Source organism: Streptomyces finlayi (assembly GCF_014216315.1).
GTDB classification, from domain to species: Bacteria; Actinomycetota; Actinomycetes; order Streptomycetales; family Streptomycetaceae; genus Streptomyces; species Streptomyces finlayi_A.
Genome location: NZ_CP045702.1, coordinates 2,517,399 through 2,575,069 on the forward strand (window position 1 = coordinate 2,517,399; position 57,671 = coordinate 2,575,069).

Genomic DNA, 57,671 nt, shown 5'->3' on the forward strand with positions numbered 1-57,671 from the left:
CGGCGCCGGCCTCGGCAACACCCTCGACAGCGCCTCCCAGCAGGGCACCCAGGCCGCGGGCGACACCGGCGGCAAGATCGTCGGCACGGCCGTCCCGGCCGCCGGTAAGAGCGTCGGCAAGGCCGGCGCCGTCGCCGCTCCCGCCGCCCAGGAGGCCGCCGGCCAGACCGCGGGCCACGCCGGAGAGATCCTCGGCTCGGCCGCCGGTTCCGCGACCGAGGGCGGCCTGCCCACCGAGGGTGTGGGCGGCGGCCTGCCGACCGACAGCCTGGGCGGACTGCCCGTTCAGGGCCTGCCGCTCAACTGATCCACAGCGTCCGCGTGATGCGAAGGCCCCGGGAGTGTGCCCCCGCACTCCCGGGGCTCTTCGCTGTCGCGCTGTCCGCCGAGCCGTCAGGACAGCCGCTTGACGGCCGCCGCCACCCGCTCGTCGGTCGCCGTGAACGCCACCCGGACGAAGTGGTCACCGGCCGGCCCGTAGAAGTCGCCCGGCGCCACCAGGATGCCGAGTCCCGCGAGGTACGCCACGGTCTCCCAGCACGGCTCGTCGCGCGTCGCCCACAGGTACAGGCTCGCCTCGCTGTGCTCGATCCGGAAGCCGTGCGCCTCCAGCGCCGACCGCAGGGCCGCGCGCCGCTCCGCGTACCTGACGCGCTGCTCGGCGACATGGCTGTCGTCCCCGAGCGCGGCGACCGTGGCCGCCTGGACGGGGGCCGGCGTCATCATCCCGCCGTGCTTGCGGATCAGCAGCAGCTCGCCGAGGACGGCCGCGTCTCCGGCGACGAACGCCGCGCGGTATCCGGCGAGGTTGGAGCGCTTCGACAGCGAGTGGACGGCGACGATGCCCTCGTACGTACCGCCGCAGACGTCCGGGTGCAGCACGGAGACCGGTTCGGCCTCCCAGCCGAGTTCGAGATAGCACTCGTCGCTGAAGACCAGCACACCGTGCTCACGGGCCCACGCGACGATCCGGATCAGCTCGTCCTTGGGCAGCACACGACCGGTGGGGTTGGACGGCGAGTTGAGCCAGAGCAGCCTGAGTCCGGCCGGGTCCAGCTCCGTCGGGTCGTCGTACGCGACGGGTTCGGCGCCGCACAGCCGGGCGCCCACCTCGTACGTCGGGTAGGCGAGCCGCGGGTAGGCCACCTTGTCGCCCGCGCCGAGGCCGAGCTGGGTCGGCAGCCAGGCGACCAGTTCCTTGGAGCCCACCACCGGCAGGACGTTCTCGTGCGCCACGGAGACAGCCCCCAGACGCCGTTCCACCCAGCCCGTGAGAGCGTCCCGCAGCGCCTCGGTCCCCCATACCGTCGGATAGCCGGGGCTGTCGGACGCGGCGGCGAGCGCCCGCTGGACCAGCTCGGGCACCGGGTCGACCGGCGTGCCCACGGACAGGTCCACGACGCCGTCCGGGTGGGCGGCAGCGGTCGACTTGAAGGGCGTGAGCTTGTCCCACGGGAAGACCGGGAGACGGGAGGAGACTGCGGCAGACACGGGTCTCTGCTTTCTCGTGTTTCTCGTACGCGGGTCGGATGTCTCGTACGTGGCCGGGCACGGTGGACCCCGAGGCGGACCGGGCCGGAAAACACCGCGGTCCCGCACGGTGACAAGCCGTACGGGACCGGGTGGCGCCTGTGCGGCCGCTGCTCAGCCGTTCTGCGGCGGCAGCGCGGCGATGAACGCGTGGTCGCGCTCGATGAGACCGAGCTTGGAGGCACCGCCGGGCGAGCCGAGGTCGTCGAAGAACTCCACGTTCGCCTTGTAGTAGTCCTTCCACTCCTCCGGGGTGTCGTCCTCGTAGAAGATGGCCTCGACCGGACAGACCGGCTCACACGCTCCGCAGTCGACGCATTCGTCCGGGTGGATGTACAAGGATCGTGAGCCCTCGTAGATACAGTCGACGGGGCACTCTTCGATGCAGGCCTTGTCCTTGACGTCGACACAAGGCTGCGCGATGACGTAGGTCACGCTGTCGTTCCTCCTCGGTAGGGCGTTGGCTCTCGCGCGGGAGCGCGGCGTCGTCGATGCCCGCCCCTAGTATCTCCGTTCCCGGGCACGATCCGAACAGGAGGGGCGGACACAGCAGTGGAATTCACCATGGGCGGACGGCTGGAGGTCCGCATCACCCCCGCTGACGTGGGAAAACGCGTCTCCGTACGGAGGCTGTCGACCGACGCCGACGCGGGCCCGAAGTTCACCGACGCGGTCGGAGTTCTCACATCATGGGACGACCGTGTGCTCTCCATCACACTCAGGAGCGGAGAAACCGTGCACATCCCGGAATCGTCGCTGGTGGCGGGGAAGGTCGTCCCCTCCGCCCCGGCCCGACGCCGGGGCCCGGCGGCCTCGTTCGCCGAGCTGTCCCGGATCACGGCCCGTGCCTGGGAGCCGCCGGTGAGCGAGCCGCTCGGCGACTGGCGGCTGCGTGCCGCGAACGGATTCACCCGGCGCGCCAACTCCGTCCTCCCGCTGGGCGACCCGGGCCTTCCGCTCGACGACGCGCTCGACCGCGTCCGCCAGTGGTACGGAGCCCGTCGACTGCCCGCGTACATCCAGACGGCGACCGGCGCCGAGGGCACGCAGGAGCGGCTGTGCGCGGAACTGGAGCGGCGCGGCTGGCAGCGCGAGGTGTCCGCCGAGGTGCGGGTGGCGGCGCTGGCACCGATCGGTGACCGGGACGCGGACACCGGGCAGGTGCGGCTGAGCCGCACGGCCGACGCGGCGTGGCTGTCCAGGTACCAGCGGTTCGACACGCCGGGTCCCGATGTACTCGCCGTCCTGCACAGCGGGCCGTCCGTGTGGTTCGCGACCGTGCCCGGCGACGCCGGGAGCGACACCCCTGCGGCTATCGGCCGGTGCGTCGTGGACGGGCGCTGGGCGGGCTTCATGGCGGTCGAGGTGGGGCCGGAGCACCGGCGCCGTGGCCTCGCCACGGCCGTGATGACCGCGCTGGCCCGCGAGGCGCTGGACGAGGGGGCGTCGGCGGCCTGGCTCCAGACGGAGACGGACAACGGCGCGGCCGGTGCGCTGTACGACGGCATGGGTTTCGCCACCCACCACCGCTACCACCACTTCCGCTCGGCGTAGCGGGGTTCGGGCCGGATATGAGCGCTCAGGAATGGGACCGGGGCGGACGCCGACGGCAGTTCGCCGACGAGGCGCGCGCCGAGCGGCCGGATCTCGCACTGCTCTGCCTGCTGCTGGGGGCGGAGGCGATCCCCGCGGCGCGGGCGGACACCGGAGGCCCGGATCCGTACGGCATCGACGCGGCGCAGATCGAACTGGACCGGCTGGCAGGGCTGCTGCCCTACGGGGCGCGCGACGCCCGCTCCTGGGCCTCGGTGCTTTACGGACTGCTCGGTGAGCGCTGCGGCTTCGCCGGCTCGGCACGCGACTACGAGCGGCTGGAGTCCTCGGTGCTCCAGGAGGTGCTGCGCCGGCGGCGCGGGCTGCCGATCCTGCTGTCGGTGGTCTGGATCGAGGTCGCCAGGAGGGCGGGCACGCCGGTGTACGGAGTGGCGCTGCCCGGTCATTTCGTGGTCGGCTTCGGTGATCCGGAGGAAGAGGTGCTGGCCGACCCGTTCGCCGGTGGTGTGCCGATGAGCGACCAGGACGCCCAACTGCTGGTGGCCGGGGCGACCGGCGGGCCGCTGGAGCCGGCGATGCTGGTGCCCGCCAGGCCGCTGGAGATCGTGCTGCGGATCCTGAACAACGTACGGGCCTGGGCGGCGGCCCGCCCCGAGCGCACGGACGTGGCACTGTGGGCGCTCGAACTGTCGCTGCTGCTGCCCTCCCATCCCGCGAGACTGCGCTACGAACGGGCCCAGCTCCTCGTGCAGCGCGGCGAGTTCCTGCGCGGGGCGGCGGAGATGGAGGCGTACGCCGAGATCGTCGAGGCGGTCGAACCGGCGACGGCGGAGGCGGTCAGGCGCCGGGCCCACGCGGCCAGAGCGCGGCTGAACTAGGTCCTGTCTGGAGTTCCAGCGCGGGAGAAGGAGCGGCGTCCGGTGCCGTCGAATCCAAGGCGGAGGAGGGAGCGATGGCGGAGCCCTCGCGACTGACGACAACGCCGGAGGCGGCGGTGCCGGACGCCGCGACGCCGCGGGGGAACTCCAGACAGGACCTAGTCCCAATGCCGTTCGGTTAGGGGTTCGGTCAGCGGCGCAAACTCTCGGCGTTTCGGCTGGTGATACGGGTGCAGCCCCTGTAGTGGTTCTCGGGTCCGCCAAGACTCGTGTTCCTCCACAAGGGCTGCAGTGTCTGATTCTGTCATTACGCATGCCCCCGGTGTCTTTGCCGTGGGGCACTTGGGCGAGTTGACCCAGGTTGTCCCGTTCGATCTCGTCGACGAGGCACTCGCATCCGCAGGTGGTCTGCAGCAGCGGGTTCGACGGCTGCCGTCGCGGGTGGTGGTCTACCTCCTGCTCGCAGGCGCACTGTTCACCGGGCTCGGCTGGACCGGGATCTGGTCCCGGCTGACCGCCTCACTGCCCGCGCCGCTGCCCGTGCCAGCGGGTTCATCGATCACGGCCGCGATGCGACGGGTCGGCCCCAAACCATTGAAAGCACTGTTCGACCTGGTCAAAGGCCCCGCAGCGGTGACCGCGACACAGACGACACGGTTCGCGGGCAGGCTGGTCGTCGCGATCGACGGAACCCAGCTCGCCCTGCCGGACACACCCGCGAACCTCGCGGTGTTCCCCAAGGCGAAGGCAGGACAGAACGGGCCGTCCGGATACCCGATGCTGCGCCTGGTCACGCTGGTGGCCTGCGGGACCCGAACCCTCATGGACGCCGTCTTCGGCACCGACGCGACCGGCGAGCTGACCTACGCCCGAGACCTGATCACCACCGCGGGCACGACCGGAGCACTACGGCCCGGGACGCTGCTTCTGGGTGACCGGAACTTCTCAGCCACCGCCTTCGTGCGCACGGTCGCGTCCACGGGCGCGGACTTCCTCATCCGCGCCAAGACCCACAGCACCGCGCTCAAGCTGCCGATCCTGCGTCGTCTGCCCGACGGAACGTTCCTGTCCCGCATAGGCGAAGTCACCGTCCGCGTCATCGACGCCACCATCACCCTCGCCCCCACCGACGGCGCCGACAAGCGTCCCGCCACCCACAGCACCTACCGGCTCGTCACCAGTCTGCTCGACCCCGACGAGGCACCCGCCACCGCTCTGGTCAGGCTCTACCGCGAACGCTGGGAGATCGAGACCAGCTACTGCGAGCTGAAATCGACCATCCTCGGCGGCAGAGTCCTGCGCGGCCGCTACCCGGCAGCCGTCACCCAGGAAACCTGGGCGCTTCTGGTCGCCTACCAGGCACTACGCACCGCGATGAGCGACGCCGTCCTGCACCGGCCCAACATCGACCCCGACCGCACCGCATTCACCATCGCGCTGAACACGGCACGTGACCAGATCATCCGTGCCGCCGGCATCATCCCCCACACCAGGATCGACCTCGTCGGCCGGATCGGCACCGCCATACTCAACGGCCTCCTACCCGCCCGCCGAGACCGGTCCCGGCCCCGCGTGAAGAAACGAGCGATCAGCTCCAAGTACCGCGCCGTCGGCCGCAACATCGACCACCGCACCCACAGGACCACCGTCCACATCGAGATCAACGCATTGCCAAGCCCACCGGACGGCTAACCGAACGGCATTGGACCTAGCGGCTGTCGCCGGCGGGATGGGTGCGGGGAGGCGGATACCCGGGTAGAGCGCGGCGTAGAAGACGGTGAGCAGCACGGCCACCGTGGAACCGGTACGCCCCGCGCCCCGTCCGGCCCCGACGCGACCAAGGCGTGCTCATATGGCTAGAGTCATGTGCTTGTTCGAATCCGGGGACTGCGGAGGGGGAGGGCGTGTATACGCAACTCAGGGCAACTGCCACGGAGTTGGCCAATGTCCTGTGGCGGGAGCACACCGTGTACCGCGAACGGGGCGGGGGTTTCGTCATTCGTGGTGAGCACGTGCAGCGCTGGATCAGTCTCGCGCCCACCGGGGGCCGCAACGAGGCCCTCGTCCGGGTCGGCCGCATCCTCGAAGGGGGAACGACCGCACCGGCACGCTCCGAGCAGATCGTGAGCCTGGACGCCGCTACGGGCGAACTGGCGGCGACCTGCCGCAGGTTGCTGGCCGACGCCGCTGCCGAGCCGAGCCGGCCGGTACGGGACCGGGCCACCGGGTCCGACCCGGGCGGAAGCAAGTGGCGCAGGCCACGGAAACCCCGGCGGACGAGGCACACCAGCTTCACTTCCTGGGTCGTCATCGTCTGCATCGCCGGCGTCGTGGGCGTCTTCGCCTTCGCCTCCACGACCCACTAGACAGGGCTCCCCGCTCCCGCCCGGGGCAGCCGGCTCCGTCAGACCACGCAGAACTCGTGGCCCTCCGGGTCCGCCATCTCGACGTGGTCGAGCCTGCCCCGCATCTCGTGCTCGCGAAGCACTGTCGCCCCTGCGGCCGTCAGCCGCTCGACCGCGGCGACCACGCGCGGCCCGCGCACCTCCCACGGCGTCTCACGGCCGCCTCCGGCCTGCACGTCCAGGTGCAGGCGGTTCTTCACCATCTTCGCCTCCGGCACCTTCAGGAAGGAGATGCCGGGGCCCGCCCCGTCCGGGTCGATCAGATACGCCCCGTCGTCCCATTCGTCTTCCGGGACCTCGTGGTGGGCGAACCAGGCGTTCCAGTCGGCGAACCCCGCGGGTGGGGGCTTCTCGACGTAACCCAGCGCCAGCGCCCAGAACCTGGCCAGCTCGGCCGGGCGGGCGCAATCGATCGTCAGGCTCCACTTGGTCGACACCGTTCTCCTCCTCCGGGGGCTGACCAGGAAGGGTGTCACACCACGGTACGACGGCGCCCCCGGCCGGAAGTCCGGCCGGGGGCGCTCGTACGGTGTCGCGTCGGGCAGGTCAGCCGGTGCCGTTCAGATCGATCGTGACGGTCCGCTCGGCTGCCGTCCTGCCGGCCAGGGCGGTCTTCATGGCCTGTGCCACGTCGTCCGGTCCGACCTGGTGCTTCTGCCCGTCGCCCTTGACGGCCATGACGCCGTCGAAGACTCCGTCGAGCAGGGTGTCGATCGCCTGCTTGTCGTAGTAGTCGACCAGTCGGCCGTCGACCGCCTTCATCGACAGGATCTGCGGCAGGGACCGCGCCGGGCCGAACTGGATCTGCTTGGGTCCGGCCTTGATCGTGATGAGACCGGACATCGCGGGCCGGGCGAACTCCTTCATCGCCCGGTCCAGTTCGGCCTGGGTGATGCTGGGCTCACGGCTGGCGACCGGCAGTTCGACGACGCCCGCGGTACCGGTCTGGACCTGGGCGCGGTAGGCGTCACGCACGGAGATCAGCGACTGGTTGACGTCCAGCGCCTTACCCGTCTTGCCGGGGACCGCGACTGCCTTGTTCGGCTCGAACCTGATCGTGCCGTCCTGGGCCGTACCGGAGATTCCCGCCAGGTCGGTCAGCGCGACTCCGAGCTTCTCCTCGTCGACGGGGATGACCGGGTCGGCCGGGCGCGCGCCACCGAAGAGGGAGCCGATCACCGAGACCGGGTTGTAGTCACTGCCCGCCGCCTCGCGGACCGTCTCCTGGCTGTCCAGGGTGAGCCCGGCCTTCTGCGGGACGAGCTTCTCCGTCTTGCCGTCCACGGACAGCTGGAGGGGCGCTGTGGCCCGCTCACCGAGAGCCGCCTCCAGCTTGGTGACCGCCTCCTCCTTGGTCCCGCCGCCGATGTCGACGCCGAGGACCGTGGTGCCCTTGGGTACCTCGGAGTGGTTCAGCAGCAGGCCCGCGCCGTACGCGACACCGGCCAGGACGAGGACGCCCGCGCCGAGCAGGGCCAGCTTGGAGCGGCCCTTCTTCGCCGGCACGGCCTTCGGGGCGGGGCGGGGCGCGGGAGCCGGCGACACCGCGCCGGGGCCTCCCGGGCCGCTGCCCATGGCCGCGTCGGACCGTGCGCCGGGCCCGCCGGGGCCGGGCGGGAACGGCGAACGGGCGTCCGTCGGAACGACCGGAATGCCGCTGGTCAGCGTGTCACCGGAGACGTGGCCGCCGGGTCCGGGCTCGGGGGCCGGCGGCTGCGGCGTCAGGATCGCCGTGTCGTCGGACATCCGCGGCGGTACACCGCCGGGACCGGACGGGAACGACGGGCGGACGCCCCCAGGACCCCCAGGACCACCGGGACCACCCGGTCCGGGGCCCATGCCGTGGACTCCGTCGAGGTTGGGCGTGAGGGACGAGGTGCCGCTGACGGGGCCGGCGGTGGGGCCGGCGGGACCCGGCGTGCGTACGCCGGGGCCGGACATGAACCCCGGACCGCCAGGAGCACCGTGGCCACCAGGAGCACCGTGGCCACCAGGACCACCCGGGCCACCAGGACCGCCCGTGCCGCCCGGCGCCTCGGCGCCGAGCCCGTCGAGTGCGCTGCCGCCGGGACGCGGCGCGCCCTGGTCGGTCCCGCGCTGGGGGGCGTCCGAGAAGTACGGCAGGTCCGCGCGGGGCGGATTCGGCGCCTGACCGGAGCCCTCGGCGGGTGCGCCGGTGGAGGCCGCCACCGAGGTGGTGGCCGGTGCCTTGCGCGGAGCGAACCAGTCGCTGCCGCTCTTCTCCCTGGCCGGTCTGTCGGCGGGCGGCTCGGCGCCGCCGTCGCGTCCGTCGCCACTCGCGGCGCTCCCGGCGCCGTTGGCGGCGGAGGCGGACGGCGCCGGCGCACCGGGGCGCGGCGTGCCGCCTGTGCGTTCGGCGTCAGGACGGCCGCCGGACGCCTCAACGTCACCCATCGGCGTACGCATCACGACGGGCGGGATCGGACGCGAACCGGGGATGTTGATCCGGATGCGCGTCGTCAGCGTCGTCTCTGTTCTGGGCTCCACGGGCCGCGCCGGATCCGCAGGCTCCGGAGTCGCCTCCGGAGCGTCCTGCGACGGGTGCGGCGACGGATGCCGGCGGGACCCGTACGGCGGCGTGCCCGACGGATACGCGGCTCCGCCGCGACCCTGGGGCCCGGAGGACGAACTGTCAGTTTCACGACTCAAAGCAGGTTCTCCCGATTGGCTCCGCCGCCCGTACTTCCCCCATGCCGCAGGCCAGGGGACGGCTCGGCGCGCGCACCACCATACTGGCCGACGCCACCGGACACTCCGCCACCGGGGGAAACCTCCACCTCGGCATCACACCTGCGGGGGTCGTAGAGGTATCGGACACAGCACATCAGGGGCCGGGGCGACCGGTGTTGGCGGCTGATCGAGGTAGTCGCGACGTGGTGGCGCACATCACAGCGACAACCATCCCGCCGAGCAGGAAAAGTGCCAGGCCGAGTTCGTCGCCGTAGACGTAGTCGCCCTCGGGGCGGCCGCTGAGCAGGAGAACCACCGCGATGAGCCAGCCCGCCGCGGGGGCCAGCGCGCCGAGCTGCGTCCCGACCAGTACGCGGCCGCCGTAGAAGAGTCCGGCGCAGGAGGCCAGGGCGATCAGCAAACCGCCGGGGAACCAGGCCGCTTGGACGAGAGTGCCCGCGAGTGCGACGAGGGCGCCGAGGACCGCGAGGCCGGTGTAACCGGCGATCCGGGCGGGGTTGGGAGGCGCCGTGAGTCCCGTGGGCGCGGGACTCCTGGGCGGTGCGTCGCCACGCGGGGCCTGGGAGGAGGCGCGGGGGCGCCGGCCGCTCATGCCCGCGCCCCCGGGGCGCCGGCCGGTGCCGCGAGACCGGCGAAGAGGTCGTGTTCGCGCCCGTCGTCGTCGGGTGCCGCCGTGCCGCGGACCAACTGGTAGAACTCGTCGGCGAGAACGGGCTGCCCGAGGCCGTTCGAAAGGGCGAAGAAGGGGCCGGCCAACGCGATCTGGGTGGCGTGGGCCCGCATCGCGGCGGCCTTCGCGTCGGCGACGTCCGAGCCGTCGATCTCGGCTGTGACCATGGACTCGTCGCACACACCGGGCACGTCGTCGATGGCCGCGATCCCCGGGAAGACATCGGGGGCCTCGGCCCGCAGCCGGGCGAAGCCCTCCTCCACCACGGGGCGCGGCACGCGGTTCCAGTAGATCTTCGCGATCGTGTGCGGGGCGCCGGCCGCCGGGTGGTACGCGGGGTCGGCGGCCAGGTCCGCGGCCCGCATCGCGACCCGGTGGGCCTGGATGTGGTCGGGGTGCCCGTAGCCGCCGTCGGGGTCGTACGTGACGAGGACCTGGGGGCGCACCGAGCGGATCACCTCGACGAGGTGTGTGGCGGCCTCGTCCACCGGGGTGCCCCAGAAGGCTCCCGGGCGGTGATTCTGCTCGGTGCCCATCATCCCGGAGTCGCGGTACCGGCCGGGGCCGCCCAGGAAGCGGTGGTCGGTGACGCCGAGCGCCCGCATCGCGGCGGCGAGTTCACCGATGCGATGGGTGCCCAGGGTGTCGTCCCGGCCGGCCACGAGGTGGGCGAGGGCCGGTGGGATGACCTCGCCCTCCTCGCCGAGTGTGCACGTCACCAGGGTGACGTGGGCCCCCTCGGCCGCGTACCTGGCCATGGTGGTGCCGTTGGTGATCGACTCGTCGTCCGGGTGCGCGTGCACCAGGAGCAGACGGCGGGCGGGGAAGTCCTTCATGGGACCACCCTACGAGCCGCCGACCCGGCGCACCGACGGCCCCGCGGTTCAGAACTTGATGCCCCCGATCATGCCCGCCACATTGGTGGTCAGGTCCGAGATGGTGGGGGCGATCGACGAGCTGGCGAGATAGAACCCGAGCAACATGCAGACCACCGCGTGTCCACCTTTCAGTCCGGATTTCCGGATCAGCAGGAAGACGACGATCGCCAGCAGCACCACCGCCGAAATCGAGAGTGCCACGGCGGTTCACCTCCATCAGTACGGTCGGGACGGGCAGCACACATGGAGCCAGCAGGTTCTTACCCACCGAGCGCTACGGATCATAACTATCCGTGCCAACGCATTGTTCGGGGCACAGCAGCACGAGGGGCGCACGGACCCGGGCCGGGGAGCGCCCTGGCGCGGCGAAGTACCGTCTATGTTCAAGGCCATGACCTCGCAGAAGCTGTCTTTTCCCCGTCAGCACGCACGGACGCAGCGGTTCACCCTCGGCGCCCCCCGCGCGTTCACCGTCTCACCGGACGGGACGCGGGTGATCTTCCTCCGCTCGGCCTCGGGCACCGACCGGACGAACCGGCTGTGGGTGCTCGACCCCTCGACCGGTGAGGAACGGATCGCGGCCGATCCCGAGGCGCTGCTGGGCGGTTCGGCGGAGAAGCTGTCGCCGCAGGAGCGGGCCCGCCGTGAGCGCAGCCGGGAGGGCTCGGCGGGCATCGTCGGCTACGCGGTGGACGGGGCGGCCGAGCTGGCCGCTTTCGCGCTGTCCGGGAAGGTCTACGTGGCCGAGCTGCGGGCCGGGACGGCGCGGGCCCTGCCGGTGCCGGGGCCGGTGATCGACCCCCGCCCCTCCCCCGACGGGCGTCACATCGCGTACGTCACGCGCGGCGTGCTGCGGGTCGTGGGCGCGGAGGGCGAGGGGGACCGGGCGGTCGCCGAACCCGAGGACGCGCACGTCTCGTACGGTCTCGCGGAGTTCGTCGCGGCCGAGGAGATGCAGCGCTCCCGCGGCTTCTGGTGGTCGCCGGAGTCGGACCGCCTGCTGGTCGCCCGGGTCGACGACAGCGCCGTACAGCGCTGGTGGATCGCCGACCCCGCGCATCCCGGCCGTAAGCCCGCCGAGACGGCGTACCCGGCTGCGGGGACGTCCAACGCGGAGGTGCGGCTCTTCGTCATGGACCTGGAGGGGGCCCGCACCGAGGTGGTCTGGGACCGGGTGCGCTATCCGTACCTGGCCGAGGTGCACTGGTCGTCCGCGGGCGCTCCACTGCTCCTCGTACAGGCCCGTGACCAGCGCAGTCAGCTGCATCTGGCCGTCGACGCGGAGAGCGGCACGACGCGCACGGTGCATGTCGACGAGGACGAGGCGTGGCTGGACCTGTTCGCCGGGGTGCCCGCGTGGGCGCCGGACGGACGGCTCGTACGGATCGCGGACGAGGGCGGGGCACGGGTGCTCGCGGTCGGCGACCGGCTGCTGACCGGGGCCCATCTGCACATTCAGGCGGTGCTGGACATCGGGGAGTCGGACGTCCTGGTCTCGGCGACGGCGGGCGAGGAGGCCGCCGGTCCGGAGACCGGGCAGAGCCATGTGTACCGGGTCAACGAGCTAGGTATCGAACGGCTTTCCGAGGGGGTGGGTGTGCACACCGCCGTACGTTCGGGCGGGGTGACCGTGCTCGTCTCGGCGTCCCCGGACCGGCCCGGCTGGTCGGCGCAGGTGCTGCGGGACGGCAAGCGGACCGCCACGGTGTCGACGTACGCGGAGGAACCGGTTCTCTCCGCGAAGGTGCATTTCACCGAGGGGGGCGCACGGCGAATTCCGTGCGCCGTGCTGCTCCCCACCGGCTATCAGGAGTCGGACGGTCTGCTTCCGGTGCTGATGGACCCCTACGGCGGGCCGCACGGCCGCCGCGTGGTCGCCGCGCACAACGCCCACCTCACCTCCCAGTGGTTCGCCGACCAGGGCTTCGCCGTGGTCGTCGCGGACGGCAGGGGCTCACCCGGCCGGTCCCCCGGCTGGGAGAAGGCGGTCAGGGACAACTTCCCGCTCACCCTGGACGACCAGATCGAGGCCCTGCACGCACTGGCCGGGCGCTTCCCGCTGGACCTTTCCAAGGTGGCGATGCGCGGCTGGTCGTACGGCGGCTACCTCGCGGCGCTCGCGGTGCTGCGGCGCCCCGATGTCTTCCACGCGGCCATCGCCGGTGCCCCGGTGACCGACTGGCGGCTGTACGACACCCACTACACGGAGCGCTATCTGGGCGATCCCGCCGAGCAGCCCGGGGTGTACGCGCACAACGCCCTGACGACCGACGAGGGACTCTCCGAAGCCGCCGAGCAGGCACGGCCGTTGATGATCGTCCACGGCCTCGCGGACGACAACGTGGTCGTCGCGCACGCCCTGCGCCTGTCGTCGGCCCTGCTGTCGGCGGGGCGGCCCCACGAGGTGCTGCCGCTGAGCGGAGTGACCCACATGACCCCGCAGGAGCAGGTCGCGGAGAACCTGCTCCTGCTCCAGGTCGACTTCCTCAGGCGGTCGCTGTGGCCGGCGGGCGCGTAGGGCTCACCAGCCCGGTGGCGGGGAAGAGGGTGGCGGCGGTCCGGTACCGCCGCCCTGCGGACAGCCGTAGCCGGGGCCGGCTCCCTCTCCCGGAGGCCCGGCAGGCGGGTAGCCGTACTGCGGATAGCCGTAGCCCTGCGGCGGACCGGCCGGAGCCACCTCGAAGCCCCTGCGGGCCAGGGCGATCAGGGCGGCGGCCCCGGCGACGGCCAGCAGTGGACAAGAGGGCCTGGGACAGCGGGCGGCCGGCTGGGGCGACATGACGTCTCCCCAGCCGGTTCACGGCACCCGCACGGCCGTACGCTGTTCATCATGGAGCGTTCGCATATCGGTGCCGCGACGGCCGGGTTGCCGCTGTGTGAACGATGTTCATGGGCTTTTATGGCTGGATGTCGCCCGGTGCCTCCGGGTCCCGCGAGGGCCGCTTCCTGACGGCCGTTCCCGGCGCCTCCACATGAGGCCCGCGTCCCTGTCCCCGCGGTGTGTCCCCACGGTCCTCCGAAGACACCACGTGCCTCTCCTCCGCGAAGTGACAGGCGGAGTCGTGGCTCGCCGGGGTCTCCGACAGCCGGAACGTCGCCGGGACGGCCAGCAGCGGCACTTCCAGCGCGCACCGCTCCTGCGCCTTCCAGCAGCGGGTGCGGAAGCGGCAGCCCGACGGCGGGTTCGCGGGTGAGGGCACGTCCCCGTGCAGGATGATCCGTTCGCGGGACTCGCGGGCCATCGGGTCGGGCACCGGTACGGCGGACAGCAGCGCCTGCGTGTACGGGTGGGTGGGGTGCTCGTAGATCTCCTCGTCCGTACCGATCTCCACGATCCGGCCGAGATACATCACGCCGACCCGGTCGGAGATGTGCCGGACGATGGACAGGTCGTGGGCGATGAACACGAAGCTCAGGTTGAACTCGCTCTGGAGACTGTCCAGCAGGTTGATGACCTGTGCCTGCACCGATACGTCGAGGGCGGAGACCGGCTCGTCGGCGACGATGATCTCCGGGTTGAGCGCGAGGCCGCGGGCGATGCCGATGCGCTGGCGCTGACCGCCGGAGAACTGGTGCGGATAGCGGTTGATGTACTCGGGGTTGAGACCGACCACGTCCAGGAGGTCCTGCACCTTGCGGCGCCGGCTGCCCTTCGGAGCCACCTCGGCGTGGATCTCGTACGGCTCCCCGATGATGTCGCCGACCGTCATCCGCGGGTTCAGCGAGGTGTACGGGTCCTGGAACACCATCTGGATGTTGCGGCGCACGGCCTTCAGCGCACGGCCGGACAGCTTGGTGATGTCCTCGCCCTTGTAGAGGATCGCGCCCGCCGTCGGCCGTTCCAGATGCACCAGCATCCTCGCGACGGTCGACTTGCCGCATCCGGACTCCCCCACGATGCCGAGCGTCTCACCGGCGGCCAGGTCGAAGGAGACGCCGTCGACCGCCTTGACGGCGCCGATCTGCTTCTTGATCAGGATGCCCTGGGTCAGCGGGTAGTGCTTGACGAGGTCGCGGACCTCCAGGATCGGTTCGCCCTCGGCGTACACCGGTCCGGCCCGCTCGGCGGACACCATGGTCACGGCCTCGCCCTCCTCGGGGGCTTCCTCCCGTCCGCCGGAGTGGTCAGCGTTCATCGAGCGTCTCCTTCCAGAAGTGGCAGGCGCTCTGGCGGTCCTCGGACACCTCGTACAGCGGCGGCACGTCCGTGCGGCACACGTCCTGGGCCTTCGGGCACCGGGGGTTGAAGGCACAGCCGGGCGGGATGTGGAGCAGGTTGGGCGGCAGGCCCTTGATCGCGTACAGCTCCTGGCCCTTCTGGTCCAGGCGCGGGATCGAGCGCAGCAGACCCTTGGTGTACGGGTGCGCCGGGCGCTCGTAGATCTCGTGCACGGGCGAGGTCTCGACGATCCGGCCCGCGTACATCACGGCGATCTTGTCGGCGACGTCCGCGACGACACCCAGGTCGTGCGTGATCAGGATCAGACCCATGTTGAGTTCACGCTGGAGCTCCGCGAGCAGATCCATCACCTGCGCCTGCACCGTCACGTCCAGAGCCGTGGTCGGCTCGTCCGCGATGATCAGGTCAGGCTCCAGCGCGAGTGCCATGGCGATCATGATGCGCTGGCGCATACCGCCGGAGAACTGGTGCGGGTAGTTGCCCACCCGCTCCTTGGCCGCCGGGATCCGGACCCGGTCCATCAACTCGACCGACTTCGCCCTGGCGTCCTTGCGGGACATGCCGCGGTGCACCACGAACATCTCGCCGAGCTGCTCCCCCACGGTCAGTACCGGGTTGAGCGAGGACAGCGCGTCCTGGAAGATCATGGCCATCTCCTGGCCGCGGATCTTGCGCCGCTCCTCCGGCTTGAGCTTGAGCAGGTCGCGGCCCTTGAAGAGGATCTCGCCGCCGCTGATCTTCCCCGGCGGCATGTCGAGGATGCCCATGACGGCCTGCGCGGTGACCGACTTACCCGAACCCGACTCGCCGAGCACGGCGAGCGTCTCACCCTCGGCCACCGAGTAGTTGACCCCGTTGACGGCTTTGGCCACCCCCTCGCGGGTGTGGAACTCCACGTGCAGATCGCGCACTTCGAGCAACATGGCGACAGCCTCCTCAGCGCAGCTTGGGGTCGAGGGCGTCGCGCACCGCGTCGCCGAGCATGATGAACGCGAGCACGGTGATCGCCAGCGCTCCGGCGGGCCAGAGCAGCATGTGCGGGGCGTTGCGGATGTAGGGGGACGCTGCGGAGATGTCGATGCCCCAGGAGACGGCAGGCGGTTTCAGGCCGACGCCCAGGAACGAGAGGGTCGCCTCCAGCGAGATGTACGTGCCCAGGGCGATCGTCGCGACGACGATCACCGGAGCGATGGCGTTGGGGGTGATGTGGCGCAGCATCATCCGGGAGTTGGACGCGCCGAGCGCGCGGGCCGCCTGGACGTAGTCGTTCTGCTTGGCGGTGATCACCGAGCCGCGGGCGATACGGGCGATCTGCGGCCAGCCCAGCAGCACGATGAAGCCGACGACGGGCCAGACGGTGGAGCTGGTGACCACGGAGAGGAAGACCAGACCGCCGAGGACGACCGGGATACCGAAGAAGACGTCGGTGATCCGGGACAGGATCGAGTCCCACCAGCCGCCGAAGAACCCGGCCAGGCCGCCGAGGACGCTGCCCAGCAGCGCCACACCGAGCGTGGCGCAGACGCCGACGGTCACCGACGTCCGTGTGCCGTAGACGACGCGCGTGTAGACATCGCGGCCCTGAGGGTCGAAGCCGAAGGGATGGCCGGGCTCGGACGCCTTCTGGGCGTCGTCGAGGTTGGCCTGGAGCGGGTCGCCGCTCGCGATCAGCGAGGGCCAGACGGAGATGACCACCAGGAAGAGGATCACCAGCCCGGAGATGATGAAGACCGGGTTGCGGCGCAGATCGCGCCAGGCGTCGGACCAGAGGCTGCGCGGCTTGCCTGCCGGGCCCGTCCCCTGGGGGCCGCCGGGGGTCTTCTCCAGGGAGACCCCCTCGTCCATGGCGAGGTCCATGGCACCACCCGCTCCGGCCGGGGAGATCGCTCCGTCCGATGACAGCGGCTCAGGCATAGCGGATCCTCGGGTCGAGTACGGCGTACAGGAGATCGACGATCAGGTTGGCCGCCAGGAAGACGAGGACCAGGATGGTGACGAAACCGACGACCGTCTGGGAGTTCTGTCGCAGGATGCCCTGGTAGAGCTGGAATCCGACGCCGTGGATGTTGAAGATCCGCTCGGTGACGATCGCTCCGCCCATCAGGGCGCCCACGTCCGTGCCGATGAAGGTGACGACGGGGATCAGGGAGTTGCGCAGCAGGTGCCGGACGACGACCCGGCGCCGGGGCAGGCCCTTGGCGGTGGCGGTACGCACGTAGTCGGCGCGGGCGTTCTCGGCGATCGAGGTCCGGGTCAGCCGGGTGACGTAGGCCAGTGAGACGGAGGCCAGGACGAGCCCGGGGATGATCAGTTCGTTCCAGGGAGCGTCCGATGAGACGGAGGGCTTGATGACGCCCCACTCGACGCCCAGCAGGAGCTGGAGCAGCAGCCCGGTGACGAACGTCGGTACGGAGATGACGACCAGGGTCAGGATGAGCACCGTGGTGTCGATGGGCCGGCCGCGGCGCAGGCCGGTGACGACACCGAGGCTGATGCCGATGACGATCTCGAAGACGATCGCGATGAGGGTGAGCCTGATGGTGATGGGGAAGGCGGTCGCCATCAGTTCGGTGACCTTCTGCCCGTTGAACGCGGTGCCGAAGTCGCCCGTGAAGACGTTGCCCATGTACGTGAGGTACTGCTGCCAGACCGGCTTGTCGAGGCCGAACTCGGCCCGCAGCTGGGCGGCCGTCGCGGGGTCGCACTGGCGGTCACCGCAGAGGCCGGCGATGGGGTCGCCCATCACGTTCACCATGAGGAAGATCAACAGCGTGGTGCCGAAGAAGACGGGGATCATCTGCAGCAGCCGCCGGATCACATATCGTCCCATGAGGGGCTCCGGAGGTCGGGGCGAACAGGCGGACGGTGGGGACCGCGAAGCCGGGCGACCGGTGCGTGGTGCGCACCGGCCGGCCCGGCCTCGTCAGCTCACTTGACCTTGATCTGGTCGTACACGGGGACGCTGAACGGGTTGAGCGCGACGTTCTCGATGCGGTCCGAGTAGCCGGCGCTGCCGTTCTGGTACCAGAGCGGGATGACCGGCATCTGCTCGACCATCACCTTCTCCGCCTCCTGGAACGTGGAGACCGCCTTGGCCTTGTCCGTCTCGGCGTTGGCCTTGTCGACGAGGTCGTCGAACTTCTTGTCGCTCCACTTGCCGTCGTTGGACGAGGCGTTGGTGTAGTAGACCGGCTGGAGGAAGTTCTGGATCAGCGGGTAGTCCATCTGCCAGCCGGCGCGCCAGGCGCTGGTCAGCTTCTGCTGGGAGACCTGGCTGCGGAAGTCGGCGAACGTACCGACGGGGCTGCCGACACAGGCCCTGTTGTTGCCCATGACGTTGTTGATGCTGTTGCAGACGGCGTCGACCCACTCCTTGTGCGAGCCGGTGTCCGCGTTGTACGAGATCTTCAGCTGGCCGCCGGGGATCCCGCCGTTGTCATCGATCAGCTTCTTGGCCGCGGCCTTGTCGTACTCGCACGCGGGGCCGCAGAGGCCCTTCTTGAAGCCGCCCTCCTCTCCGAGGACCGGGGAGGTCCAGTCGGATGCGGGGGTCCGGGTCTTCTGGAAGATCTGGTCGGTGATCTGCTGACGGTTGATCGCCATCGACAGACCCTGGCGCACCTTGGCGGCCTTCGGGGTGTCCCACCCGGCCTCGTAGAACGGGAAGGCCAGGGTCTGGATGATGCCGGCCGGGGTGTTGATATAGCGGTCGCCGAGGTCCGACTTGACGTTCTTGAGCTGCGAGGCGGGCACGTCGTCGACGAGGTCGAGGTTGCCGGCCGTCAGGTCGGTGTACGCGGTGTTGTTGTCGGTGTAGACCTTGAGGTCGATGCCACCGTTCTGCGCCTTGTCCCCGCCCGGGTACTCGTCCCACTTCCGCAGGTTCATCGCCGAACCCTTGGCGTACTTGTCGATCCGGTAGGGGCCGTTGCCGACCGGCTTGGCGAGCCAGGCGTCGTGGTCCGTGAAGAACGCCTTGGGCAGCGGCGCGAAGGCCGGGTAGCCGAGGGTGTCCGGCCAGAGCGAGAACTTCTGCGACAGCTTGACGGTGAACGTCTTGTCGTCGACGACCTTGAGGCCGGAGAGCTTGTCCGTGGACGCGGTACCGGACTCGGGGTGGGCTTTGTCGTAGCCGTCGATCTGGGTGAAGAAGAAGGCGTTCTTCTGGTTGTTCTTCAGCGCGGCGCCGTAGTTCCAGGCGTCCACGAAGGATGCGGCGGTGACCTTCTCGCCGTTGCTGAAGGTCCAGCCGTCCTTCACGGTGACCGTGAAGTTCTGGGAGTCGGTCGTCTCGATCTTCTCGGCGAGCATGTTCTTCGCCTCGCCGGTCTTCGGGTCGTACTGCTTGAGGCCCCGGAAGATCATGTCGAGGACCTTGCCGCCCTGCACCTCGTTGGTGTTCGCGGGCTCCAGCGGGTTCTGCGGGTCCCCCCAGGAGGAACTGACGATCCCGTCGGCACCGCCACCACCGCTGTCGTCCCCGCCGCCGCAGGCCGTCGCTGCCAGGGCGACCGCCACCGCACATGCGGCCCACCTGGCCTGTGTGGCTCCGCGCATGAAGTGCCTCCTAGAGATCCATTGAGTAACTCAATGCCTCATATCACCCCATTTGCCTTCCCGTCGCATGTTAGACAGGCCATCGGTGGAAGCCGGACAGCACAGGACCGCCGGGCGGGCTCGGTCGTTCGAGCCCGCCCGGCGGTCCTGTGCTGAGCGAAAGGACTATGCCGCGTGAACGACGTCCTTCTCCTCGGCGAAGTGACACGCCGACTCGTGCGCGGCCGGGGAGTCCACTCCCCTGAAGCGCTCGGGGATGGCCAGCAGCGGCATCTCCGTGGCGCACTTGTCCTCGGCCTTCCAGCACCGGGTGCGGAAGCGGCAGCCCGACGGCGGGTTGGCCGGCGAGGGGACGTCACCCGAGAGGATGATCCGCTCGCGGCCCTCGCGGGCCTCCGGGTCCGGAACCGGGACCGCCGACAGCAGCGCCTGGGTGTAGGGGTGCGTCGGGTGCTCGTAGATCTGCTCGTCCGTACCGATCTCGGCCATCTTGCCGAGGTACATGACGCCGACCCGGTCCGAGATGTGCCGGACGATGGACAGGTCGTGCGCGATGAAGAGGTAGGAGAGGTTGAACTCGTCCTGGAGCTTCCCCATCAGGTTGATGACCTGTGCCTGCACCGACACGTCGAGCGCGGACACCGGCTCGTCGCAGATGATGATCTCCGGGTTGAGCGCGAGGCCGCGGGCGATGCCGATGCGCTGGCGCTGACCGCCGGAGAACTGGTGCGGATAGCGGTTGATGTACTCGGGGTTGAGACCCACGACGTCCAGGAGGTCCTGCACCTTGCGGCGCCGCTCGCCCTTGGGGGCGACCTCGGGGTGGATGTCGTACGGCTCCCCGATGATGTCGCCGACCGTCATCCGCGGGTTCAGCGAGGTGTAAGGGTCCTGGAACACCATCTGGATGTTGCGGCGCACGGCCTTCAGCGCACGGCCGGACAGCTTGGTGATGTCCTGGCCCTTGTAGAAGACCTCGCCCGCCGTGGCCCGCTCCAGCGTCATCAGGAGCTTGGCGACCGTGGACTTGCCACAGCCGGACTCGCCCACGATGCCGAGCGTCTCGCCCGCGAAGAGATCGAAGGAGATCCCGTCGACGGCCTTGACCGCGCCGACCTGCTTCTTGAACAGGATGCCCTGGGTCAGCGGGAAGTGCTTGACCAGGTTGCGCACCTGGAGGATGGGCTCGCCCTGCGAGACCGGCGCGTCGATGGCGGCTACGGCCTCCGCCTCGCTGGCCGTGTCCACAGTCGCCACTTCGGCGACGTTCGGGGTGGCGTCCACGGGCTCTTTCTTCATGTCAGCCATGGATCGTCTCCTTCCAGAAGTGGCAGGCGCTGCCGCGGCCGACCAGATCGGTACCGTCCTGCTCGGTCACCGGGCGCAGAGCCGGGATGTCCGTACGGCAGATGTCCTGCGCCATCGTGCAGCGCGGGTTGAACGCACAACCCGAGGGAACGTGGAGCAGGTTGGGCGGCAGGCCCTTGATCGCGAAGAGCTCCTGGCCCTTCTGGTCGAGGCGCGGGATCGACTCCAGCAGACCCTTGGTGTACGGGTGCGCCGGGCGCTTGTAGATCTCGTGCACGGGCGAGGTCTCGACGATCCGGCCCGCGTACATCACGGCGATCTTGTCGGCGACGTCCGCGACGACACCGAGGTCGTGCGTGATCAGGATCAGACCCATGTTGTACTCGCGCTGGAGCTCCGCGAGCAGGTCCATGACCTGCGCCTGCACCGTCACGTCCAGAGCCGTGGTCGGCTCGTCCGCGATGATCAGGTCCGGCTCCAGCGCCAGCGCCATGGCGATCATGATGCGCTGGCGCATACCGCCGGAGAACTGGTGCGGGTAGTCCGCGACGCGGGCCGCGGCGGCCGGGATCTTGACCTGGTCCATCAGATCGATGGCCTTGGCCTTGGCCTCCTTCTTGGACAGTCCCTGGTGCACCCGGAACATCTCGCCGAGCTGATAGCCGACGGACAGAACCGGATTCAGCGAGGACAGCGCGTCCTGGAAGATCATCGCGATCTTCTGGCCACGGATCTTCCGGCGCTCCTCGTTGGACATCTTGAGCATGTCCTGGCCGCGGAAGAAGATCTCGCCCTTCGGGATCTTGCCCGGCGGCATGTCGAGGATGCCCATGATGGCCTGCGCCGTCACGGACTTGCCGGAGCCCGACTCGCCGAGGACGGCGAGCGTCTCACCGGCGTTCACGCTGTAGTTGACGCCGTTGACGGCCTTGGCCACACCGTCGCGGGTGTGGAACTCCACGTGCAGGTCGCGGACTTCGAGCAGCGGGCCGACGTGGTCGTCTCCCGAGCGCGCGGACGGGACTTCTGCGGTCTTGTCGATGGTGGTCACGTGCGCCCTCCTTATCGCGTCTTCGGGTCGAGGGCGTTACGGACGGCTTCGCCGAGCATGATGAACGCCAGAACGGTGAGGCTGAGCATGATCGACGGGTACAGCAGGATGTGCTGTGCGACGCGGATCTGGCTCGCACCGTCCGAGATGTCCATACCCCACGAGACGGTCGGCGAGGCCAGGCCGAGACCCAGGTAGGACAGCGTCGCCTCCGCCGAGATGTACACACCGAGCGAGATGGTGGCGACCACGATCACCGGGGCCATCACGTTCGGCAGGATGTGCCGGAACAGGATGCGGGGCGTGCTCGCACCGAGGGCTCTGGCCGCCTGGACGAAGTCCGACTGCTTGATGGTGATCACCGCACCGCGCATGACACGCGCGATCTGGGTCCAGCCGAGGAACGCCAGGGCGAAGACGACCACCCAGATCGACTGGTCCGTGAAGGACTGGAGGACGACCATCGCGCCGAGCAGGAACGGCAGGCCCAGGAAGACGTTGGTGAATCCGGAGAGCACCGCGTCGACCCAGCCGCCGAAGTAGCCGGACAGCATGCCGATCAGGCCACCGAACAGGGTCACCGCGAGGGTCACCGCGACACCGACGATCACCGAGGCACGGGTGCCGTAGATGACGCGGGCGTAGACGCTGCGGCCCTGGCCGTCGTAACCGAACCACTCGGGCGAACCGATCTTGCTCAGCTCCGGCTTGCCCAGGAAGTGGTTCACGAGGTCACCCGTGGTGGGCGAGGCGCTGGTGAACAGGCCCGGGAAGGCCGTGATCACGAGCAGGACCAGGATCAGGGCGGCGGAGATGAGGAAGTACCAGTTGCGCCGCAGGTCCTGCCAGGCATCGCCCCAGAGACTGCGTGCCTTGTCGGCCTTGACGGTCTCGGCGGCTTCCGCGGCAGGAGCGACGGTCTCGTCGGGAGCGGCAGCGGTCTTGATCAGGTCAGGCATACCGGATCCTCGGGTCCAGGACCGCGTACAGCAGGTCGACGAGCAGGCTCATGAAGAGGTAGATGAGCACCAGGATGGTGACCAGTCCGACCAGGGTGGTGCCCTCACGCCGGACGATCGACTCGAAGATGGTGCCGCCGATTCCCTTCACGTTGAAGAGGCCCTCGGTGACGACCGCGCCGCCCATCATGGCGCCGATCTCGGTGCCGAGGAAGGTGACGACCGGGATCAGCGAGTTGCGCATCAGGTGAACACCCACGATGCGGCGCTTGGGAAGACCCTTGGCGACGGCCGTACGCAGGTAGTCCGCGCGCAGGTTCTCCACCATCGTCGTACGGGTCAGCCGTGCCACGTACGCCAGGGAGAGCGAACCCAGGACGATCGCCGGGGCGATCAGCTCGCTCCACGGCGCCTCGTTGGAGACGTTCGGTGCGATCCAGCCGAGCTCGAAGGCGAACACCGACTTGACGATGAAGCCGAGCACGAAGACCGGGATCGAGATGATCAGCAGCGTCAGTACCAGGACGATGTTGTCGGTCAGGCGGCCGGCGCGGAGCCCGGCGGCCATGCCCAGGGCGAGGCCGAGAACGACCTCGATGACGAAGGCCATCCCGGCGAGTCGCAGCGTGACCGGGAACGCGTCACCGAGCACGTCGGTGACCGGCCGGCCGCTGGCTATCTGGGTGCCGAAGTCGAAGTGAAGGACGATTCCCTTCATGTAATCCCAGTACTGCACCAGGATCGGCTGGTCGAGGCCGAGTTGATGCCGCATGGCAGCAAGGGTCGCGGGATCCGCGCCCTTGTCCCCGAAGAGCCCCCGCACGGGGTCCCCGGGCAGCATGTAGACCATCAGGAAGATCAGCAGAGTTGTCCCGATGAAGACCGGGATCATCTGGAGCAGTCGTCGTGCGACATAGCGCCCCATGGTGCCTCCATGTAAGTGGCACGCCGCAGCCGACGGGCCCTCCCTCGTCACCGACCCCCTGTGGGGTCGTCGGTGTCGCGGAAGGGCCCCCCGGCCACTGCGTGCAGGCTGGCGTCGCAGAACCGATGTTCAGTTTCGGTCCATCACCGGCCTGCGGACTACGTCGGTGGTTACTTCTTGACCTCGACCTGCGTCAGGATCGGGTCGCCGTCCTGTGCGTAGTCGACGTTCTGGACCTTCTCCGAGTAGCCGGCGTTGACCTTGTAGTACCAGAGCGGAATGGTCGGCATGTAGTTGACCAGCTCCTTCTCCACCTCCTGGTACGCCTTGACCGACTCGTCGAGCGAGGGCGCGGTGTCCGCGGCCTTGATCTTCGCGTCGAGGTCCTTGTTCGAGAAGAAGCCGTTGTTGCCGGCCGCACCCGTACGGAACAGGTCGCTGATGAAGTTGGCGTTCACCGGGTAGTCGAGCACCCAGCCACCGCGGTAGAAGGACTTGACCTGCTTGGCGTCACGGGCGTCCAGGTCGGCCTGGAAGTCGGCCTTGGAGTCGCCGGCGCACTCGACGCCGGTCGCCTGCGTGATGCTGTTGCAGACGGCCTCGACCCATTCCTTGTGGCCGCCGTCGGCGTTGAACTGGATGAAGACCTTGTTGCCCGGAACGCCGCCACCCTCCTTGATGAGGGCCTTAGCCTTCGCCGGGTCGTACTTGGTGACGTCACCGGCGACGTTCGGCTGGTGGCCGAGGACGCCCTTGGCGACCCAGCCCGTGGCCGGCTCGCGGGTGCCCTGGAGCACCGTCTTGGTGATCGTGTCACGGTCGATGGCCATCGACAGGCCCTGGAGGACCTTGGGGTCGGTGTCCTTCCACTGCTTCTGGTACATCGCGACACCGAGCGTCTGGATGGCGGAGTACGCCTTGTCCACGGCACGGTCACCGAGGTCGGCACGGTAGACCGGAAGGTCCTTCGGGCCGATCTGGCGGAGAACGTCGACGTTGCCCGACTTCAGGTCCTCGTAGGCGGTCTCGATGGTGGTGTAGTTCTTGAAGATCACACCACCGTTCTTCGCCTTGTCGAGACCCTTGTAGTCGTCGTTGCGGACGACCTTGATCTGCTTCTTGTGGTCCCAGCTCTCGAACTTGTACGCGCCGTTACCGACCGGCTTCTCGCCGGCCGCCTTCGGGTCCGCGTAGAAGGACTCGGGGAGCGGGGAGTAGACCGTGTAGCCCAGCTTGTACGCGAAGTACGGAAGCGGGGTGTCCAGCTCCACCGTGAAGGTGTAGTCGTCCACGACCTTCAGGCCGGACATGGCGTCGGCCTTCGGCTTGGCGCCTTCCTTCGCGGGGTGCACGTCCGCGTAGCCCTTGATGCCGTCGAACCAGGACGCGTTGGTCTGCGCGTTCGTGATGTTCGCGGCCCAGTTCCACGCCTTGACGTAGGACTCGGCGGTGACCGGGGTCCCGTCGTGGAACTTCCAGTCCTTCTTGAGCTTGATCGTCCACAGCTTCGAGTCCGTGCTGTCGACCGACTCGGCGTTGATCATCTCAAGCTTGCCGGCCGGGTCGTAGTCGACCAGCTGCGAGAAGATCGCGTCGGTGACGATGCTGCCGTTCGACTCCATCGTGTTGGCCGGCTGCAGCGGGTTCTGCGGCTCACCGACCTCGATGGAGAAGATGCCGTTCGGGTCGACAGCGCCCTTGGCACTGTCCTTACCCTTGTCATTGCCTTCGCCGCCGCCACAGGCAGTCGCGGCCAGGGCGATGATTGCCGCTCCCGCGACCCACTTGGCGCTCTTGGCACCGCGCATGGGTTTCCTCCTCATGAGTCCACTTTTGACTAGCAATAGGGACACTGGAGAGATCTACCGACACCCCTGACGGTGATCGACTCAGTGCCCCGAGTGTGCTCGTGAGTCGGCACTCCCCACAGTGCGTGACCCATTGACCCGAGCTCAATGGAGCCAACTATTGGGTACGCCCAGGCTGTAAACCACACTTAAAGGGTCTCGGTTTGACAACATCACCAGGGGCCGTGTGACCGAAATCCGGACAAATTGATCCTAGACAGACACCCCCGAAACGGACCCTTAACACATGTTCCGGAGAGTGAAGCCCGATATCCGGACACCCTGGTTACGAAAAGCAGTTGCAACCCCACCCGTCAACAGCGCCCAGACACTTCGATCGAACAGCGTTGATGTCCCGGGGACAAGCCGCCCCTGCTCGTTCCGGGTCGGCACCCTACTTGGCGGCCAAAGACGTGCCAGTCAAAGCTGCTTGGTCACTGCCAGCAGTACTTCTTCTTCGGTGCGGCCGTAGTGCCTAGCGCGGAAGATTTGCTGTGTTGTGACGTAACGCACGTTCCGGATGTGTGGATGGAGTACTCCTGCCCATCCAGGCTCACGGACCCCACGGGGCCACCTCGGGTCCGGTTCGCTCAACGAGCGGCGACAGAGGTCGCCCCTGGGCCCGAAGTCGGCTCCGAGGGCTGGGCGCAACACGCGGAGACCGCCTCGGCAAAGGCGCACTGGCCTCGGTGTTTCACCGTGAATTCCATGAACTGTGACGTTCTGTCACTGCACGCAAAAGGTGCCCCGTGGCCTGCGATGATCCGGCTTGTTGAGGACTGGATCATGAGCGGGCGGGGGCACCTTTCACGTGCAGGGTAGCGAGTGGGCACCCGGTCTGGCGATGTCGGGGGACGGGAAGGGACAGGCCGGGCATGTGGGCGGGGTGCATCTGCGGCTGCTGGCGGAGCGCACGGGCCTGACCGGGGAACTGTCGGCGGCGCTGGCCCGGCCGGGGTTCGTGCCGCTGCACGACCGGGGGCAGGTCATGGTCGACCTCGCGGCCGCGATCACCCTGGGCGCAAGGCGCATCCGAGACATCCGGCAACTGGAACACCAGCGGCCCGTCTTCGGCCCTGTCGCCTCCCATCCCGCCGCGTGGCGGACACTGAAGGAACTCGACGAACTCGCCCGGGCCCGGACCGGGCGGGCCCGGGCGGCAGTACGCCGCCGCGTCTACGAACTGCTCCGCAAGCGGCCCGAGGGCTTTCCCGAGGTCGAGGTCGAAGGGGTGCCGCTGACGGGCTGGACCGTGATCGACAGTGACGGGACGCTGATCCCCGCGCCGTCGGAGAAGGAAGGAGCCCACGGCACCCACAAAGGCTTCCTCGGACACCACATATTCGTCGCCACATGCGACAACACCGGCGAACAGCTCGCCGCGACGCTCCACACGGGCAACGTCAGAGCCAACGACGCGGCAGCTGGTTCCAGCTCCTCGCCCTGGACGGCGAGCTCGCCAAGGCCACCCCGAAGACCCTGCGCTACCGCATCCTCCACGTCCCCGCCCGCCTCGTGCGCGGCCAGCGAAAACGCCGCCTGAAACTCCCCGACACCTGGCCCTGGGCCACGGCGATCATCCGCGCCTTCGAACGGATCCTCGCCTGCCCCACCCCACCTGACCAGCACGAACGACCTCATCGAGCATCGAGAGGAGGCTCACCCGCAAGCTCCGGGACCGTGGAACCCGGCGTCATCCGGTACGACAGCCGACGCGCTCCCCTGACCGGAACCGTCCCCGGACAGGGATCAACACGGCATCACGGACGCGAGACCAACCGGACGTCGCCGTGAAACAACGAGGCTGGCCGTTACGGAAAGGAAAGAGCTGCTTCGTTTGAGACGTCGGAACAAGGAGCCGTTTCCAACCTGACGGGTGGTTGGACGGGCGACCCCGGCGGTGGGCATGAAGAAAGCTCCTGGTAGACGGGTTCACGACCAAGATCACCAGTCCGCCAGGAGCTTTCGCGTGCTTGTCTACCCGTCCGGCATAGATCTGTCCAGCCGCACCCTGCAACACCTCTCCGGTCTCCTCGCAGGCCACCGCCGTCGCATCGGCTCCCGGTGGCGTCGCCTGACCTGTGGCCGGCAGGCCCTGCTCGTCCTGGCCCACCTGCGCTGCGGCGACACCTACGCCCGCCTCGCAGCAGGTTTCCGTGTCGGGATCGCGACGGTCTACCGGTACATACGCGAGGCCGTCGACCTCCTGGCCGCCCTCGCGCCCACGCTGGAACAGACCATGACGTCGGTGCGGAAGAAGGCGTACGTGATCCTCGACGGCACCGTGCTGCCAATCGACCGCATCGCCGCCGACCAGCCCTACTACTCGGGGAAGAAGAAGCACCACGGGATGAACGTGCAGGTTCTCGCGGATCCAGCCGGCCGTCTGATCTGGGCCTCGGACGCGCTACCCGGAGCCGTGCACGATCTGACCGCGGCCCGGACCCACGGCATTCCCGCCGCTCTCGCCGCCGACGACATCAAGTGCGGGGCCGACAAGGCGTATCAGGGCGCGGGCCCTGCTGTCCGCGTCCCGTTCCGGGGCAAGAACCTGCGCGGCTGGCGTCGCCGTCACAACCGCGATCACGCCAAGATCCGCAGCATCGGCGAACGCGCCATGGCCACCCTCAAATGCTGGCGGCTCCTGAGGAAGCTCCGTTGCAGTACCACCCGGATCACCGCCGTCGTCCGTGCCGTCGTCGCCCTCGAACTCGCAACCTGATCAGGATGGAAAAGGCTCAAGGAACCGCATCCTTCGTCGCCATGAATGAGGTGATGCAATGCACAAGTGCAGGTGCAGGTGCAGGTGCAGGTGCAGGTGCAGGTGCAGGTGCAGGTGCAGGTGCAGTCTGACATTAGCGACGCAAAAGAGTCACCGGAAATGACTCCGCGGCTTCGATATGCCTGCCTGTGTCGGCTACTCGGCCCGCTCGGCGTCTGGATGATGGCCCAACCTTCAGCCTGCGAACGGGGCCCGGCTGAGGGATGCAATACTGCTCCGCACTATCCTGCATATGCGCATGCCCAGGAACAGCGAAGTGTGCGGGCAACCGTGCCACGGGGTTCGAGCGGACTCGTCAGCACTGTTTGTCGACCCCGCCAGAACACATCGACCAAACCCCTGCTCGGTAGGGTCGGCGGCTTTCCATCGCAGATTCCGTCGCCACGAGTTAGGGCAGGAAAGGATGTGAGGGCGACTCCACATGTGAGACGATCTGCACGCTGCCGGATAGGCGGCATACGTTCGACTCCTCGCCGTGCGGGCCGCAGGAGAGATGCTCCCGGCGAGTTACGCGAGAGCTTTGCTGCGCTCTCGAGAGCAAGCATGAGAATGAGACCATCAATCTTAACCTGATAAAGCTGCCTCCCCGAAGGGAAGACACGAATTTTCATTCCGCTGGAAGCGTTCCACCTCTCAGACCTCAACGTCAGTCGACACTTCGATCAGGGAATCGTCGACTCATGTGGCATACCAAACCTGCGGCTCGTGCACTGACAACACCCGCGTCATCGTCGCACGAGCGCGGGCGGGAAAGGCAGCAAATTCTGTGGAGCGCCGGCTCAAGCCACGATGCCCCTGCTCCACTGGCAAGCCTGATGCCGTGTGGCCGGTCACGGCAACGTGACCGGCCACACGGCCAACGGCGAGGCCTCGCACGAGGAGCCATAAGGCCGCCGCCGCTTAGCAAGCCGGACCGCTTCGTAGGCGTCCACACATCCCCGGCGCGCGGGATAGTGTCGGAGAAAATATTTTAGGTGTTGGTTCCGTCAGCCCTGAAGCGGAATCCGGCCGTGTTGCACTTGGAGTACAGGCCCGTGTCGCCGTCATAGAGGCATGCCTGAGCGTAAATCTCGCTCGACTCGATGTAGTCCTTGTTGCAGACGGCCCATGAGGGAGCGCCATTACTGCTGATGCACACTCCCTGACGGATGAGCTGGCCGCCGCTGTAATTCCACCACTTGACCGCGACCGACTTACCATCAATCAAACCGTCGAGGAGCCACCATTTATCGCCGTCCGACTGGAAGGCGACCATTGCGTTGTTGTAGCTTCCGACGGTGCTCTGGTTCCACCAACCCGGCGATTCCCAGGAGGGGCTGACGGACTGCTTGACGGCGTGGTTCGTCTCGTACGTAATCGCCGCCGCCGGTGAGGCCGTTGCGATACCTACAGTACATATGGCAGCAATGGTACCCGCGGCCTTTATTGCGGAACGAAGCTTCATCTAGGATCTGCCTTCCTGTTGGTGAGTTTGCCACTCTTCGCCAATATCACGCATGACAAAGACGCAGAGTCCACGGAGAGGATATGGAGACCGAGAGCAATGCAACCCCCGTCTCCCCAAACTCATCCGAAACCACAGTCGGCGCATCGCGCTCGCGCTCTTACCTACTGGTGCGGACACGACAACCATGGCGCTGCGGCCCCTGTTTGTCCATCGCTTTGAGGGAACCTTGAGGTTTGAGGGGTCTTCGAATTTAGTGGGGGTGTGACGATGACGACCTGATGGCTGGTCACCGTCTGTAATGGTCCTGCAGTGTGGGCGCCCCGGACGCAAGAAGCCCGCAGGCCTTCGTGATCATGGTTGTTCTCTACGCAACCGATCATGAAAACCCACGGGCTTGAGCACTCACGATACCGAGATCAACAGCGACGCGACACGACTGCCGGGGCTGGAGGGGGTGAGTGTGATCAAGGTCAAGGACGACGGAGCGGGTGGACCGACGGTGTACGTCGTGACGAGCGAAGAGTCCGCGAGGGCCTGCCCCTCGTGCGGGGTTTTCGCCACCCGGCTGAAGGACTACCGCACCACCGCCCCGAGACATATGTCCTGTGGCGGGCGTCCGGTGAGTATCCGCTGGCGCAAGGCACGCTGGCACGCACCGAAGTAGCCTGCGCGCGCGGCTCGTTCACCGAATCGATACGTCAGGTGCCAGCGCGGATGCGCACCACCAAGGCCCTGCGCCGGGCGGCGGGGGCCGCGGTCTGCGACGGCTCTCGCACCGTGGTGCAGGCCGGCCGCGACCTGCACCTGTCCTGGCCGATCGTGCAGCGCTGCTTCGAGGACTACGCCGCGAAGGCCCTGCCCGAACAGCCGCCCGCGACCGAAGCGATCGGGATCGACGAGACCCGGCGGGGCAAGCCGGTGTGGAAACAGAACCCGGACACCGACAAGTGGGAGCTTGTCGCGGACGCCTGGCACATCGGCTTCGTCGACGCCATCGGCGGACGCGGTCTGTTCGGGCAGGTCGAGGGCCGCAACGCGACACCCGTCACCGACTGGCTGATGGCCCAGCCCGCCGCCTGGCGCGCGCAGGTCCGCTACGTCGCCATCGACCTGTGCTCCACCTTCCGCGCCGCGATCCACCGCGCCCTGCCGCACGCGGCCGTGGTCGTCGACTGCTTCCACATCGTCCAGCTCGCCCAGCGCCACCTCGCCGACCTGCGTCCACGCCTCACCTGGAAGCAGCACGGCCGCCGGTCCCGCAAGGGCGACGGCATCTACACCGTCCGCAAACTCCTGCGCCGCAACAAAGAGGACCTCGGCCAGGACCAACTCGCCGTCCTCAAGAGCGAGCTGGAGTGCATGGGCACCTACGGCCGACAGATCCACGCGGCCTGGCAGGCCAAGGAACTCCTGCGCGACCTGCTGTCCCTCGCCGTCACCCGGACGCACGTCTGCCCTGACCACTCCGCGATCTCCGGCCGCCCGCTACCGCTTCCACGCCCATATCGCCGACCATGCCCACCTCCCCGAACTCCTCGTACTGGCCGAGACCGTCGAGCAGTGGTGGAACGGCATCGAGACCTACCTGACCACCGGGATCACCAACGCCGCCTCCGAAGGCAACAACCGCCTCATCAAGCTGGAGGCCCGCAACGCCTTCGGCTTCCGCAACCGAGCGAACCAACGCCTCCGCTCACGCTGCGCGACCACCCGCCGGAGCCGGCGAGAGGAACACCCCCCTAAATTCGAAGACCCGGTTTGAGTAGTGGCGTATCCACTCAGCGAGAGCGGAGGTGGGGCGTCCATTCAGCTGCTCCCACATGGGTGTCTACGTCGCACTCGGCCCTGAAAAAAGGATCCCCGCGCTCGACCCAGGTCACTTTCGCGCCTGCGCACAAAAAAGCAAAAAACCCGAGTCACCGCTTGCGCGGTGACTCGGGTTTTTTGCCAGTAAACTTCGCCTTCAGATCGCTCGACCAACTCTGGCCAGCGTCAGCTGTTCTTGGCGCGCGAGGCGGTGCGGCCGCGCTGCTTCTGGTCCAGGACGACCTTGCGGATACGGACCGTCTCCGGGGTCACCTCGATGCACTCGTCATCGCGGCAGAACTCGAGGGACTGCTCCAGGGAGAGCTTGCGCGCGGGCACCACGTTCTCCGTGGTGTCCGCGGAAGCCGCACGCATGTTGGTGAGCTTCTTCTCCTTGGTGATGTTCACGTCCATGTCGTCGGCGCGCGAGTTCTCGCCGATGATCATGCCCTCGTAGACCTCCGTGGTGGCCTCGGTGAAGATGACACCGCGCTCCTGGAGGTTGACCATCGCGAACGGCGTCACGACACCCGCGCGGTCCGCGACGAGCGAACCGTTGTGACGGGTACGCAGCTCGCCGAACCACGGCTCGTGGCCCTCGAACAGGGAGTGCGCGATACCCGTACCGCGGGTCTGGGTCAGGAACTCCGTACGGAAGCCGATGAGGCCGCGGGACGGGACGATCCACTCCATGCGGACCCAGCCCGAACCGTGGTTCGTCATCGTCTCCATGCGGCCCTTACGGGTCGCCATGAGCTGCGTGATGGCGCCGAGGTGCTCCTCGGGCGAGTCGATGGTCATGCGCTCGATCGGCTCGTACGTCTTGCCTTCGACCTGCTTGGTGACCACCTGCGGCTTGCCGACGGTGAGCTCGAAGCCCTCGCGGCGCATGGTCTCGATGAGGATCGCCAGCGCGAGCTCACCGCGGCCCTGGACCTCCCAGGCGTCGGGGCGCTCGGTGTCCAGGACACGGAGCGAGACGTTACCGACGAGCTCCCGGTCCAGACGGTCCTTGATCTGCCGGGCGGTGACCTTGTGGCCCTTGCCGCCCTTGCCGACGAGCGGCGAGGTGTTCGCACCGATGGTCATCGAGATGGCCGGCTCGTCAACCGTGATCAGCGGCAGCGCGATCGGGTTCTCGGGGTCGGCCAGGGTCTCGCCGATCATGATGTCCGGGATACCCGCGATGGCGCAGATGTCGCCCGGTCCTGCCTTCTCGGCGGGCTTGCGGGTGAGCGCCTCGGTCATCATCAGCTCGGTGATGCGGACGTTGGACATGGTGCCGTCACGCTTGATCCACGCGACGGTCTGGCCCTTGCGCAGCTCGCCCTGCTCGACGCGGCACAGCGCGATACGGCCGAGGAAGTTGTCCGCGTCCAGGTTGGTGACGTGGGCCTGGAGGGGAGCGGCTTCGTCGTACTCCGGGGCCGGAACCGCGGAGAGGATCGTGCTGAAGAACGGCTCCAGGCTGTCGCTGTCCGGCGGGACGGTGCCGTCCTCCGGCTTGGTCAGCGAGGCGACGCCGTCACGGGCGCACGCATAGACGATCGGGAACTCGATCTGGTCCTCGTCGGCGTCCAGGTCCAGGAAGAGGTCGTACGTCTCGTCGATGACCTCGGCGATCCGGGAGTCCGGGCGGTCCGTCTTGTTGATGCAGAGGATGACCGGCAGCCTGGCCGTCAGCGCCTTGCGCAGCACGAACCGCGTCTGCGGGAGCGGGCCCTCGGAGGCATCGACGAGCAGCACGACCGCGTCCACCATCGACAGACCGCGCTCGACCTCGCCGCCGAAGTCGGCGTGGCCCGGGGTGTCGATGATGTTGATGGTGATGACGTCGCCGCCATCCTTCGGGTGGTACTTGACGGCCGTGTTCTTGGCCAGGATCGTGATGCCCTTCTCACGCTCCAGGTCGTTCGAGTCCATCATGCGATCGTCGAGGTGCTCCGCGGCGTGCGCGGCGAAGGCGCCGGCCTGCTTGAGCATGGCGTCGACCAGCGTGGTCTTGCCGTGGTCGACGTGGGCGACGATGGCTACGTTACGGATGTCGTGGCGCGTGGGCATGGGTGGCTTGCGCTTCTCTCGGATCGTGGGATCAGGCGTCTCAGTCGGTCTCGAGTCCTCGTACGCCCGCCGGGCGGACACGCCACGGCTAGTCCAATGGTACGGGCCCGGCGCGTCCGGGGCTTCCCGGCCCGATCCGCGAGACCAGGATTCAGCCGATATTCAGCCGGTATTAAGTCATTACTCGGCTGGTGCACGCCCTGTACGAGGCGCGAAAATTAGTGCTGAGAAACGCAGCAGAACACGAGAAACCGTGGGGAAACGCGGGCGAGCTCGGGAGGAAGCCGCGCTCGCCGGTGGGGGGTGTGGGGAGGGGCGAAGGTCGGCGAAGAACCCGGGTCAGGGCATGAACCACCTTGCCCGCCGGGGGGACCGGCGGGCAAGGGAATTGAGCTGTTTCTGAGCTTCGGACAGCCCTCGGCGCTGACGTGATCTGCTACTTCTTACGGTTCGCGGGGGAACCTGCCGCTTGCGGCTTCTTGAAGCCGATGTCCTGGTAACGGGGGACCGCAAAACCGAAGGCGCCGACGTTGACCAGCTCCTTGTCTGCCGCCACCAGCTGCGGGCGCTGGTAGAGCGGAATCGATCCTGCGGCAGCCCAGATCCGTGCGTCGGCCTGCTTCATCAGATCCCGGGCGGCACCCTCGTCCAGTTCGGAGACCGCCTGGTCGAAGAGCTGGTCGATGTGGTCGGTACCGACCCGGGTGTAGTTCTGCTCCACCAGCAGCGATCCGTCGGTGGCGGGTTCCGGCTTGGCGAAGATCGGACGGCCGTCGGTCGCCGGGTAGGCGGTCGCGGGCCAGGAGTACAGGGCCAGGTCGTAGTCGCCCGACGCGATGTGGTCCTTGAAGTAGCTCTCGTCGGCGACCTTCGTGATCTCCGTACGGATGCCGACCGATTCGAGCATCTCGGCGATCTTGTCGCCGACGCTGCGGAGCGCCTGGGATCCCGGTCCGGACGGGAGAACGAAGCGCAGGGACAGCGGAACGCCGTCCTTCCCCAGGGGGCCCCGGACCGAGGCGGGTGCGGGGGCGGCGGTGCCGGCTGGGGCATACGCACCGTCGGCACCACCGGGCTTCTTCTCCTGCGCGGTGACCTTGTCCTGGTCTGCGACCTTGTCCTGGGCCATGGCCTTGTCCCGCGCGGTGGCCTCGGAGCCGTCGGACGCGGAGTCGGTATCGCCGTTGTCGTCGTCCTTGCCGTCGGCCCCGGTCCCGGCCCCGGCCGGTTCGGCGGCTGCCCTGGCCGCTGTGAACAGGCCGGCCTGGCGCAGCAGGGCGGCGCTCTGGAGGCCCGCTGCCGGCGCGGGGGCGAGGATGTGGGTGGCGGGGCCCTCGTCACGGCGCTCGCCCGGCTTGTCGTCCTGTCCGACGATGTACAAACCGTCGTCGCGGGCGGGCTCGGCGGCGCTGGTCCGGGCGGCGGCGTCGCTCTTCTCGGCCTTCTCGGCCTTCTCGGCCTTCTCAGCCTTCTCGGCCTTCTCAGCCTTGTCGGTCTTGTCGGTCTTCTCGGTCTCACCTTCCTCGTCCGCGCTCTCCGTCGCGGCGTCCTTCTCCGGGGCCTTCTTCTTGTCGGCCTCGCTGCCCGCCTTGGTGTCCTTGGGCTTCTCCACCGCTCCGCCGTGCGTCCAGCCCGCATCGGCCAGCAGCGCCTGCGCCTCCTTGGTGTCCTGGTCACCGAGTGCGCCACTGCCGTCCTTGTAAGCGGGCTGCCCGGTCAGTGCGAGATGGCTGCCGAGCGGCTCCGCGGGCAGCCCGAGCGGCTTCAGGATCGTCTCGGCGAGTTCCTGACGGTCCAGGGCGCGGGCCACCGCACGGCGTACCCGGTCGTCCGCGAGCGGCCCGGACTCGCCGTTCAGCGCCAGCTGCGTGTAGGCGGGCTCCAGGGACTTGCGTACGACGTAGTCGCGCAGCGACTTCTGCTCGGCGGCGTACGAGGCCACGGCCTCCCGGTTCCTCTTGCGGGCGGCCTGGGCGGCCTCCGCCTGGTCCTCGTCGGAGCCGTGGGCCAGCGCCCAGGAGCGCAGCGCGGACGCGGGGGTGAGGGTGGCGCCGGGGCCGTGCGTGAGCGGCTGCCCGTTGCCGCCGCCGTCGCGGGCGGCGAGGGCGATCCGGTGTGCGGTGGCGGCGTCGACGTCCGCAACATCCACCGTTCCTTCGGCCAGCGCCTCGGCGCGGTCCCGTGGCTTGACGACGCGGAAGACGAGCGAATCGAGCTTGGGCTCGTCACCCCACCAGCGGGGGTTGCGTTCCAGGGTGAGCCGTTCCTTGCTGCTGCTCTTGCCCTCGCGGCGCAGCTGAAACGGTCCTGCGGTGACCTTGAGCGTGGTGCGCGCACCGTCGTTGAAGCTGTCCGGGGAGGCGGTCACCTCTTTCGGGAGCAGCGGGGAGAAGAGCGAGCGCCAGTCCGCGTACGGCTTGGCGAAGGTCACCCGGACCTGGAGGTCGTCACTGCCGCGCTCGATCTTCTCGACGCGTTCGTAGCCGGCGTTGCGGGCGGTCCAGTACGCCGAGTCCTTGCCGCTCAGCGCGCGCCACTGGGCGACGAAGTCGGGGGCCCCGATCTCCCGCCCGTTGCTCCACACCGCCTGCTGGTTGAGCTTGTAGAGCACGACCTGCTTGGGCTCCCGCTCGACGATCTTCGCGGACTCCAGATAGTCCGGGTTGAGCCGCGGTGTGCCCCTGGTGTCCATCGGGAAGAGCGAGGGAAGCAGTGCTCCGGTGACGCGGGCGGTCGAACTGTCGGCGTCCGCCTGATAGGTGTTGAGCGTGCTGGGCATCGCGTCGATGGCCCAGTTGACCGTGCCGCCGTCCCGCACCAGGTCCCGGGCGGCCGGGGCGATGTCCTGGGGGACGGGTGCGGAGAAGGTCTCCTGGCTGCCCGAACTGCATCCGGCCAGCACCGGGATCGTGAGCACACCCGTCGTGAGGAGCGCGAGGGAGCGGCGCTTTCGGGCTGTCCCGCGCGGGACGCCGACGTGGGACATGGCTGATACCTCCGGGGCCGACCCGGACCACCCGTACCGGAATGGCCCGGATTCTTCATGTTTGGTGGCATTTGCAGTTGATCACACTGGTTCCGTCCATCCACTGAAGGCGCCTCCGCGCGAGAGGGGGCGCAGACACGGCGCGGCACGCCGTGAACCTCACCCGGGCGGCGGAACGGCCGGCCCCCGGCCCCGCCCGAGACGGGGATGCACGCTCCCTTCACAAAGCAGATGTGACGCGCGACACTCGCTTGCGCATGAGCATTGCCACCCGCCTACCGCGGAAGTGAGGGCAAGTCATGTCCCTGCACGAGGAATTGACGGCTTTTCAGCACTGTCTCGACGACCTGGTCCGCACCGTCGGCCGACTGGAGCGCAGCCTGGCGCGCCTGCGCGAGGACGCGGCGGGCCGGACCGGCTCCCCGGAGCACCCTGCCGGCATGGTCACCATCACCGAGGCGCCGTACGACGCCACGCTGTGGACGGACTCGGACGACGAAGGTCTGGGAGTCCGCGGCCGGCACGCCCCCTAGGCCCGGGAGGTCCGAGCCGCAGCCCCGGCCCCTTGACGGCCCAGTCACCCAGCCCCAGGAGCACTCCTTGGCCACCGGTACGGAACCAGGCACGCAGCCACCGCACCCGCCCACGAGACCGACGCGGCCCAGCGGCGGCGGCGTGGGCGGCACCGGTGTACGCCACGGCTCGCGCGCCGCCATCGCCGCCCGGCATCTGCGCACCGACCGCTGGTGGCTGGCGCCCGCCGCGACGGCCGGCGGGCTGCTCGCCTTCATCGTCTACTCGACGTGGCGGGCCTTCGCGAACGCCGACTACTACGCCGCCCCGTACGTGTCACCGTTCTACTCGCCGTGTCTGGCGGAGAACTGCGCGCCGATGCGGTCCGGCCCCAACTGGGAGATCCTCGGCAGCTGGTGGGGCCTCTCGCCCGCCCTGATCGTCCTGGTCTTCCCGCTGGGCTTCCGGCTGACCTGCTACTACTACCGCAAGGCGTACTACCGCGGTTTCTGGGCCTCTCCCCCGGCCTGCGCGGTCGCCGAGCCGCATGCCTCGTACACCGGCGAGACCCGCTTCCCGCTGATCCTGCAGAACATGCACCGGTACTTCTTCTACGCGGCGCTCCCGGTCGCCGGAATCCTCACGTACGACACCGTGCTCGCCTTCCGCGACGAGCACTACGCCTGGGGACACATGGGGCTCGGTTCCCTGATCTTCCTGGTGAACATCACCCTGATCTGGGCGTACACCCTCTCCTGCCACTCCTGCCGACACATCATCGGCGGCCGGCTGCGGCACTTCTCCAAGCACCCCGTGCGCTACCGCCTCTGGGGCTGGGCCGGGAAGCTCAACGGCCGGCACACGCAGCTCGCCTGGGCCTCCCTGATCAGTGTGGCGGTGGCCGACTTCTACGTGTATCTCGTCGCGTCCGGCGCTTTCGACGATCCGAGGTTTTTCTGAATGACTGAGCTCGAACGGCAGCAGTGGGACGTCGTGGTGGTCGGAGCCGGCGGCGCCGGTCTGCGGGCCGCGATCGAGGCCCGGGAGCGCGGAGCCCGTACCGCCGTCATCTGCAAATCGCTCTTCGGTAAGGCCCACACCGTCATGGCGGAGGGCGGAATCGCCGCCTCCATGGGCAATGTGAACTCCGGGGACAACTGGCAGGTGCACTTCCGCGACACCATGCGCGGCGGGAAGTTCCTCAACCAGTGGCGGATGGCCGAGCTCCACGCCAAGGAGGCGCCCGACCGCGTCTGGGAACTGGAGACCTGGGGTGCGCTCTTCGACCGCACACCCGACGGCAGGATCTCCCAGCGCAACTTCGGCGGCCACGAGTACCCGCGGCTCGCGCACGTCGGGGACCGGACCGGCCTCGAACTCATCCGTACGCTCCAGCAGAGGATCGTGGCCCTGCAGCAGGAGGACTTCCGGGAGACCGGCGACTACGAGTCACGCCTGAAGGTCTTCCAGGAGTGCACCGTCACGCGCGTCCTCAAGGACGGCGGGAGGGTCAGCGGCACCTTCTGCTACGAGCGCGAGTCGGGCCGCTTCTTCGTGCTCGAAGCGCCCGCGGTCGTCCTCGCCACCGGCGGGATCGGCAAGTCCTTCAAGGTGACGTCGAACTCCTGGGAGTACACGGGAGACGGTCACGCCCTGGCGCTGCTGGCCGGTGCGCCGCTGCTGCACATGGAGTTCGTGCAGTTCCATCCGACCGGCATGGTCTGGCCTCCGTCGGTGAAGGGGATCCTCGTCACCGAGTCGGTGCGGGGCGACGGCGGGGTGCTGCGCAACTCCGAGGGCAGGCGGTTCATGTTCGACTACGTCCCCGAGGTGTTCAAGGAGAAGTACGCCCAGTCGGAGGAGGAGGGCGACCGCTGGTACGAGGACCCGGACCACAACCGCCGCCCGCCCGAACTGCTGCCGCGCGACGAGGTCGCGCGCGCCATCAACTCCGAGGTGAAGGCCGGCCGCGGTTCACCGCACGGCGGGGTCTTCCTGGATGTGTCGACCCGGATGTCCGCGGAACGGATCCGCCGCCGACTTCCCTCTATGTACCACCAGTTCAAGGAGCTGGCCGACGTCGACATCACTGCGGAGGCGATGGAGGTCGGGCCGACCTGTCACTACGTGATGGGCGGGATCGCCGTCGAATCCGACACCGCGTCCGCGCTCGCCGTACCCGGGCTCTACGCGGCGGGCGAGGTGGCGGGCGGGATGCACGGCTCCAACCGGCTGGGTGGCAACTCCCTCTCCGACCTGCTGGTCTTCGGAAGACGGGCGGGACTGCACGCCGCCGAGTACGCGGCGGGGCTGTCCGCCCTGCCGGCCGTGGACGAGGGGCAGATCGACGCGGCGGCGACGGAGGCCCTGCGTCCGTTCGACGCGGAGGGTCTGACGGGCGGGAACGGGGCAGCGGGCGGGGGTGGGGCTGAGGACGGGGCCGGGGCTGTCGCCGCCGCGGAGAATCCGTACGCCCTGCACCAGGAACTCCAGCAGACGATGAACGACCTGGTCGGCATCATCCGCCGCGCGCCGGAGATGGAACAGGCCCTGGAGAAACTGGCAGGACTGCGCGTACGGGCACACCGCGCCGCGGTCGAGGGTCACCGGCAGTTCAACCCCGGCTGGCACCTCTCCCTGGACCTGCGGAACATGCTGCTGGTCAGCGAGTGCATCGCGCGGGCTGCGCTGGAGCGCACCGAGAGCCGGGGCGGTCACACCCGCGAGGACTGCCCCACGATGGAGCGCTCCTGGCGTCCGGTGACTCTGCTGTGCCGGCTGGCCGGCCCGGAGGGCCTGGAGGGCTGGAAGGCCGCGGAGGGCTCGGAGGATGCGCTGCGTGGGCAGATCGAACTCGTGAAGACGTCGACCGATCCCATCCGTCCGGATCTGCTCGCCCTGTTCGAGAAGGATGAGCTGGTCAAGTACCTCGCCGAAGAGGAGCTGTACGAGTGAGCAGCTACAACGCGCGGTTCAGGGTATGGCGCGGGGACACCGACGGAGGCGGCCTGGAGGACTACACGGCCGAGGTGAACGAGGGCGAGGTCGTCCTCGACATCATCCACCGCATCCAGGCCACGCAGGCGGGCGATCTCGCAGTCCGCTGGAACTGCAAGGCGGGCAAGTGCGGCTCGTGCAGCGCGGAGATCAACGGCCGGCCACGGTTGCTGTGCATGACCCGTATGTCGGTGTTCGACCGCCAGGAGACGATCACCGTCACACCGCTGCGGGCCTTCCCGGTCATCCGCGATCTGGTGACGGACGTGACGTTCAACTACACCAAGGCGCGGGAAGTGCCCGCCTTCGTGCCGCCCGAGGGGGTGAAGGCGGGCGACTACCGGATGCAGCAGATCGACGTGGAGCGCTCGCAGGAGTTCCGCAAGTGCATCGAGTGCTTCCTGTGCCAGGACACCTGCCATGTGGTGCGTGACCACGAGGAGAACAAGGCGTCGTTCGCCGGCCCTCGCTTTCTGATGCGGGTGGCGGAACTGGACATGCACCCGCTGGACGCGGCCGCCGCATCGGGCCTCGACCGGAAGGCGACGGCGCAGGAGGAGCACGGGCTGGGTTACTGCAACATCACCAAGTGCTGCACGGAGGTGTGCCCCGAGAACATCAAGATCACGGACAACGCGCTGATCCCGCTGAAGGAGCGCGCCGCTGACCGGAAATACGACCCGCTGGTCTGGCTGGGCAACCGGATCGGCCGCCGCGGGGACGGAGTGTGAGGCAGACGCGGCCCGTCCGGCGCCGCTGCGAATCGGCCACCCCCGGGCGGGTGGCCTTGCCGGTTCGGGCCCCCGCAATCTAGGGTGAATGCGCTTTCATCGGCTGGGTAGGCAGCACCGTCGGCCCAACGCCACCGGTCGGTGCCGGCAGTCGGAAGCAGCAGTCGAATCAGCAGTCAGCACACGCATCAGGCGCGTCGCTACGGAAGAAGAAGCGGACGGTCGGTCGAGTGAGCGCCCCCACGGTCTACGACGTCGCGGAACGGTCGGGCGTCTCCATCGCCACGGTCTCCCGGGTCTACCGCAATCCGGACTCCGTACGGGCCCAGACCCGTGAGCGGGTCCTGGGGGCGGCCCGCGAACTCGGATACGTGCCGAGCGGCAACGCCCGAGGCCTGGCCAGCCGCACCACCGGGGTGCTCGGCCTCTGCTTTCCCGACTACTCCGATCCCGACGCCGAGACCTCCGCGGCCGCAACCGATGCGGACGACGACAACGCGGTCATGCTCTACTCCGACCAGATCATCCGGGGCATGGAGCGGGCCGCCCGTCGGCACGGCTACGCCCTGCTGATCGCCGCGTCGCTGGACGGCGGCCCGGAGAGCCTCGTGGCCAAGGTGGCGGGCCGGGTCGACGGCTTCGCCGTCCTGTCACAGACGGTGCCGACCTCGGACCTCGAAGTGATATCGCGACGGCTGCCCGTCGTGATGCTCGCGGGCCCGCGCGAGATCGACCATCTCGACCACATCGTGGTGGCCAACGCCGACGGTGAACGCGAGCTCGCCCGCCACCTCATCCAGGACCACGGGTTGCGCCGGCCGGCCTTCGTGGGCGGCGAGGTGAACTCGCCGGACGCCGAGGCGCGGTTCCGCGGCTTCCAGGAGGCATGCCGGGAGGCCGGGCTGCCGGTGCCGGAGGAGCCCGCGCTGCGGGCCGGGATGATGACGCAGGCCGAGGGCGCACGGGCGGCCGAATCGCTGCTGGACCGGGCGTCGGACGGCGAACGGCCGGACGCGCTGCTGTTCGCCAACGACCAGATGGCCGTGGGCGCGCTGTACGCCCTGGAACGACGCGGGGTGCGCGTGCCCGAGGACATCGCCGTGACGGGCTTCGACGGTATCCCGCTGAGCCGGATCGTACGGCCGACGCTGACGACCGTCAGGCAGCCCATGCAGCAGCTGGGCGAACAGGCGGTCGAGCTGCTGGTACGCCGCCTCGGCGACCGGGACCGCGAACCCGTCTCACTGGAACTGCCGGTCTCGATGGCCCGCAGGGCAAGCTGCGGCTGCGGCTGAGCTCACCCGGTGGGGCTTACGGCCGGGGCGACGCAGCGGTGACCGCCGGGAGGGGAAGGAACGGTCACCGCCCCGGCCGGGGCCACGGAACGGTCACCGCCCGACCACGCCGGACGGGCGGCGGGCCGACCGGACGGTCAGCGCCGGGTCACCGTCCCAGCCACTCACCGAAGAAGCGCCGTCGGCTCACGCGCAGCGCCTCCACCTGCGCGTCGAGCTCCTCGTACGGGAAGTGCCCGGCGCTCAGCACCTGCAGTTCCCGTACGCCGGGCAGTGCGTTGTACACGGCGAACTGCCCGGGCGGCGGGACCGCCGGGTCGAACAGCGCGGCGGCAACCAGGGTCGGAATCCGCAGCCGCGCGGCAGCGGACGCGGCGTCGAAATACCGGAGTACGCCGGTGACCTCGGGGTGATCCCGGTGGTGCTCCCGCACCGATTCGCCGCTGCCGACGCTCTGCAGCGTGAGCCGCAACGAATGGTTGCCGAACGTCGGCACTGTCAGCTGCGCCGCGGCGAACCGGTCATCCCAGGGAAGCGCGAGGGCCCCCAGCCCGCCCCCGAAGCTCTCCCCCAGATAACCGAGACGCCCGAGGTCCGGCACGAGTTCTGCCAGGGCGGAGGCGGCACACCACAGGTCGGCGACGCAGCCGCCGATCACATAGGTGTCGCGCGCTCCGATGCCGTGCAGCACGTGCCCCACGGCAGCCTCCGGGATGCCGGACCGCAGCCCCCGGGTCCCCATACCCCGTACGCATGGCAGGATCGCGGCGGACCGTGGCAGCGGCAGCGGCACGTCGGGGCCCGGACGGTCCCGGCCCCCGTAGCCGTGTCCGATGACGAATCCGTGCCTGGCCGGCCCGTCCGAGGGCAGAGCCACCCAGCCTCCGACACGTATCCCGCCCACGGAGCTGTACGTCACCCCGTGAACCCGCACACCGTCGCGCTCCTCCTCGACCGGGCCGAGCTCCGGCGCGGTGTCCACCTTCCGCGCCCTCTCGTACTCCGCCTGCCAGAACGCCGCGAAGTCTCCGGGGGCCTCCGGGGCGGAAGTGCTGAGCAGTTCGTCCAGCTCGCACCCATAGGAAGGATCGAAGGGGAAGTCATGTGCGAACGAAGCCATGACCGGGACCCTAGACCGCCTCTCCCGGACCTCAGGGCCCTGCCCCGGAGCCTGGCGTGGGCCTGCGTGGGCCTGCGTGGGCCTGCGTGGGCCTGCGTGGGCCTGCGTGGGCCTTGTGCGTGAACCTTGTGCGTGGGCCTGTGCGTGGGCTGCTCGTGGGCCTTGTGCGTGGGCCTCGCACAACCCTGCCTAATGGGTCACATCAGTTTCTGATCCCCACAGGTCCCACATAGCGTCTGAAGTTGAACATTCAGATGTCCAGCACGTTGCACGAGTGTGACCTGGCACCCTCTTGCGGATTCCCGAACGCCTGCCGCAGAGTGATGTATGCGCTTACAGGCAGCGCATACATTCGGATTGCTCAAGGAGGAGCCCTCCATGTCCCGCACCGCCAGAACCGTCTCCGCCGGTATCGCAGTCGCCCTCGCCTTCGGCATCACCGCCTGCGGCGGCTCCGGGGGCGAAGACGTCGCCGCGGACAAGAAGCAGACGCTCACCGTCTGGGCCATGGGGGCCGAGGGCGAGAAGCTCGCGGATGTGGCCAAGGTCTACGAGAAGGCCAATCCGAACATCACTGTCAAGGTGACCCCGGTCGGCTGGGATGTCGCCCACCAGAAGCTGGTCTCCGCCGCCGCCGCAGGCACCATGCCGGACGTGGCGCAGATGGGCGGCAGTTACATGGGCGAGTTCTCCGAGCTCGGCGTACTGGAACCGGTCGACGCCAGGGTCTTCGACAAGGGGGACTTCTTCCCGGCCGGCTGGAACCAGGGCGAGGTGGACGGCACCGCGTACGGCGTGCCCTGGTACGTCGACACGCGCGTGCTCTACTACCGCACCGACCTCGCCGAGAAGGCCGGCATCGCCAAGGCTCCGGCCAACTGGCAGGAGATGCAGGACCTCGCCACCGCCTATCAGAAGAAGGCGGGCACCAAGTGGGGCCTGTCCATCCAGCCCAGTGGCCTGGACACGGTGCAGAACTTCTACTCCTTCCTGTACTCGGCCGGCGGCGAGATCGTCAACGACAAGGGCGAAGCCGTCATCGACAGCCCCGAGGCCGTCAAGGCACTCAAGGAGTACGGCTCGTACTTCGACAAGGGCCTCTCCAACAAGTCCGTGCAGCCCGGCTACGACGTGGTGAAGGACTTCGGCAACGGCCGGGTCCCCATGTTCTTCGGCGGGCCCTGGCACGTGACCCTCCTCAACGAGGGCCAGCCTCAGATCAAGGGCAAGTGGGCGGTGGCCAACGTCCCCGCCGACAAGGCCTCCGTCTCCATGGCCGGTGGCTCCTCCCTGGTGATCTCCAAGGACAGCGAGCACAAGGCCGCCGCCACGGAGTTCATCAAGTACCTGACCGACACCAAGGGCCAGGCCGACTGGTACGAGCGCTCCAAGGACCTGCCCGCGAACACCGCGGCCTGGACCTCCGGCACGCTCGCCGACGACGCCGGGCTCCAGGTGTTCAAGAAGCAGATGGACACCGCCAAGTCCACCCCGTCCCTCCCCAAGTGGACGGAGATCACCGACAAGGTCGACCAGGCCATCGCGAAGGTGACACAGGGCAAGGCGTCCGCCGAAGACGCGCTGGACACGGCGCAGTCCGAGATCGAAGGGCTCGTGAAGTAGGGGTCATGAGCACCACGACCGGAAAGGCCGCGCAGCCGGCCAAGGTGACAGCTGGGCCGGGGGCGTCCAGGTCCCCGGCCGCCGGGCCCGGGAACCACGAGGGTCGCCGAGGTCGCAAGAAGACTTCGATGGGCGTGCAGAACGCGGCTGGCTGGCTGTTCTCCACTCCCTTCCTCGTCATCTTCACCGTCTTCATGGCGTTCCCCATCCTGGCAACGCTGCTGATGAGTTTCACGGACTTCGGGCTTCGCAACGTCACCCGCCCGCTGGACGCGAACTTCATCGGCTTCGAGAACTACGTCAATCTGTTCGGCGACGAGAGATTTCTCAAGTCGCTCTTCAACACGGCGTACTTCGTGGTCATCGGTGTCCCCCTGACCATCGCCCTCGGTCTGGTCGTCGCCGTACTGCTGAACAACGGCATCGACAAGGCGCGGACCTTCTTCCGCGTCGGCTTCTACGCCCCGGTGGTGACGACCATCGTCGCGGTCGCCGTGGTCTGGCGGTTCGTACTCGACCCGAGTGACGGGCTGATCGCGGGCGTCCTCTCCGAAGTCGGTCTCACGTCACCCGACTTCCTCGGGTCCGAGACGCTCGCCATGCCGTCGATGATCGCGATGGCGGTCTGGCGCAACGTCGGCACGGTCATGGTGCTCTTCATCGCAGGACTGCAGGCCATCCCCACAGAGGTCCGGGAAGCCGCCAGGCTGGACGGCGCCGGCGCCTGGCAGGAGTTCCGAGGGATCACAGTCCCTCTGCTGCGGCCCACGCTGCTCTACGCCACGGTGATCACCACCATCGGCTACCTCAACGTCTTCGAGGAGCCGTTCGTGATGACGCAGGGCGGCCCTTCCGACTCCACCCTCACCGTCTCGCTGAACATGTACCGCGAGGGGTTCAACTTCTTCCACATGGGCTATGCGAGCGCCATGGCGTATGTCCTCTTCGTGGTGATCATGGGCATCACGGTGCTCCAGCTCCGACTGCTGAAGGACAACACCAAATGAGCGCCAGCAATGCACCCGGTGCCGTGCGGAGGGCGCTGCCGAAGAAGTCCGAGGGTGAGCAGCGAGGACCCCGGAGCCCGAAGCGACTTCTGGTCTATTTCCTCTTGTCGCTCGGTCTGCTGGTCATGTCGGCGCCGTTCCTCTGGATGGCCGTTTCGGCATTCAAGACGACGGGCGAACTGTCGGCCAGCCCGCCGGTATGGATTCCGACCGAGTGGACCCTGGAGAACTTCCGGAAACTGCTCGACAAGCTGAATCTGCCGCTGTACTTCATGAACTCGGTGATCGTGGCGCTGCTCGTCACCGTCTCGAACCTGGTCTTCTGCTCGATGCTCGGCTACGCACTGGCCAAGCTGTACTTCGTCGGCCGCAACAAGATCTTCGGTCTGGTGCTCGGGGCCCTGATGGTCCCCGGCAACCTGATGCTGCTGCCGCTCTTCGTGCTGATGAGCAAGCTCCAGCTGATCGACTCGTACGCCGGCCTCGTGCTGCCGTTCGCCGCAGGCGCCTTTGGTGTCTTCCTGATGCGGCAGTTCATGCAGTCGATCCCGGACGAGCTGCTGGAAGCGGCCCGGATGGACGGTGCCGGCGAGTGGTACATCTTCTGGCGGATCGTGATGCCACTGGTGAAGCCTGCCCTCGCCACCCTGTCGATCTTCACCTTCCTCGGCTCCTGGAACAACTTCGTCTGGCCGCTCATCGCGACCAACGACCCGGACAAGTACACGCTTCCGGTGGCACTCGCGACGTTCGCCACGGACCCCAACAAGGCCGGTGGGTCCAACGGCATGCTGATGGCCGGAGCCTTCCTGGTCGTGCTGCCGGTGCTGGTCCTGTTCATCGCACTGCAGCGGCACTTCACCCAGGGCATCGCCACGGCGGGCATGAAGTAGCCCGTCCCGGCCGCCCCTCGAACACGTACGAGACCGCACCTCGAACCACCGGCGGTCACACCCCTTCACGCACCAGAAAGACATTCCGCGATGACGCACACCCCGGTCCCGTTCCCCGAAGGCTTCCTGTGGGGTGCCTCCACAGCCGCCCACCAGATCGAGGGCAACAACACCAACAGCGACTGGTGGGTCAAGGAGCACTCCGCCGACACTCACATCCAGGAACCCAGCCTGGACGCCTGCGACAGCTACCACCGCTGGCGCGAGGACATGGACACGCTGGCCAGACTGGGCTTCACCGATTACCGCTTCTCCATCGAGTGGGCGCGCATCGAGCCGGCCGAGGGACAGTTCTCCCGTGCCGAGCTCGCGCACTACCGCCGTATGGTCGAGGGCGCCATCGAACGCGGACTGCGCCCGATGGTCACCCTGCACCACTTCACCGTGCCGCAGTGGTTCGAAGCGCGCGGCGGCTGGACCGCCGACGGTGCCACCGATCTCTTCGCCCGCTACGTGGCGGCCTGCGCGCCCGTGATCTCCGAAGGGGTCAGCCACGTCTGCACCATCAACGAGCCCAACATGATCGCGGTGATGGCCGGTCAGGCCAAGCGCGGCGACATCGGATTCCCCCCGGCCGGACTTCCGACGCCGGACGACGAGACCACCCAGGCAGTCATAGCCGCCCACCACGCGGCGGTGAAGGAGGTCAGGACGATCAACGCGGGCATCCAGGTCGGCTGGACCATCGCCAACCAGGCCTACCAGGCGCTCCCCGGCGCGGAAGACGTCACCGGGGCCTACCGTCACCCGCGCGAGGACATCTTCATCGAGGCCGCACGCGGCGACGACTGGATCGGGGTGCAGTCCTACACCCGCACCAAGATCGGGCCCGAGGGACCGATCCCGGCGTCCGACGACGTCGAACGCACGCTGACGCAGTGGGAGTACTACCCTTCCGCCGTCGGTTACGCCCTGCGCCACACCGCCGAGGTCGTCGGCGGCGACATGCCGCTGATCGTCACGGAGAACGGCATCGCCACCTCCGACGACAGCCGCCGCGCCGACTACTACGCCGGTGCGCTCAACGAGGTCGCCTCCGCTCTGGAGGACGGTCTCAACATTCAGGGATACCTGGCATGGAGTGCGCTGGACAACTACGAGTGGGGCTCCTTCAAGCCCACGTTCGGTCTGATCGCGGTCGACCTCGAAACGTTCGAGCGCACCGCCCGGCCTTCTGCCGTATGGCTCGGCTCGCTCGGGCGTATCCGGGAGCTGCCGCGCACCGCCGGCTGAGCCCGGCCACAGGACAGGGAGCCACCTGACGGCTCCCTCGTGTGCGGGGGCCGTCGGAACCTGACGACCGCCGGCTCCCGCTCCGCACCACCGCCCCGGCCTGCGCCCGGGGCCACTGGGAATCAGCAGGCGTGCGAGCCCGCACCACTGCCCTCGGGCAGCGCGCGACCGTACAACGGCGCTCCGCGCCTGCACGGCCAACGAACGAATTCTGTCCACCGCCCTCGCGCGGTGGCTCTTATTCGAGAGGTTCTGATGGACCGTCGCACGTTTCTCACCGCCGCGGGTGCCGGGGCTGCCGCCCTGTCGCTCGGAGTCGTATCCGCGCCTGCGGCAAGAGCCGCTCATCCTCTTCATGCCTTTGATACACCGCAGCTGCTGCATTGGTTCCGCGACACCTACCGTTCGATCGAGGCGATGACGACCGAGTTCGGACTCGCCACCGACAAGATCGATGTCAGCGGCCCGGGCGCCCCCGTCCAGTCGCGCCAGACCTCGCCCACCAATATCGGCTGCGGACTCTGGTCGACCGTCGCCGCCGCCGGACTCGGTGTGATCAGCGAGTCGGCCATGCGCCGCCAGCTGACCCGCACGGTGGCCGCAGTCGAGAAGCTGGAGCGCCACCACGGCTTCTGGCTCAACTGGTACGACGCCCACGACGGCTCGGTCCTGACCGAGTGGCCGGGCACCGGCGACCCCGTCCGGCCGTTCCTCTCCTCCGTCGACAACGCCTGGCTCGTCACGGGCCTGCGGATCGCGGCCGACGCCGAGCCCTCGCTGCGCCCCCGCATCCAGCGCATTCTGGCCGCCGCCGACTGGTCGTACTACTACACGCCCTACGACCCCACCGATCCGGTCGCCGGCCCCGGCCAACTGCGCGGCGGATTCTGGCCCGACACCGAGCAGCCCACCGGCCATCACTACGGCGCGCTGAACACCGAACCCCGCATGGCGAGCTACCTCGGCATAGCGGATGGCTCGCTGCCCAGCGACCACTACTGGCACCTGCTGCGCACACTGCTTCCCGAGCACGGACAGGAGCAGTCGCCGCAGGGCAGTTACGCGACGATGGACGGCGTACGGGTCTGGCAGGGGCACTACACCCACCGCGGCCGGAAGATCGTGCCCACCTGGGGCGGGTCGATGTTCGAGGCGCTGATGGTCCCGTTGTTCGTTCCCGAAGCGGAATGGTCACCCCGCTCATGGGGCCGCACCCACCAGCGTTACGTCCGCGGCCAGATCGAGCACGGGATGGCGGAGGCGGGTTACGGATACTGGGGCTTCTCGCCCGCCGACATCCCCGAGGGCGGGTATCAGGAGTACGGGGTCGACGCGCTGGGCATGCAGGTCGACGGCTACGCCTCCAACACCGACCGGACGCACACCACCGACGGTGCGCCGCTCCCGCCGCCCTCCGCCTTCACCAACGGTGTGGTCACACCGCACGCATCGTTCCTTGCGCTGCCGTACGCCCCGCGGGAGGCTGTGGCCAACCTGCGCGCGCTCGACCGCGACTTCGGCGCGTACCACGAGGGGCTCGGATTCCGGGACTCGGTCAATGTCGGCACGGGCCGGGTCAGTGACTTCATGCTCGCGCTGGACCAGGGCATGATCATGGCGGCACTGGCCCAGGCGATCAGGCCCGGACTGCTCCAGCGGCCGTTCCGGACCGGCGGCTTCCACGCACGGGTGCGTCCGCTGCTCGCCAAGGAGCGCTTCGGCATCTGAGCGGCGCCGGAGGTGAGGACGGGCGATATCCCGCTCTCGCCTCCGAGCGGCCCGGCCGCCCGGCGCCCCTGCCGGGTGCTCCGGGTCGCGGGCACACAAGGCCGGACATAGCCTCCCAAATGTGATGTCGTCTGCGAGTCGTACCCGGATGCCCGGTTTCGGCAGAGCCCTCCTCACCGCCCTCGTCGCGGTGTGCTGGCTGACCCTGCCCGCCGCTCCGACCGCACACGCCGACGACCCGGTGCCCCTGTCCCGCGAGGGGCAGGTCACCGACAAGGTGGGCGCGGTCGGGGACCGCGAGAAGCCGGTGGAGGCCGCGCTCGACGCGCTCTACGAGGACCGTCGCGTCCAGCTCTTCGTCGTGTACGTGCGCGACTTCTCCGGCCGGTCCGCTCAGGCCTGGGCCGATGAGACGGCCACCCGCAACGGTCTCGGGCAGGACGACGTGCTGCTGGCGGTGGCCACGCACGACCGGCAGTACGCCTACTCGGTGGACGCGGACTCGCGGTTCACCGACGAGCAGTTGCGGAACGTGGCGAGCGCCGCCATCGAGCCCGCCCTCACGGAGAACGACTGGGCGGGAGCCGCCATCGGAGCCGCCAACGGCTACTCCGCGGTGCTGGCGGGACAGCCCGTGCCGACACCCGCGCTCACCCCTGGCGCCGCCGATCCCGGAGCGGGAGGTTCCGGCAGCGGCGGCGCCGGGGACCTGATCCTCCCGGTGGCGCTCGTCGGCGGGGCGGGCGCGGTCGCCGTCTACGCGTATACGCGGCGCAAGCGGCGCGCTGCCGGGCGCACCACCCCAGCCGCGACCGGCTGGGGCTCCGGCGTGGCGACGGACGCCGAACGGCCGACTCCCCTGCCGGAGCTCGACGCCCGGGCCAAGGAAGTGCTGGTGGACACGGATGACGCGGTGCGCACCAGCGAGGAGGAGCTCGGCTTCGCCACCGCACAGTTCGGGGAAGAGACGGCAGTTCCCTTCACGGAGGCGGTCGACCGTGCCAAGACGGAGCTGACGGCCGCGTTCCGCTTGCGGCAGCAGCTCGACGACGCCTTCCCCGAGGACGACGCGACGCGGCGGCAGATGCTCGACGAGATCATCAGCCGCTGTGCTGACGCCAATGAGCGTCTGGACACCGTGTCGGAGGACTTCGACCGGCTCCGGGACCTCGAACGCAACGCTCCGCAGGCCCTGGCCGGCGCCGAGTCGGCCTTCCGGGAGCTGGCGGGCCGGATCTCCACGGCGGAGGGGACCCTCGCGGGCATGCGCAGCCGTTACGCGGAATCGGCCGTCGCTCCCGTCGCGAGCGGCATCGAACAGGCCAAGGACCGGCTCCTCTTCACGACCTCCAGTCTCAACGAGGCCCGTCAGGCCGTGGACGGCGGGGACAACTCCAGAGCCGCCGTATATGTACGAGCGGCCGAGGGTGCGGTCGGCCAGGCGGCCACACTCGTCGACGCCGTGGACCGGCGGGCCATGGAGCTCGCCGAGGGCGCGGGCAAGCTGCCTGCCTCGCTCACCGAGACCGAGACGGATCTGGCGGATGCCGGCGGGCTCCTCGAAGGCACGGCCGAGGGGGTGTCGACCGCCGATCTGCGCGGCCGGATCGCCCGCGCCGAGGCGGTACTCGAGGACGTACGGGCCGAGCTGGCAGCCGGGCCGTACGACCCGATCGACGCGTTGCGCAGGGTCGAGGAGGCGGACGCGGCGCTGGACGAGGCGCTGTCGGGGGCCCGTCAACGTGAGCAGGGAAACCTGCGGGCCCGCTCGCTCCTCGATCAGGCGATGCTCACCGCCCGGGCCACGATCGCCGCCGCTGCCGACTTCGTCACGACGCACCGGGGTGCCGTGGGCAGCCAGGCTCGTACCCGGCTGGCGGAGGCCCAGCGGCGCTGGGAACGGGCCGGGGAACTGGCGGGGGCGGACGATCCGCAGGGCGCGCTCGCCGAGGCGCAGAAGGCTGACGCGCTGGCCGCACAGGCGCAGAGCCTGGCCGAGCAGGATGTGCGGGGCTATGGGAACCAGTTCGGGCCGGGCGGTGTACAAGGAGGTGGAGGTGGGATGAACGGGGCAGTGCTCGGCGGAATCATCCTCGGCGGACTTCTCGGCGGCGCGGGTGGCCGGGGCAGGAGCGGCGGTTTCGGAGGAGGGTTCGGGGGTTCGCGGGGCGGCGGGTTCGGCGGCGGGCCCGGCAGCTTCGGCGGTGGGGGTACACGCGGCCGCCGGGGCGGCGGCGGGCGCTTCTGACGTGCGCCGGCAGAGTTCGCTCGCCGCTCCACACTCGCCGTTCGTCAGTTCTCCACGCCCTCAGCCCTCCATACCGTCAGCCCTCCGGACCGTCAATCCTCCATGCCGTCAGTCGTTATTCACCCAAGGAGAGGTGCCATGACCAAGCAGACCATCCTCGGCCGCGTCACTCAGCTGGCGAAGGCCAACATCAACGCTCTGCTGGACCAGGCGGAGGATCCGCAGAAGATGCTGGACCAGCTGATCCGTGACTACACGAGCAATATCGCTGAGGCCGAGCAGGCGGTCGCCTCCACCATCGGCAACCTCCGGCTGATGGAGCAGGACCACCGGGAGGATGTCGACGCGGCCAGGGAGTGGGGGCAGAAAGCTCTCTCCGCCAGCAAGAAGGCCGACGAACTGCGCGGTGCGGGCTCGGCCGCCGAGGCGGACAAGTTCGACAACCTGGCGAAGGTCGCGCTGGGGCGCCAGCTCCAGGCGGAGGAGGAAGCGACGACCGCGGAGCCGACGATCGCGTCCCAGACCGCTGTGGTCGACAAGCTCAAGTCCGGACTCGACCAGATGAAGACCAAGCTGACGGAGCTGAAGTCCAAGCGTGACGAGCTGGTGGCGCGCGCCAAGTCCGCGCAGGCCCAGAACCAGATGATGGACGCGGTGAAGAGCATCGACGTCCTCGACCCGACGAGCGAGCTCAGCCGGTTCGAGGACAAGGTACGGAGGGAAGAGGCAAGAGCCGTGGGCAAGCAGGAGCTCGCCGCCTCGTCACTGGACGCCCAGTTCGAGCAACTGGAGAGCCTGGGCGACAGCGCCGAGATCGAAGCCCGCCTGGCCTCACTGAAGACGGCATGACGCCATAACGCCCTTACGCACACCGAATCGCTGACGTATCTGAGGGGGACTCAGCACATGCTCAGTGCATGGATCAGTGCATGGATCAGTACATGCTCAGCAGCTGCTCGACCGAGAGTTCAGCCGCTGGCGCTCCATCAGGCAGCGCCAGTTCGAACCAGACCGTCTTGCCCCGCGGTGTCCGCCGCGATCCCCACGCCGCGCTCAGCAGCCCGACCAGTTGCAGCCCGCGCCCGCCCTCGTCCGTGTCACGAGCCCTTCGTCGCCGTGGCTGGACGAGGCCCGCGTCCCATACCTCGCACACGAGCGTTCGGTCACGCAGCAGCCTGAGCCGGATCTCGCCCTCGCCGTACCGCAGCCCATTGGTGACGAGTTCACTGACGAGCAGTTCGGTGGTGTCCACCAGGTCGCCCAGGCCCCAGGTGATCAACTGCGTGCGGGCCAGTTCGCGGGCACGGCCGACGGAGCGCAGTTCGCGCGGCAGGGTCCAGTCGCCTATCGCGTCCGCCGGCAGTCCCTGGATGCGGGCCATCAGCAGGGCTATGTCGTCCTCGCCATGGCGGGTGTCCAATGTCGTCAGCACCTGATCGCAGACATCCTCCAGCGGCCGGACCGGTGACGTGAGGGCCTCGCGCAGCGCCTCCAGGCCCTCGTCGAGCGGGTGGTCGCGGGATTCGACGAGGCCGTCCGTGTAGAGGGCGAGGAGGGCGCCCTCCCTGAGCTCCACCTCGACCTCCTCGAAGGGTTCTCCGCCGACGCCGAGCGGCATTCCCGGCGGGACGTCGAGCAGCAGAGCCGGCTGGCCCGGTTCGACCACGACAGGAGGGAGGTGACCGGCGTTGGCGAACGTGCACCGGCGGGTGACCGGGTCGTAGACCGCGTACACACAGGTCGCCAGGTAGACCTCGGAGAGATCCGCCTCGCGGGACTTGTGGGCGGCCCGCGAGGGCCACTGGGATCCGCCGCCACCGCCGCGGAAGCCGTCGCTCCGGTCGCCGCCCGGAGTGCCGAGGCCGCGGGCGACCTCGTCCAGGGCGGACAGCACCTCCGCGGGTTCCAGGTCGAGCAGGGCCAGCGTCCGCACGGCGGTGCGCAGCTCCCCCATGGCGACGGCAGCCCGCAGACCACGGCCCATGACGTCACCGACGACGAGGGCGGTGCGGTGGCCGGGGAGCTCGATCACGTCGAACCAGTCGCCGCCGACCTCGGTGGCTGTATTGCCCGGCAGATAGCGACAGGCGATGTCGAGCCCTGCGGCCACGGGGTCGCCTGGAGGGAGGAGGCTGCGCTGGAGGATCAGGGCGCGTTCGTGCTCGCGGCGGTACAGGCGCGCGTTGTCGATACAGACGGCGGCCCGGGCGGCCAGCTCGGTGGCCAGTGCGCGGTCCCGTTCGCCGAAGGATTCGCTGCCCTTCGTCCGGGAGAACTGCACGAGGCCGACGACCGTGTCATGGGCGACCATCGGCACGGCGAGCGTGGAGTGGACGAAGGTGCTGTCGTCGCCGGGGACGTCCTCGACAAGTCCGGTGCGCAGTGCGACGGCACAGGGCGAGTGGAACGGATAGCGGTGAACCGAGCCCATCGCCGGCGGGCCGGTGGGCCCGTCGGGTGCGGCGCCCTCCGGATCGGTCGCGGGCATCGCGTCGGATACGGCGCTGGCCATGGCGACCCGGCGTAGCTCGGCCGAGCCGCCGGACTCCTGGTCGCGCGAGCCCCAGCTGCCGGGCGGCGCCTCTTCGCCCGTGAGCAGGCCCTGGTACAGATCGACGGAAGCGAGGTCACAGAAACCAGGGACGGCCACATCGAGAAGTTCGCGAGCGGTGGTCTCCAGGTCCAGGGAGTTACCGATGCGTGCGCCGGCCTCGTTGAGGAGGGCGAGGTTGCGGCGGGCGCTGGCAGCCTCACGGGCTGCCATGTGCCGGCGGGTGACGTCGGTGGCCAGTCCCGCGACGCCGACGGGCCGCCCGGCCCCGCTGTGCACCCGGTAGAGGTTCATCGACCAGTGGCGGCTGTCGCCCGTACCGGGCGCGCTCCCCACCAGCTGGAGGTCGGTCACGGATTCTCCGGTCTCCAGTACCCGCTTCAGGGTCCTGGACAACCGGTCGGCCTCGCGGCCGGAAAGGTAGTCGTCGACCGTGCGTCCGCGATGGTCGTCGGCTTCCCCACCGAAGACGGTGGCGAACCGCTGGTTGGCCCGGACAACCGTGAAGTCCATACCGAACAGCACAAAACCGAAAGGAGATTGGCCAAATATGGCTTGTGACGCCGCAAGGTCCGTTTCGATCAGACGCAGGGCGCGGACGTCGACCACGATACAGAGCGCGGCGCGCTCCCCGTTCGCCGTCTCGCTCGGCATGACATAGATCTCGGCGACGCCGTGGGCGCCGCCCTCGCCCGGCATCCGGAAGGGGACGAAGCCCGTCCACTCCTTGCCGTCGAGGATCTCCGAGACCCTCCGGCGGCCTTCGTCCCGGAGCTCAGCAGGCATGAAGGCCTCAACGGGGTCCCTGCCGACCACCTCGTGAGAGGCCATGCCGAACAGACCGGCGGCACGCCGACTCCACTGCTCGATCAGCCCGTCGGGCCCGATCGAGAAGGAGGCGATCCTGACGTAGTCATAGATCGAGCCAGGTGGGCTGCTCTGCCACACGATGTCGCCCGCTGTCCCAGGTATCTCGCTCACGCGACCGTCCCCTCCAGCTCACACACCGGACCGGTCCTGCCCGCAGTATTCAGCACTACGGCCCGTACCGACACGGCGTTCACGATCACAGCAAGGTCTCAGTCCCTTTCAGCCAGGTTGTGCCCGACCTCTGGTGATCGCTGTGCGTCCCACCCCACTCCTAATACTGCAACCGCATCTGCCGTGACTGGTGCTGGATTGGCTCGTTGTTCCGACTGTGCGATGAATCGTTGACGGTTGAGCAGGTCGAGTCGTGGTCCGAGGGGATAGCCGGGTTCCATGCTCGGTTCGCCCACCGTTTTGGCAGGTCGGAGCCCCGCGAGCGGGCGTCGGACTACCTGAACGGGTTGCTCGCGCCGCTTGAGAAGAAGAACGGGTGGACGCTGTCGGAGCAGGTCGGGCAGTTGCGCCCCGACGGCGTCCAGCGCCTGCTCAACCACTCCGACTGGGACGAGAACGCGGTCCGCGACGATGTGCGGGACTTCGTCGTGGAGACCATCGGTGCCAAGGATGCGGTGCTGATCGGCGACGACACCGGCTTCCTGAAGAAGGGCACCAAGTCCGCCGGTGTCCAGCGTCAGTACACCGGCACAGCCGGCCGCACGGAGAACAGCCAGATCGGAACCTTCCTGGCCTACGCCTCCGCCAGGGGGCGGGCGTTGATCGACCGCGAGCTCTACATCCCCGTCTCCTGGACGGATGACCGTGACCGCTGCCGCGCGGCCGGGATCGACGACGAGGTCCCCTTTGCGACCAAGAACGAGCACTTCAAGTGGATGCTGCAACGCGCCATCGACGCGGGTGTCCCATTCGCGTGGGTCACCGCTGACGAGGCATACGGGCAGGTCAAGCACCTGCGAGTGTGGCTGGAGGAACGTCGGGTCGCGCATGTGCTGGCCACGAAGGTCAACGACACCGTGATCACCGCGCAGGGGGCGGACGCGCGGGTGGACCAGCTGGTGGCCGCGCTGCCCCGCCAGCGGTGGAAACGGATCTCCGGCGGGGCCGGCGCGCACGGTGAGCGGATCTACGACTGGGCGCGTGTCGCGATCCGCCCGTCCTGGGAAAACGGCTTCGGGCACTGGGTGCTGGCCCGACGCAGCGTCAGCGACCCGAGCGAGATCGCCTACTACGTCTGTTACGGCCCGGTCGCCTCCCGACTGAAAGACCTGGTCAAAGTGGCTGCCGCGAGGTGGGCGGTGGAGGAGTGCTTCCAGACCGCGAAGGGAGAGTGCGGCCTGGACCACTACCAGGTACGGCTCTACCGGGCCTGGTACCGCCACATCACCCTGGCGATGGCCGCCCTTGCCTACCTGACCGCCATCCGCGCCACAGAAGCCACAAAAGGGGCACTCTCGACGACGAGCAAGACCTCATACCCCTCAGCGTCCCGGAGATCCGCCGACTGATGGGCCACGTCGTCGTCACGCGCCACTGCCACAACAACGAGCACCATCTGCACTGGTCACGCTTCCGACGACGCAGCCAGGCCCGTGCCCGCCGCTCCCACTACAAACGCCGAGGCCACATTCTCCAGATGCGGTTGCAGTACTAACCAGGGAGAGCCAGCTCGAACCACACCGCCTTGCCACTCTTTCCTCGCCGGATCCCCCAGCGTCGAGCGGAACAAGCCACCAGCTGAAGTCCGCGCCCCCCTTCGTCGTCCGGTCCCGCGCTGCGTTCGGTGGGCGCATCCGGAAGCGGATCCGAGACTTCCACCAGCAGTCCGGGCGGGGCGGGCGATCCGGGCGGAGAGGAACCGTCGGCCTCGATCCCCCCGTCGGAGCGTGGTCTCACCAGGCGTACGCCGATGGGCCCGGAGGCGTAGCGCAGTGAATTGGTCACCAATTCACTGACGAGCAGTTCGGTCACATCGGCGAGCGGTCCGTCGATCCCCCAGGAGCGCAACGCGTCACGAACCGCGTGCCGGGCACCGCGCACGGAGCCCGGGACCGCCGGAAATGTCCAGGCGGCACAGTCGTCGCCGGTGTCGATCACGCCAATCACTTCCCAAGACCAGCAACAGGACGCCTCCCCCGGAAAGGGGATAAACAGCACATACCCGCCATTGGTTGCGGACTACCGCCCGAGCGGCGCATAGGGCGTACGGGTGTACGCCGGCACACGGCACGCCGCCGGTATGCCGCGTGTGCGC

Annotated in this window: 47 protein-coding genes and 1 pseudogene (1 of these 48 only partly in view); 24 read left to right on the forward strand and 24 right to left on the reverse strand. The window is 68.7% G+C overall.

The window, feature by feature from the left end; genetic code table 11:
* Positions 1-307: the 3' portion of an ATP-binding protein gene (locus F0344_RS11335; protein ID WP_185298660.1), read on the forward strand. The gene continues 143 nt to the left of window position 1, outside the view; 307 of the gene's 450 nt are visible here — the last part of the coding sequence; its start codon lies beyond the left edge, outside the window; the stop codon is at positions 305-307.
* 86 nt (positions 308-393) lie between these two features.
* Here F0344_RS11335 and dapC read toward each other — a convergent pair whose 3' ends face one another.
* Entirely contained in the window at positions 394-1,491 is a 1,098-nt protein-coding gene (gene dapC, locus F0344_RS11340; protein WP_185298661.1) for a succinyldiaminopimelate transaminase, read from the reverse strand.
* A 153-nt stretch (positions 1,492-1,644) separates the two neighbouring features.
* Positions 1,645-1,965 (reverse strand): ferredoxin, encoded by a 321-nt coding sequence (gene fdxA / locus F0344_RS11345; RefSeq protein ID WP_031091138.1) that lies wholly within the window; start codon positions 1,963-1,965, stop codon positions 1,645-1,647.
* Between the two features lie 117 nt (positions 1,966-2,082).
* Between fdxA and F0344_RS11350 the strand changes: the two genes are divergently transcribed.
* From F0344_RS11350 to F0344_RS11365, 4 genes are all read left to right on the forward strand, one after another.
* On the forward strand, positions 2,083-3,084 hold the full coding sequence (locus F0344_RS11350) for a GNAT family N-acetyltransferase (protein WP_185298662.1): 1,002 nt from the start codon (positions 2,083-2,085) through the stop codon (positions 3,082-3,084).
* 17 nt (positions 3,085-3,101) lie between these two features.
* Positions 3,102-3,962, forward strand: coding sequence for a transglutaminase-like domain-containing protein (locus F0344_RS11355; RefSeq protein WP_185298663.1), 861 nt, complete (start codon positions 3,102-3,104; stop codon positions 3,960-3,962).
* 333 nt (positions 3,963-4,295) lie between these two features.
* A complete protein-coding gene (locus F0344_RS11360) occupies positions 4,296-5,654 on the forward strand; it encodes an IS4 family transposase (protein WP_258050223.1) in 1,359 nt (452 codons plus the stop codon).
* Between the two features lie 212 nt (positions 5,655-5,866).
* Entirely contained in the window at positions 5,867-6,328 is a 462-nt protein-coding gene (locus F0344_RS11365; RefSeq protein ID WP_185298664.1) for a hypothetical protein, read from the forward strand.
* 38 nt (positions 6,329-6,366) lie between these two features.
* Here F0344_RS11365 and F0344_RS11370 read toward each other — a convergent pair whose 3' ends face one another.
* The 5 genes from F0344_RS11370 to F0344_RS11390 all read right to left on the reverse strand — a co-directional run bounded on the left by F0344_RS11370 (position 6,367) and on the right by F0344_RS11390 (position 10,828).
* Entirely contained in the window at positions 6,367-6,804 is a 438-nt protein-coding gene (locus tag F0344_RS11370; protein WP_185298665.1) for a VOC family protein, read from the reverse strand.
* A gap of 109 nt (positions 6,805-6,913) precedes the next feature.
* Complete coding sequence (locus tag F0344_RS11375) at positions 6,914-9,037, reverse strand: hypothetical protein (RefSeq protein ID WP_185298666.1); 2,124 nt, start codon at positions 9,035-9,037, stop codon at positions 6,914-6,916.
* Between the two features lie 175 nt (positions 9,038-9,212).
* Positions 9,213-9,671 (reverse strand): DUF6113 family protein, encoded by a 459-nt coding sequence (locus F0344_RS11380; RefSeq protein WP_185298667.1) that lies wholly within the window; start codon positions 9,669-9,671, stop codon positions 9,213-9,215.
* On the reverse strand, positions 9,668-10,585 hold the full coding sequence (mshB, locus tag F0344_RS11385; protein ID WP_185298668.1) for an N-acetyl-1-D-myo-inositol-2-amino-2-deoxy-alpha-D-glucopyranoside deacetylase: 918 nt from the start codon (positions 10,583-10,585) through the stop codon (positions 9,668-9,670). Before mshB ends, F0344_RS11380 begins: the two co-directional genes overlap by 4 nt.
* A 48-nt stretch (positions 10,586-10,633) precedes the next feature.
* A complete protein-coding gene (locus F0344_RS11390) occupies positions 10,634-10,828 on the reverse strand; it encodes a hypothetical protein (RefSeq protein ID WP_185298669.1) in 195 nt (64 codons plus the stop codon).
* A gap of 190 nt (positions 10,829-11,018) precedes the next feature.
* On the opposite strand from F0344_RS11390, the gene F0344_RS11395 reads away from it, so the two are divergent.
* Positions 11,019-13,145: a S9 family peptidase gene (locus F0344_RS11395; RefSeq protein ID WP_185298670.1), complete on the forward strand. Its 2,127-nt coding sequence runs from the start codon at positions 11,019-11,021 to the stop codon at positions 13,143-13,145.
* A 3-nt stretch (positions 13,146-13,148) separates the two neighbouring features.
* Here the strand turns inward: F0344_RS11395 and F0344_RS11400 are convergent, their stop codons facing one another.
* The 11 genes from F0344_RS11400 to F0344_RS11450 all read right to left on the reverse strand — a co-directional run bounded on the left by F0344_RS11400 (position 13,149) and on the right by F0344_RS11450 (position 25,415).
* Complete coding sequence (locus F0344_RS11400) at positions 13,149-13,406, reverse strand: hypothetical protein (RefSeq protein ID WP_258049861.1); 258 nt, start codon at positions 13,404-13,406, stop codon at positions 13,149-13,151.
* 118 nt (positions 13,407-13,524) lie between these two features.
* The gene (locus F0344_RS11405; RefSeq protein ID WP_258049862.1) at positions 13,525-14,763 is read right to left on the reverse strand and encodes an ABC transporter ATP-binding protein; all 1,239 of its coding nucleotides are present in this window, start codon (positions 14,761-14,763) and stop codon (positions 13,525-13,527) included.
* A complete protein-coding gene (locus F0344_RS11410) occupies positions 14,753-15,730 on the reverse strand; it encodes an ABC transporter ATP-binding protein (RefSeq protein ID WP_185298671.1) in 978 nt (325 codons plus the stop codon). Before F0344_RS11410 ends, F0344_RS11405 begins: the two co-directional genes overlap by 11 nt.
* Before the next feature lie 13 nt (positions 15,731-15,743).
* Positions 15,744-16,721, reverse strand: a complete 978-nt coding sequence (locus F0344_RS11415) for an ABC transporter permease (protein WP_185298672.1) — start codon at positions 16,719-16,721, stop codon at positions 15,744-15,746.
* Positions 16,714-17,637, reverse strand: coding sequence for an ABC transporter permease (locus F0344_RS11420; RefSeq protein WP_185298673.1), 924 nt, complete (start codon positions 17,635-17,637; stop codon positions 16,714-16,716). The genes F0344_RS11415 and F0344_RS11420 overlap by 8 nt, the downstream gene beginning before the upstream one ends.
* A 98-nt stretch (positions 17,638-17,735) precedes the next feature.
* On the reverse strand, positions 17,736-19,364 hold the full coding sequence (locus tag F0344_RS11425; RefSeq protein ID WP_185298674.1) for a peptide ABC transporter substrate-binding protein: 1,629 nt from the start codon (positions 19,362-19,364) through the stop codon (positions 17,736-17,738).
* A gap of 165 nt (positions 19,365-19,529) precedes the next feature.
* Positions 19,530-20,672 (reverse strand): ABC transporter ATP-binding protein, encoded by a 1,143-nt coding sequence (locus F0344_RS11430; RefSeq protein WP_185298675.1) that lies wholly within the window; start codon positions 20,670-20,672, stop codon positions 19,530-19,532.
* Positions 20,665-21,723 (reverse strand): ABC transporter ATP-binding protein, encoded by a 1,059-nt coding sequence (locus tag F0344_RS11435; RefSeq protein WP_185298676.1) that lies wholly within the window; start codon positions 21,721-21,723, stop codon positions 20,665-20,667. The genes F0344_RS11430 and F0344_RS11435 overlap by 8 nt, the downstream gene beginning before the upstream one ends.
* Before the next feature lie 11 nt (positions 21,724-21,734).
* The gene (locus F0344_RS11440) at positions 21,735-22,682 is read right to left on the reverse strand and encodes an ABC transporter permease (RefSeq protein WP_185298677.1); all 948 of its coding nucleotides are present in this window, start codon (positions 22,680-22,682) and stop codon (positions 21,735-21,737) included.
* Positions 22,675-23,607 carry an ABC transporter permease gene (locus F0344_RS11445; RefSeq protein WP_185298678.1) on the reverse strand — a complete coding sequence of 311 codons (933 nt, stop codon included), beginning with the start codon at positions 23,605-23,607 and terminating at the stop codon, positions 22,675-22,677. Before F0344_RS11445 ends, F0344_RS11440 begins: the two co-directional genes overlap by 8 nt.
* A gap of 170 nt (positions 23,608-23,777) precedes the next feature.
* Complete coding sequence (locus F0344_RS11450) at positions 23,778-25,415, reverse strand: peptide ABC transporter substrate-binding protein (protein WP_185298679.1); 1,638 nt, start codon at positions 25,413-25,415, stop codon at positions 23,778-23,780.
* Between the two features lie 850 nt (positions 25,416-26,265).
* On the opposite strand from F0344_RS11450, the gene F0344_RS11455 reads away from it, so the two are divergent.
* Positions 26,266-26,997 (forward strand): transposase, encoded by a 732-nt coding sequence (locus F0344_RS11455; protein WP_219732124.1) that lies wholly within the window; start codon positions 26,266-26,268, stop codon positions 26,995-26,997.
* Between the two features lie 426 nt (positions 26,998-27,423).
* Positions 27,424-28,176 carry a transposase family protein gene (locus F0344_RS11460; protein ID WP_185298680.1) on the forward strand — a complete coding sequence of 251 codons (753 nt, stop codon included), beginning with the start codon at positions 27,424-27,426 and terminating at the stop codon, positions 28,174-28,176.
* 1,030 nt (positions 28,177-29,206) lie between these two features.
* Here the strand turns inward: F0344_RS11460 and F0344_RS11465 are convergent.
* Positions 29,207-29,680: a hypothetical protein gene (locus F0344_RS11465; RefSeq protein ID WP_185298681.1), complete on the reverse strand. Its 474-nt coding sequence runs from the start codon at positions 29,678-29,680 to the stop codon at positions 29,207-29,209.
* A 397-nt stretch (positions 29,681-30,077) separates the two neighbouring features.
* Between F0344_RS11465 and F0344_RS35120 the strand changes: the two genes are divergently transcribed.
* From F0344_RS35120 to F0344_RS36785, 3 genes and pseudogenes are all read left to right on the forward strand, one after another.
* The gene (locus tag F0344_RS35120; RefSeq protein ID WP_219732125.1) at positions 30,078-30,347 is read left to right on the forward strand and encodes a transposase family protein; all 270 of its coding nucleotides are present in this window, start codon (positions 30,078-30,080) and stop codon (positions 30,345-30,347) included.
* 50 nt (positions 30,348-30,397) lie between these two features.
* A pseudogene (locus F0344_RS11470) lies at positions 30,398-31,102 on the forward strand (ISL3 family transposase); the annotation flags it as partial.
* Between the two features lie 121 nt (positions 31,103-31,223).
* Positions 31,224-31,445 carry a transposase gene (locus tag F0344_RS36785; RefSeq protein ID WP_374940150.1) on the forward strand — a complete coding sequence of 74 codons (222 nt, stop codon included), beginning with the start codon at positions 31,224-31,226 and terminating at the stop codon, positions 31,443-31,445.
* Between the two features lie 230 nt (positions 31,446-31,675).
* Here the strand turns inward: F0344_RS36785 and typA are convergent, their stop codons facing one another.
* Complete coding sequence (gene typA, locus F0344_RS11475) at positions 31,676-33,550, reverse strand: translational GTPase TypA (RefSeq protein WP_185298682.1); 1,875 nt, start codon at positions 33,548-33,550, stop codon at positions 31,676-31,678.
* A gap of 436 nt (positions 33,551-33,986) precedes the next feature.
* Positions 33,987-36,536 carry an ABC transporter family substrate-binding protein gene (locus F0344_RS11480; protein ID WP_185298683.1) on the reverse strand — a complete coding sequence of 850 codons (2,550 nt, stop codon included), beginning with the start codon at positions 36,534-36,536 and terminating at the stop codon, positions 33,987-33,989.
* Between the two features lie 299 nt (positions 36,537-36,835).
* Here F0344_RS11480 and F0344_RS11485 point away from each other — a divergent pair, with 299 nt between their 5' ends.
* From F0344_RS11485 to F0344_RS11505, 5 genes are all read left to right on the forward strand, one after another.
* Positions 36,836-37,069 (forward strand): hypothetical protein, encoded by a 234-nt coding sequence (locus F0344_RS11485; protein WP_185298684.1) that lies wholly within the window; start codon positions 36,836-36,838, stop codon positions 37,067-37,069.
* A 67-nt stretch (positions 37,070-37,136) separates the two neighbouring features.
* Positions 37,137-38,009, forward strand: coding sequence for a hypothetical protein (locus F0344_RS11490; RefSeq protein ID WP_374940081.1), 873 nt, complete (start codon positions 37,137-37,139; stop codon positions 38,007-38,009).
* The gene (locus F0344_RS11495) at positions 38,010-40,004 is read left to right on the forward strand and encodes a fumarate reductase/succinate dehydrogenase flavoprotein subunit (RefSeq protein WP_185298685.1); all 1,995 of its coding nucleotides are present in this window, start codon (positions 38,010-38,012) and stop codon (positions 40,002-40,004) included.
* A complete protein-coding gene (locus tag F0344_RS11500; RefSeq protein ID WP_185298686.1) occupies positions 40,001-40,777 on the forward strand; it encodes a succinate dehydrogenase/fumarate reductase iron-sulfur subunit in 777 nt (258 codons plus the stop codon). Before F0344_RS11495 ends, F0344_RS11500 begins: the two co-directional genes overlap by 4 nt.
* Positions 40,778-41,007: 230 nt before the next feature.
* Positions 41,008-42,072 carry a LacI family DNA-binding transcriptional regulator gene (locus tag F0344_RS11505; RefSeq protein ID WP_185298687.1) on the forward strand — a complete coding sequence of 355 codons (1,065 nt, stop codon included), beginning with the start codon at positions 41,008-41,010 and terminating at the stop codon, positions 42,070-42,072.
* Between the two features lie 148 nt (positions 42,073-42,220).
* On the opposite strand, the gene F0344_RS11510 is transcribed toward F0344_RS11505, so the two are convergent.
* A complete protein-coding gene (locus F0344_RS11510) occupies positions 42,221-43,192 on the reverse strand; it encodes an acetylxylan esterase (protein WP_185298688.1) in 972 nt (323 codons plus the stop codon).
* Between the two features lie 378 nt (positions 43,193-43,570).
* Between F0344_RS11510 and F0344_RS11515 the strand changes: the two genes are divergently transcribed.
* The 7 genes from F0344_RS11515 to F0344_RS11545 all read left to right on the forward strand — a co-directional run bounded on the left by F0344_RS11515 (position 43,571) and on the right by F0344_RS11545 (position 52,833).
* The gene (locus F0344_RS11515) at positions 43,571-44,815 is read left to right on the forward strand and encodes a sugar ABC transporter substrate-binding protein (RefSeq protein ID WP_185298689.1); all 1,245 of its coding nucleotides are present in this window, start codon (positions 43,571-43,573) and stop codon (positions 44,813-44,815) included.
* A gap of 5 nt (positions 44,816-44,820) precedes the next feature.
* A complete protein-coding gene (locus F0344_RS11520; protein ID WP_185298690.1) occupies positions 44,821-45,822 on the forward strand; it encodes a carbohydrate ABC transporter permease in 1,002 nt (333 codons plus the stop codon).
* Positions 45,819-46,715, forward strand: coding sequence for a carbohydrate ABC transporter permease (locus F0344_RS11525; RefSeq protein ID WP_185298691.1), 897 nt, complete (start codon positions 45,819-45,821; stop codon positions 46,713-46,715). The genes F0344_RS11520 and F0344_RS11525 overlap by 4 nt, the downstream gene beginning before the upstream one ends.
* Before the next feature lie 90 nt (positions 46,716-46,805).
* Positions 46,806-48,008, forward strand: a complete 1,203-nt coding sequence (locus F0344_RS11530; protein ID WP_185298692.1) for a glycoside hydrolase family 1 protein — start codon at positions 46,806-46,808, stop codon at positions 48,006-48,008.
* Between the two features lie 255 nt (positions 48,009-48,263).
* A complete protein-coding gene (locus tag F0344_RS11535) occupies positions 48,264-49,736 on the forward strand; it encodes a glucoamylase family protein (RefSeq protein WP_185298693.1) in 1,473 nt (490 codons plus the stop codon).
* Positions 49,737-49,860: 124 nt separating this feature from the next.
* Positions 49,861-51,984 (forward strand): TPM domain-containing protein, encoded by a 2,124-nt coding sequence (locus tag F0344_RS11540; RefSeq protein ID WP_185298694.1) that lies wholly within the window; start codon positions 49,861-49,863, stop codon positions 51,982-51,984.
* A gap of 138 nt (positions 51,985-52,122) precedes the next feature.
* Positions 52,123-52,833, forward strand: a complete 711-nt coding sequence (locus tag F0344_RS11545; protein ID WP_185298695.1) for a PspA/IM30 family protein — start codon at positions 52,123-52,125, stop codon at positions 52,831-52,833.
* 85 nt (positions 52,834-52,918) lie between these two features.
* On the opposite strand, the gene F0344_RS11550 is transcribed toward F0344_RS11545, so the two are convergent.
* A complete protein-coding gene (locus F0344_RS11550) occupies positions 52,919-55,483 on the reverse strand; it encodes a SpoIIE family protein phosphatase (protein ID WP_185302633.1) in 2,565 nt (854 codons plus the stop codon).
* Positions 55,484-55,746: 263 nt separating this feature from the next.
* Here F0344_RS11550 and F0344_RS11555 point away from each other — a divergent pair, with 263 nt between their 5' ends.
* Positions 55,747-56,925 (forward strand): IS701 family transposase, encoded by a 1,179-nt coding sequence (locus F0344_RS11555; protein ID WP_374940082.1) that lies wholly within the window; start codon positions 55,747-55,749, stop codon positions 56,923-56,925.
* A 142-nt stretch (positions 56,926-57,067) separates the two neighbouring features.
* On the opposite strand, the gene F0344_RS11560 is transcribed toward F0344_RS11555, so the two are convergent.
* On the reverse strand, positions 57,068-57,523 hold the full coding sequence (locus F0344_RS11560; RefSeq protein ID WP_185302635.1) for an ATP-binding protein: 456 nt from the start codon (positions 57,521-57,523) through the stop codon (positions 57,068-57,070).
* Positions 57,524-57,671: the final 148 nt, after the last annotated feature.

Bases quoted from the DNA above. Each gene is read 5' to 3' on its own strand.
- F0344_RS11495 (WP_185298685.1), top strand. From the start codon at position 38,010: ATGACTGAGCTCGAACGGCAGCAGTGGGACGTCGTGGTGGTCGGAGCC.
- F0344_RS11480 (WP_185298683.1), bottom strand. From the start codon at position 36,536: ATGTCCCACGTCGGCGTCCCGCGCGGGACAGCCCGAAAGCGCCGCTCC.
- F0344_RS11355 (WP_185298663.1), top strand. From the start codon at position 3,102: ATGAGCGCTCAGGAATGGGACCGGGGCGGACGCCGACGGCAGTTCGCC.
- F0344_RS11530 (WP_185298692.1), top strand. From the start codon at position 46,806: ATGACGCACACCCCGGTCCCGTTCCCCGAAGGCTTCCTGTGGGGTGCC.
- F0344_RS11485 (WP_185298684.1), top strand. From the start codon at position 36,836: ATGTCCCTGCACGAGGAATTGACGGCTTTTCAGCACTGTCTCGACGAC.
- F0344_RS11420 (WP_185298673.1), bottom strand. From the start codon at position 17,637: ATGGGACGATATGTGATCCGGCGGCTGCTGCAGATGATCCCCGTCTTC.
- F0344_RS11395 (WP_185298670.1), top strand. From the start codon at position 11,019: ATGACCTCGCAGAAGCTGTCTTTTCCCCGTCAGCACGCACGGACGCAG.
- F0344_RS11405 (WP_258049862.1), bottom strand. From the start codon at position 14,763: ATGAACGCTGACCACTCCGGCGGACGGGAGGAAGCCCCCGAGGAGGGC.
- F0344_RS11465 (WP_185298681.1), bottom strand. From the start codon at position 29,680: ATGAAGCTTCGTTCCGCAATAAAGGCCGCGGGTACCATTGCTGCCATA.
- F0344_RS11540 (WP_185298694.1), top strand. From the start codon at position 49,861: ATGTCGTCTGCGAGTCGTACCCGGATGCCCGGTTTCGGCAGAGCCCTC.
- F0344_RS11380 (WP_185298667.1), bottom strand. From the start codon at position 9,671: ATGAGCGGCCGGCGCCCCCGCGCCTCCTCCCAGGCCCCGCGTGGCGAC.
- F0344_RS11415 (WP_185298672.1), bottom strand. From the start codon at position 16,721: ATGCCTGAGCCGCTGTCATCGGACGGAGCGATCTCCCCGGCCGGAGCG.
- F0344_RS11510 (WP_185298688.1), bottom strand. From the start codon at position 43,192: ATGGCTTCGTTCGCACATGACTTCCCCTTCGATCCTTCCTATGGGTGC.
- F0344_RS11520 (WP_185298690.1), top strand. From the start codon at position 44,821: ATGAGCACCACGACCGGAAAGGCCGCGCAGCCGGCCAAGGTGACAGCT.
- F0344_RS11445 (WP_185298678.1), bottom strand. From the start codon at position 23,607: ATGGGGCGCTATGTCGCACGACGACTGCTCCAGATGATCCCGGTCTTC.
- F0344_RS11515 (WP_185298689.1), top strand. From the start codon at position 43,571: ATGTCCCGCACCGCCAGAACCGTCTCCGCCGGTATCGCAGTCGCCCTC.
- F0344_RS11410 (WP_185298671.1), bottom strand. From the start codon at position 15,730: ATGTTGCTCGAAGTGCGCGATCTGCACGTGGAGTTCCACACCCGCGAG.
- F0344_RS11545 (WP_185298695.1), top strand. From the start codon at position 52,123: ATGACCAAGCAGACCATCCTCGGCCGCGTCACTCAGCTGGCGAAGGCC.
- F0344_RS11440 (WP_185298677.1), bottom strand. From the start codon at position 22,682: ATGCCTGACCTGATCAAGACCGCTGCCGCTCCCGACGAGACCGTCGCT.
- mshB (WP_185298668.1), bottom strand. From the start codon at position 10,585: ATGAAGGACTTCCCCGCCCGCCGTCTGCTCCTGGTGCACGCGCACCCG.
- F0344_RS11400 (WP_258049861.1), bottom strand. From the start codon at position 13,406: ATGTCGCCCCAGCCGGCCGCCCGCTGTCCCAGGCCCTCTTGTCCACTG.
- typA (WP_185298682.1), bottom strand. From the start codon at position 33,550: ATGCCCACGCGCCACGACATCCGTAACGTAGCCATCGTCGCCCACGTC.
- F0344_RS11430 (WP_185298675.1), bottom strand. From the start codon at position 20,672: ATGGCTGACATGAAGAAAGAGCCCGTGGACGCCACCCCGAACGTCGCC.
- F0344_RS11535 (WP_185298693.1), top strand. From the start codon at position 48,264: ATGGACCGTCGCACGTTTCTCACCGCCGCGGGTGCCGGGGCTGCCGCC.
- F0344_RS11525 (WP_185298691.1), top strand. From the start codon at position 45,819: ATGAGCGCCAGCAATGCACCCGGTGCCGTGCGGAGGGCGCTGCCGAAG.
- F0344_RS11450 (WP_185298679.1), bottom strand. From the start codon at position 25,415: ATGCGCGGTGCCAAGAGCGCCAAGTGGGTCGCGGGAGCGGCAATCATC.
- F0344_RS11425 (WP_185298674.1), bottom strand. From the start codon at position 19,364: ATGCGCGGAGCCACACAGGCCAGGTGGGCCGCATGTGCGGTGGCGGTC.